The sequence below is a fragment of the Streptomyces sp. XM4193 genome (assembly GCF_023072595.1).
Classification (GTDB): domain Bacteria; phylum Actinomycetota; class Actinomycetes; order Streptomycetales; family Streptomycetaceae; genus Streptomyces.
In genome coordinates, this window is record NZ_JALLGK010000005.1 from 171268 (window position 1) to 227376 (window position 56109).

51 protein-coding genes and 1 pseudogene (2 of these 52 cut by a window edge) are annotated in these 56109 nt (G+C 71.4%); 27 read left to right on the forward strand and 25 right to left on the reverse strand.

The window, feature by feature from the left end; genetic code table 11:
* The 5 genes from atpA to MTQ01_RS16010 all read left to right on the forward strand — a co-directional run.
* Positions 1-604 carry the end of a F0F1 ATP synthase subunit alpha gene (gene atpA / locus MTQ01_RS15990; RefSeq protein ID WP_247490969.1) on the forward strand. The gene continues 968 nt to the left of window position 1, outside the view, so the window shows 604 of its 1572 coding nt (coding positions 969-1572); the start codon falls outside the window, past its left edge; it ends in the stop codon at positions 602-604.
* A gap of 2 nt (positions 605-606) precedes the next feature.
* Entirely contained in the window at positions 607-1533 is a 927-nt protein-coding gene (locus tag MTQ01_RS15995) for a F0F1 ATP synthase subunit gamma (RefSeq protein WP_247490971.1), read from the forward strand.
* 2 nt (positions 1534-1535) lie between these two features.
* Positions 1536-2978, forward strand: a complete 1443-nt coding sequence (gene atpD, locus MTQ01_RS16000; protein WP_247490973.1) for a F0F1 ATP synthase subunit beta — start codon at positions 1536-1538, stop codon at positions 2976-2978.
* Positions 2979-3075: 97 nt separating this feature from the next.
* The gene (locus MTQ01_RS16005) at positions 3076-3468 is read left to right on the forward strand and encodes a F0F1 ATP synthase subunit epsilon (protein ID WP_247490975.1); all 393 of its coding nucleotides are present in this window, start codon (positions 3076-3078) and stop codon (positions 3466-3468) included.
* A gap of 136 nt (positions 3469-3604) precedes the next feature.
* A complete protein-coding gene (locus MTQ01_RS16010; protein WP_247490976.1) occupies positions 3605-4057 on the forward strand; it encodes a DUF2550 domain-containing protein in 453 nt (150 codons plus the stop codon).
* Positions 4058-4132: 75 nt separating this feature from the next.
* Here MTQ01_RS16010 and MTQ01_RS16015 read toward each other — a convergent pair whose 3' ends face one another.
* From MTQ01_RS16015 to MTQ01_RS16025, 3 genes are read right to left on the reverse strand one after another with little or no spacing between them, the layout of a single operon-like run.
* A complete protein-coding gene (locus MTQ01_RS16015) occupies positions 4133-4669 on the reverse strand; it encodes a GNAT family N-acetyltransferase (protein ID WP_247490978.1) in 537 nt (178 codons plus the stop codon).
* Positions 4670-4684: 15 nt separating this feature from the next.
* Positions 4685-5344, reverse strand: coding sequence for a response regulator transcription factor (locus MTQ01_RS16020; RefSeq protein ID WP_247490980.1), 660 nt, complete (start codon positions 5342-5344; stop codon positions 4685-4687).
* Positions 5341-6660, reverse strand: a complete 1320-nt coding sequence (locus MTQ01_RS16025; RefSeq protein WP_247490982.1) for a sensor histidine kinase — start codon at positions 6658-6660, stop codon at positions 5341-5343. The genes MTQ01_RS16020 and MTQ01_RS16025 overlap by 4 nt, the downstream gene beginning before the upstream one ends.
* 56 nt (positions 6661-6716) lie before the next feature.
* On the opposite strand from MTQ01_RS16025, the gene MTQ01_RS16030 reads away from it, so the two are divergent.
* Positions 6717-7493 (forward strand): E3 ubiquitin ligase family protein, encoded by a 777-nt coding sequence (locus tag MTQ01_RS16030; protein WP_247490984.1) that lies wholly within the window; start codon positions 6717-6719, stop codon positions 7491-7493.
* A 230-nt stretch (positions 7494-7723) separates the two neighbouring features.
* Positions 7724-8392, forward strand: coding sequence for a hypothetical protein (locus MTQ01_RS16035; RefSeq protein ID WP_247490986.1), 669 nt, complete (start codon positions 7724-7726; stop codon positions 8390-8392).
* A 24-nt stretch (positions 8393-8416) separates the two neighbouring features.
* Here the strand turns inward: MTQ01_RS16035 and MTQ01_RS16040 are convergent, their stop codons facing one another.
* Positions 8417-8989, reverse strand: a complete 573-nt coding sequence (locus tag MTQ01_RS16040) for a cob(I)yrinic acid a,c-diamide adenosyltransferase (protein WP_247490988.1) — start codon at positions 8987-8989, stop codon at positions 8417-8419.
* Between the two features lie 416 nt (positions 8990-9405).
* On the opposite strand from MTQ01_RS16040, the gene MTQ01_RS16045 reads away from it, so the two are divergent.
* The 3 genes and pseudogenes from MTQ01_RS16045 (at position 9406) to MTQ01_RS16055 (ending at position 13754) form a co-directional block, all read left to right on the forward strand.
* Positions 9406-10254 carry a 3-hydroxyacyl-CoA dehydrogenase family protein gene (locus MTQ01_RS16045; RefSeq protein WP_247490990.1) on the forward strand — a complete coding sequence of 283 codons (849 nt, stop codon included), beginning with the start codon at positions 9406-9408 and terminating at the stop codon, positions 10252-10254.
* A gap of 416 nt (positions 10255-10670) precedes the next feature.
* Positions 10671-10982: pseudogene (locus MTQ01_RS16050) on the forward strand (STAS domain-containing protein); the annotation flags it as partial.
* A 369-nt stretch (positions 10983-11351) separates the two neighbouring features.
* Positions 11352-13754: an ATP-binding protein gene (locus MTQ01_RS16055; protein ID WP_247490991.1), complete on the forward strand. Its 2403-nt coding sequence runs from the start codon at positions 11352-11354 to the stop codon at positions 13752-13754.
* Between the two features lie 263 nt (positions 13755-14017).
* Here MTQ01_RS16055 and nucS read toward each other — a convergent pair whose 3' ends face one another.
* Positions 14018-14698 (reverse strand): endonuclease NucS, encoded by a 681-nt coding sequence (nucS, locus tag MTQ01_RS16060; protein ID WP_247490993.1) that lies wholly within the window; start codon positions 14696-14698, stop codon positions 14018-14020.
* 283 nt (positions 14699-14981) lie between these two features.
* Here nucS and MTQ01_RS16065 point away from each other — a divergent pair, with 283 nt between their 5' ends.
* Entirely contained in the window at positions 14982-15374 is a 393-nt protein-coding gene (locus MTQ01_RS16065; RefSeq protein WP_247490995.1) for an SCO5389 family protein, read from the forward strand.
* 136 nt (positions 15375-15510) lie between these two features.
* On the opposite strand, the gene MTQ01_RS16070 is transcribed toward MTQ01_RS16065, so the two are convergent.
* Entirely contained in the window at positions 15511-16584 is a 1074-nt protein-coding gene (locus MTQ01_RS16070) for an LLM class flavin-dependent oxidoreductase (RefSeq protein WP_247490997.1), read from the reverse strand.
* Between the two features lie 335 nt (positions 16585-16919).
* On the opposite strand from MTQ01_RS16070, the gene MTQ01_RS16075 reads away from it, so the two are divergent.
* The gene (locus tag MTQ01_RS16075; protein ID WP_247490999.1) at positions 16920-17219 is read left to right on the forward strand and encodes an ATP/GTP-binding protein; all 300 of its coding nucleotides are present in this window, start codon (positions 16920-16922) and stop codon (positions 17217-17219) included.
* Positions 17220-17402: 183 nt separating this feature from the next.
* Here MTQ01_RS16075 and MTQ01_RS16080 read toward each other — a convergent pair whose 3' ends face one another.
* The 7 genes from MTQ01_RS16080 to mce form a co-directional block, all read right to left on the reverse strand.
* Positions 17403-18842: an ABC transporter permease gene (locus tag MTQ01_RS16080; RefSeq protein ID WP_247491001.1), complete on the reverse strand. Its 1440-nt coding sequence runs from the start codon at positions 18840-18842 to the stop codon at positions 17403-17405.
* Positions 18839-20062, reverse strand: coding sequence for an ABC transporter ATP-binding protein (locus MTQ01_RS16085; RefSeq protein ID WP_247491003.1), 1224 nt, complete (start codon positions 20060-20062; stop codon positions 18839-18841). Before MTQ01_RS16085 ends, MTQ01_RS16080 begins: the two co-directional genes overlap by 4 nt.
* A 185-nt stretch (positions 20063-20247) precedes the next feature.
* Positions 20248-21012 carry an ABC transporter permease subunit gene (locus tag MTQ01_RS16090; RefSeq protein ID WP_247491005.1) on the reverse strand — a complete coding sequence of 255 codons (765 nt, stop codon included), beginning with the start codon at positions 21010-21012 and terminating at the stop codon, positions 20248-20250.
* 5 nt (positions 21013-21017) lie between these two features.
* The gene (locus MTQ01_RS16095; protein WP_247491007.1) at positions 21018-22010 is read right to left on the reverse strand and encodes an ATP-binding cassette domain-containing protein; all 993 of its coding nucleotides are present in this window, start codon (positions 22008-22010) and stop codon (positions 21018-21020) included.
* A gap of 236 nt (positions 22011-22246) precedes the next feature.
* Positions 22247-23194, reverse strand: coding sequence for a cellulose-binding protein (locus MTQ01_RS16100; protein WP_247491010.1), 948 nt, complete (start codon positions 23192-23194; stop codon positions 22247-22249).
* 605 nt (positions 23195-23799) lie between these two features.
* A complete protein-coding gene (scy, locus tag MTQ01_RS16105) occupies positions 23800-27189 on the reverse strand; it encodes a polarized growth protein Scy (protein ID WP_308294405.1) in 3390 nt (1129 codons plus the stop codon).
* A gap of 320 nt (positions 27190-27509) precedes the next feature.
* On the reverse strand, positions 27510-27983 hold the full coding sequence (gene mce / locus MTQ01_RS16110; RefSeq protein WP_247491012.1) for a methylmalonyl-CoA epimerase: 474 nt from the start codon (positions 27981-27983) through the stop codon (positions 27510-27512).
* Between the two features lie 135 nt (positions 27984-28118).
* Between mce and MTQ01_RS16115 the strand changes: the two genes are divergently transcribed.
* Together MTQ01_RS16115 and meaB are read left to right on the forward strand one after the other, a co-directional pair.
* Complete coding sequence (locus MTQ01_RS16115) at positions 28119-29321, forward strand: acetyl-CoA C-acetyltransferase (protein ID WP_247491014.1); 1203 nt, start codon at positions 28119-28121, stop codon at positions 29319-29321.
* Positions 29322-29626: 305 nt separating this feature from the next.
* Positions 29627-30604: a methylmalonyl Co-A mutase-associated GTPase MeaB gene (meaB, locus tag MTQ01_RS16120; RefSeq protein WP_247491016.1), complete on the forward strand. Its 978-nt coding sequence runs from the start codon at positions 29627-29629 to the stop codon at positions 30602-30604.
* A 106-nt stretch (positions 30605-30710) separates the two neighbouring features.
* Here meaB and MTQ01_RS16125 read toward each other — a convergent pair whose 3' ends face one another.
* Positions 30711-31532: a PepSY domain-containing protein gene (locus tag MTQ01_RS16125; RefSeq protein ID WP_247491018.1), complete on the reverse strand. Its 822-nt coding sequence runs from the start codon at positions 31530-31532 to the stop codon at positions 30711-30713.
* A gap of 146 nt (positions 31533-31678) precedes the next feature.
* On the opposite strand from MTQ01_RS16125, the gene MTQ01_RS16130 reads away from it, so the two are divergent.
* Both MTQ01_RS16130 and MTQ01_RS16135 read left to right on the forward strand, forming a co-directional pair.
* Positions 31679-32344, forward strand: coding sequence for a response regulator transcription factor (locus MTQ01_RS16130; protein ID WP_247491020.1), 666 nt, complete (start codon positions 31679-31681; stop codon positions 32342-32344).
* A complete protein-coding gene (locus tag MTQ01_RS16135; RefSeq protein WP_247491022.1) occupies positions 32334-33881 on the forward strand; it encodes a cell wall metabolism sensor histidine kinase WalK in 1548 nt (515 codons plus the stop codon). Before MTQ01_RS16130 ends, MTQ01_RS16135 begins: the two co-directional genes overlap by 11 nt.
* Before the next feature lie 132 nt (positions 33882-34013).
* Here MTQ01_RS16135 and MTQ01_RS16140 read toward each other — a convergent pair whose 3' ends face one another.
* Together MTQ01_RS16140 and MTQ01_RS16145 are read right to left on the reverse strand one after the other, a co-directional pair.
* Positions 34014-34517, reverse strand: coding sequence for a MarR family winged helix-turn-helix transcriptional regulator (locus MTQ01_RS16140; RefSeq protein ID WP_374207764.1), 504 nt, complete (start codon positions 34515-34517; stop codon positions 34014-34016).
* 153 nt (positions 34518-34670) lie between these two features.
* Positions 34671-35078, reverse strand: a complete 408-nt coding sequence (locus tag MTQ01_RS16145) for a helix-turn-helix domain-containing protein (RefSeq protein ID WP_247491023.1) — start codon at positions 35076-35078, stop codon at positions 34671-34673.
* A gap of 177 nt (positions 35079-35255) precedes the next feature.
* Between MTQ01_RS16145 and MTQ01_RS16150 the strand changes: the two genes are divergently transcribed.
* A complete protein-coding gene (locus tag MTQ01_RS16150) occupies positions 35256-35987 on the forward strand; it encodes an alpha/beta fold hydrolase (protein ID WP_247491024.1) in 732 nt (243 codons plus the stop codon).
* Between the two features lie 53 nt (positions 35988-36040).
* On the opposite strand, the gene MTQ01_RS16155 is transcribed toward MTQ01_RS16150, so the two are convergent.
* The 3 genes from MTQ01_RS16155 to MTQ01_RS16165 are packed head-to-tail and all read right to left on the reverse strand — an operon-like array spanning position 36041 to position 38030.
* Complete coding sequence (locus MTQ01_RS16155; protein ID WP_247491026.1) at positions 36041-36745, reverse strand: AIM24 family protein; 705 nt, start codon at positions 36743-36745, stop codon at positions 36041-36043.
* Positions 36742-37392: an AIM24 family protein gene (locus MTQ01_RS16160; protein ID WP_247491028.1), complete on the reverse strand. Its 651-nt coding sequence runs from the start codon at positions 37390-37392 to the stop codon at positions 36742-36744. The genes MTQ01_RS16155 and MTQ01_RS16160 overlap by 4 nt, the downstream gene beginning before the upstream one ends.
* Entirely contained in the window at positions 37392-38030 is a 639-nt protein-coding gene (locus tag MTQ01_RS16165; RefSeq protein WP_247491030.1) for an AIM24 family protein, read from the reverse strand. The genes MTQ01_RS16160 and MTQ01_RS16165 overlap by 1 nt, the downstream gene beginning before the upstream one ends.
* A 90-nt stretch (positions 38031-38120) precedes the next feature.
* Here MTQ01_RS16165 and MTQ01_RS16170 point away from each other — a divergent pair, with 90 nt between their 5' ends.
* The 6 genes from MTQ01_RS16170 to MTQ01_RS16195 all read left to right on the forward strand — a co-directional run bounded on the left by MTQ01_RS16170 (position 38121) and on the right by MTQ01_RS16195 (position 45241).
* Positions 38121-38471, forward strand: coding sequence for a DUF3817 domain-containing protein (locus MTQ01_RS16170; RefSeq protein ID WP_247491032.1), 351 nt, complete (start codon positions 38121-38123; stop codon positions 38469-38471).
* Between the two features lie 244 nt (positions 38472-38715).
* Positions 38716-40452, forward strand: coding sequence for a glycosyltransferase family 2 protein (locus MTQ01_RS16175; RefSeq protein WP_247491034.1), 1737 nt, complete (start codon positions 38716-38718; stop codon positions 40450-40452).
* Positions 40453-40455: 3 nt separating this feature from the next.
* A complete protein-coding gene (locus MTQ01_RS16180; protein WP_247491035.1) occupies positions 40456-42387 on the forward strand; it encodes a galactose oxidase-like domain-containing protein in 1932 nt (643 codons plus the stop codon).
* Positions 42388-42484: 97 nt separating this feature from the next.
* Complete coding sequence (locus MTQ01_RS16185) at positions 42485-42994, forward strand: MarR family transcriptional regulator (protein ID WP_211039890.1); 510 nt, start codon at positions 42485-42487, stop codon at positions 42992-42994.
* 56 nt (positions 42995-43050) lie between these two features.
* On the forward strand, positions 43051-43377 hold the full coding sequence (locus tag MTQ01_RS16190) for a DUF3817 domain-containing protein (protein WP_247491037.1): 327 nt from the start codon (positions 43051-43053) through the stop codon (positions 43375-43377).
* 163 nt (positions 43378-43540) lie between these two features.
* Positions 43541-45241 carry a methylmalonyl-CoA mutase gene (locus MTQ01_RS16195; protein WP_247491039.1) on the forward strand — a complete coding sequence of 567 codons (1701 nt, stop codon included), beginning with the start codon at positions 43541-43543 and terminating at the stop codon, positions 45239-45241.
* Between the two features lie 142 nt (positions 45242-45383).
* On the opposite strand, the gene MTQ01_RS16200 is transcribed toward MTQ01_RS16195, so the two are convergent.
* The 3 genes from MTQ01_RS16200 to MTQ01_RS16210 form a co-directional block, all read right to left on the reverse strand.
* Positions 45384-45800 (reverse strand): VOC family protein, encoded by a 417-nt coding sequence (locus tag MTQ01_RS16200; RefSeq protein WP_247491040.1) that lies wholly within the window; start codon positions 45798-45800, stop codon positions 45384-45386.
* The gene (locus MTQ01_RS16205; RefSeq protein WP_247491042.1) at positions 45797-46675 is read right to left on the reverse strand and encodes a helix-turn-helix domain-containing protein; all 879 of its coding nucleotides are present in this window, start codon (positions 46673-46675) and stop codon (positions 45797-45799) included. Before MTQ01_RS16205 ends, MTQ01_RS16200 begins: the two co-directional genes overlap by 4 nt.
* Before the next feature lie 198 nt (positions 46676-46873).
* On the reverse strand, positions 46874-47470 hold the full coding sequence (locus MTQ01_RS16210; protein ID WP_247491044.1) for a TetR/AcrR family transcriptional regulator: 597 nt from the start codon (positions 47468-47470) through the stop codon (positions 46874-46876).
* A gap of 343 nt (positions 47471-47813) precedes the next feature.
* On the opposite strand from MTQ01_RS16210, the gene MTQ01_RS16215 reads away from it, so the two are divergent.
* The 4 genes from MTQ01_RS16215 (at position 47814) to MTQ01_RS16230 (ending at position 52094) form a co-directional block, all read left to right on the forward strand.
* Entirely contained in the window at positions 47814-48779 is a 966-nt protein-coding gene (locus MTQ01_RS16215; protein ID WP_247491046.1) for a tetratricopeptide repeat protein, read from the forward strand.
* 759 nt (positions 48780-49538) lie between these two features.
* Complete coding sequence (locus MTQ01_RS16220; RefSeq protein ID WP_247491048.1) at positions 49539-50156, forward strand: DUF6230 family protein; 618 nt, start codon at positions 49539-49541, stop codon at positions 50154-50156.
* An 86-nt stretch (positions 50157-50242) separates the two neighbouring features.
* Positions 50243-50812, forward strand: a complete 570-nt coding sequence (locus tag MTQ01_RS16225) for a DUF6114 domain-containing protein (RefSeq protein ID WP_247491051.1) — start codon at positions 50243-50245, stop codon at positions 50810-50812.
* Positions 50802-52094 (forward strand): hypothetical protein, encoded by a 1293-nt coding sequence (locus MTQ01_RS16230; RefSeq protein WP_247491052.1) that lies wholly within the window; start codon positions 50802-50804, stop codon positions 52092-52094. The genes MTQ01_RS16225 and MTQ01_RS16230 overlap by 11 nt, the downstream gene beginning before the upstream one ends.
* 135 nt (positions 52095-52229) lie before the next feature.
* Here MTQ01_RS16230 and pyk read toward each other — a convergent pair whose 3' ends face one another.
* The 3 genes from pyk to pta all read right to left on the reverse strand — a co-directional run.
* On the reverse strand, positions 52230-53654 hold the full coding sequence (gene pyk, locus MTQ01_RS16235) for a pyruvate kinase (RefSeq protein ID WP_247491054.1): 1425 nt from the start codon (positions 53652-53654) through the stop codon (positions 52230-52232).
* A 61-nt stretch (positions 53655-53715) separates the two neighbouring features.
* Complete coding sequence (locus MTQ01_RS16240) at positions 53716-54933, reverse strand: acetate kinase (RefSeq protein WP_247491056.1); 1218 nt, start codon at positions 54931-54933, stop codon at positions 53716-53718.
* On the reverse strand, positions 54930-56109 hold the 3' portion of the coding sequence (gene pta / locus MTQ01_RS16245; RefSeq protein ID WP_247491057.1) for a phosphate acetyltransferase. Its footprint extends 992 nt past the window's final position; the window shows 1180 of its 2172 coding nt (coding positions 993-2172); its start codon lies beyond the right edge, outside the window; the stop codon is at positions 54930-54932. The genes MTQ01_RS16240 and pta overlap by 4 nt, the downstream gene beginning before the upstream one ends.

The following is a 56109-nucleotide window of genomic DNA, read 5'->3' on the forward strand; positions in this document are numbered from 1 at the left end:
TTCGATGACCGGTCTGCCGATCGTCGAGACCAAGGCGAACGACGTGTCGGCGTTCATTCCGACCAACGTCATCTCCATCACCGACGGCCAGTGCTTCCTGGAGTCGGACCTGTTCAACGCGGGCCAGCGGCCGGCGCTGAACGTCGGTATCTCGGTCTCCCGCGTGGGTGGTTCCGCCCAGCACAAGGCGATCCGGCAGATCACCGGTTCGCTCCGTGTGGACCTGGCCCAGTTCCGTGAGCTGGAGGCGTTCGCCGCCTTCGGTTCGGACCTGGACGCCGCGTCCAAGGCGTCGCTGGAGCGCGGTCAGCGGATGGTCGAGCTGCTGAAGCAGCCGCAGTACAAGCCGTTCCCGACCGAGGAGCAGGTCGTCTCCGTCTGGTCCGGCACCAACGGTCTGATGGACGAGGTCCCGGTCGGCGACATCCGCCGCTTCGAGACCGAGCTGCTGGACTTCATGCGCCGCGAGCACAAGGACCTCATGACGAGCATCCGCGAGGGTGCCAAGATGTCCGACGACACGCTCCAGAAGCTGCGTGAGACCGTCAACTCCTTCAAGCAGCAGTTCGAGACCGCGGACGGCAAGCTGCTGGGCGAGGGCTGACGATGGGTGCCCAGATCAGGGTCTACAAGAGGCGGATCAAATCCGTCTCCGCGACCAAGAAGATCACCAAGGCGATGGAGATGATCGCGGCCTCGCGCATCATCAAGGCGCAGCGGCAGGTCGCGGCGTCCACTCCGTACGCCGACGAGCTGACCTCCGCGGTCACCGCGGTGGCGCACGGTGCGGACGTCAAGCACCCGCTCACCACCGAGGTGGAGAACCCGAAGCGTGCTGCGGTGCTGCTCATCACGAGCGACCGCGGTCTGGCCGGCGGTTACTCCAGCAACGCGATCAAGGCCGCCGAGCACCTGACGAGCGAACTGACGCACGACCGCAAGGACGTGCAGACGTACGTCGTCGGACGCAAGGGTGTGGCGTACTACAACTTCCGTGAGCGCAAGGTCGAGGAGACCTGGACCGGTTTCACGGACAGTCCGACGTACGCCGACGCCAAGGCCGTCGCGGCGCCGCTGATCGAGGCCCTGACGCAGGACACCGCAGAGGGCGGCGTGGACGAACTCCACATCGTCTTCACGGAGTTCGTCTCGATGATGACGCAGACCCCGGTCGAGCGCCGGATGCTGCCGCTCAGCTTCGAGAAGACCGCCGAGGAGTCCGCCCAGGTCTTCATGAGCGACCGAGTGCACGCGCTGTACGAATTCGAGCCGTCGGCCGAGGAAGTACTGGACGCGCTGCTTCCGCGCTACGTCGAGAGCCGTATCTACAACGCCCTTCTGCAGGCGGCTGCCTCCGAGCACGCCGCCCGCCGCCGGGCGATGAAGTCGGCGACCGACAACGCGGAAGACCTCATCAAGTCGCTCAAGCGGCTTGCCAACGCGGCCCGTCAGGCCGACATCACCCAGGAAATCAGCGAGATCGTCGGCGGAGCCAGCGCGCTTGCCGACGCGTCTGCGGGGAGTGACCGATAACTATGACCACCACTGTTGAGACGCCCGTCGCCACGGGCCGCGTCGCGCGGGTCATCGGCCCGGTCGTCGACGTGGAGTTCCCCGTCGACGCGATGCCCGAGATCTACAACGCGCTGAACGTCGCGGTCCCGGACCCGGCCGAGGAGGGCAAGCTCAAGAAGCTGACCCTCGAGGTCGCCCAGCACCTCGGCGAGGGCGTGGTCCGCGCCATCTCCATGGAGCCCACCGACGGCCTGGTCCGCCAGGCCGCGGTGACCGACACCGGCGAGGGCATCACCGTGCCCGTCGGCGACGTCACCAAGGGCCGGGTGTTCAACACCCTGGGCAAGATCCTGAACGAGCCGGAGGCCGAGTCCGAGGTCACCGAGCGGTGGGCCATCCACCGCAAGGCCCCGGCGTTCGACCAGCTCGAGTCGAAGACCGAGATGTTCGAGACCGGCCTGAAGGTCGTCGACCTGCTGACCCCGTACGTCAAGGGCGGCAAGATCGGTCTGTTCGGCGGCGCCGGCGTCGGTAAGACCGTGCTCATCCAGGAAATGATCATGCGTGTGGCCAAGCTGCACGAGGGCGTTTCCGTCTTCGCCGGTGTGGGCGAGCGCACCCGTGAGGGCAACGACCTGATCGAGGAGATGGCCGAGTCCGGCGTTCTCCCGCAGACCGCGCTGGTCTTCGGTCAGATGGACGAGCCGCCGGGGACGCGTCTGCGCGTCGCCCTGGCCGGTCTGACCATGGCGGAGTACTTCCGCGATGTGCAGAAGCAGGACGTGCTGTTCTTCATCGACAACATCTTCCGCTTCACCCAGGCCGGTTCCGAGGTCTCCACGCTGCTCGGCCGCATGCCCTCCGCGGTGGGCTACCAGCCGAACCTGGCCGACGAGATGGGTGTGCTCCAGGAGCGCATCACCTCCACCCGTGGCCACTCGATCACCTCCATGCAGGCGATCTACGTGCCGGCGGACGACCTCACCGACCCGGCCCCGGCGACGACCTTCGCCCACCTGGACGCGACCACCGTGCTCTCGCGTCCGATCTCGGAGAAGGGCATCTACCCGGCGGTGGACCCGCTGGACTCCACCTCCCGGATTCTGGACCCGCGCTTCATCAGCCAGGAGCACTACGACACGGCCTCCCGTGTCAAGGGAATCCTGCAGAAGTACAAGGACCTCCAGGACATCATCGCCATTCTCGGCATCGACGAGCTCGGCGAGGAGGACAAGCTCACCGTCCACCGCGCCCGTCGTATCGAGCGCTTCCTGTCGCAGAACACCCACGCGGCGAAGCAGTTCACCGGTCTCGACGGATCGGACGTACCGCTGGACGAGTCGATCGCCGCGTTCAACGCGATCGCCGACGGCGACTACGACCACTTCCCCGAGCAGGCGTTCTTCATGTGCGGTGGCCTGGACGACCTGAAGGCCAAGGCCAAGGAGCTGGGCGTCTCCTGACCCCCGCTTCCGGTCGGGGGCGGGTCCGCCCGTCCCCGACCACGGCACACCCCCTATCCTGTGACAACCCCAGTTACACCCCTGTAGAGGAGCCACTGTGGCTGAGCTGCACGTCGAGTTGGTCGCCGCCGACCGCAAGGTCTGGTCGGGCAAGGCCAGCCTGGTCGTCGCGCGCACCTCGTCGGGTGAGATCGGCATCATGCCCGGCCACCAGCCACTGCTGGGTGTGCTGGCGTCCGGCCCGGTCACCATCCGTACGACCGGTGAGGACGAGCTGGGCAAGGACGGCACCGTGATCGCTGCGGTGCACGGCGGGTTCATCTCCTTCGCGGACGACAAGCTCTCGCTTCTCGCCGAGATCGCCGAGCTGTCGTACGAGATCGACGTCGAGCGCGCGGAGCGTGCGCTGGACGCCGCGAAGGCCGATCAGGACGCTGCCGCCGAGCGGCGCGCGGATGTCCGTCTCCGGGCTGTGGCGGTCGCACGCTGAGCCCGAATCGAGTCGTCAATCAGCCGCGGACGGGCCTGGAACACTGTTCCTTGCCGGTCCGCGGCTGAAGCCATCACAGATGCGTTCCGCACCGGGCGTGCGGATGCGCGGGATTGAGCGAGGAGGTCAGTGAACGATGGTCCTCGCTCTGCTGCTGTGCGGACTGTTCCTGCTGCTTGTGGTGCTGGGACTGTTCGTCTTCGGGCTGCGCCGCCGGCTCATCCAGCGTTCCGGAGGAACGTTCGACTGCAGCCTGCGCTGGGACATCCCGGCCGAGCAGTCCGTCGACTCCAAGGGCAAGGGCTGGAGCTACGGCGTCGCCCGCTACCGGGGCGACCGGGTGGAGTGGTTCCGCGTCTTCTCCTACGCGCCGCGCCCGCGAAGGCTGCTCCAGCGCGAGGCGATCGAGGTGCTGGAGCGCCGCACCCCGCAGGGCGAGGAGGAGTTGGCGCTCCTGTCCGACGCCGTCGTACTCGCCTGCCGCTTGCAGGGCACGCGGGTGGAGCTGGCGATGAGCGAGGACGCGCTCACCGGTTTCCTCGCCTGGCTGGAGGCGGCCCCGCCCGGCCAGCGCGTCAACGTCGCCTGAACCGACGGGGTTTGCGCACCGCGCCGCTGCCCGGCGCCGGTGTCGGCCGTACCGCTCGGGGCGCCGCGTCGGCCGTCAGCGGTCCGGACGGGTGCCGGGGCTGAGCGAGAGTTTCATGGTGTCCGCGTCGCCGTCCGCGCGCACGGTGGTGAACCCCTCGGAGAGATAGAGCTCGCGCGCTCTGTTGGCCCGTTCGACGCTCAGCGAGAGAGCCCGGTGGCCGGCCTCGCGGGCCCGCCACCGCAGAGCTCTGAGCAGCGCACGCCCCACACCCCGTCCCCGCCACGCCGGCACCACGCCCAGGCTCAGCTCCGGCACGTCCGGGCCGACGAAGCCGTAGCCGGCGTCCTCCGCGGGGAAGAGCCGCAACCAGGCCGCGCCCACCGGCTCCTGCCGCGCGGTCTCGGCGATCAGCCCGAGGTCGCCGGTGCGCGGCCAGCCCTCGACGTAGCGCGCGGTGGCCCGGTCGGCGAGCAGATGGACGCGGCTGACCCGCTCGCGCTCCGGCGACCAGTTGGCCGCGGCACCCAGCATCTCGACGAGGAACGGGCCGTCCTCGCCGACCGCTTCGCGCAGTCGTACGGCGGGCGGCGCTGTGCTGTCTGCGTCCACTGGCCGGTCCGCCTCTCAGTCGCCGCCGCGTACGCCCCATTCTCCGGCAAGCACCGCTGCCTGTGTGCGGCTTTTCAGGCCGAGCTTGTGCAGCACTCTGCTGACGTGGGTCTTCACCGTCGCCTCGGCCATCGACAGGGCGCCGGCCATCTGCGCGTTGGACAGGCCCTCGCCGAGCCGGACGAGCACCTCGCGCTCCCTGGCGGTGAGGGTGGCGAGCTCCGGCGGTGGCGTTCGGCCGGGCGCTGCCGCGGGGGAGGCGAACTGGCGGATCAGGCGCCGGGTGACGGCCGGGGAGATCATTCCGTCCCCGCGTGCCACCGTGCGTACCGCCTCGACGAGAGTGGCGGCGTCGGTGTCCTTGAGGAGGAAGCCGGCCGCGCCGGCGCGCAGTGCCCCGAAGACGTACTCGTCGAGGTCGAAGGTGGTGAGCACCAGTACGTCGCAGACGGCGTCGGCGGTGAGCGCCCGGGTGGCGGCGACCCCGTCCAGCCGGGGCATCTGGACGTCCATCAGGACCAGGTCCGGGCGCAGGCTGCGGGCGAGTGCGACCGCCTCCTCGCCGTCCGCGGCCTCGCCGACCACCTCGATGCCGGGCGCGTTGCCGAGGATGAGGACCAGCCCCGACCGGACGGCCGCCTGGTCCTCCGCGACCAACACCCGCACTGCGCTCACCTGTGTCCAGCTCCTTCGTCCAGCGGAAGTACCGCACGCACCAGCCAACTCCCCTGCTGCGGACCGGCGTTGAACTCGCCGCCCAGCAGGGCCACTCGCTCCCGCATGCCTACCAGGCCGGTGCCCGTACCCGGTACGCGCGGTCCGCCGTCCGGGCCGAGCGGGTTCTCGACGGTGACGACGAGAGTCTCCGCGGCCGTGCCGCCGCCGACCGTTGCGACCGGCGGCGTGCCGGTACCGGTGCCCGTGCCCGTGCCGGCGCGTTCACGGGCGAGGCGTACGGTGACCGTGCCCGGCCCGGAGTGCTTCAGCGCGTTGGTGAGCGACTCCTGGACGAGCCGGTAGGCGGCCAGTTCGACCGGCGCGGGCAGTCGCGGGGAGGCCGCGGAGCTGTCGCGCCCGTGGTCGAGCACGAAGCGCAGTCCGTGCTCCGTGCCGCTGCCGCGGGCCCGTTCCACCAGCGCGGGCAGCCCGGCGAGGGTCGGCACCGGCGCGGGTTCCCCGTCCTCGCCGCCGGTGGTGCGCAGCAGTTCGATCAGCCGCCGCATCTCGGCCAGGCCCTGCACGCTGTTGTCCCGGATGACACCGAGGGCGCGCTGCGTCGCGGCGTGGTCGTCGAGGGTCTGGGCCGCGGTGGAGTGCACCGCGATGGCCGACAGGTGGCCGGCCACCACATCGTGCAACTCCCGTGCCATCCGGGCCCGTTCGGCGTTCACCGCCTGGGTGCGGTCCATCTCGGCCAGCAGCGCCGTCTGTTCGGCGCGCAGCCGCTCGTACGCCGCCTCCTCGCGGTGCCGGCGGACCAGCAGCCCGGTGCCGGCGGGGAAGGTGGTGATCAGGCTGACCACCAGGCCGATCAGGAACGCCTCCGGATCGCCCAGTGCGGCGAGCGCCCCGATGGTGGTGGCCAGGGTCAGTGCGACGCTGGCCGGGACCATCGCACGGGAGAGTCGCGCGTTGCCGTACATCACCGCGGCGTAGACCAGGTCGGAGAAGAGCAGGATCGTCACCAGCAGCGAGGCGGTGAACAGATCACCGACCAGGGCGAGCAGCCCGACCAGCAGCGCCCACGGCTGCGCGGTGCGCCGGCCGAGCACCGCCAGGCACATCACCGCCAGCGGGATCAGGCTGTGCGCGCCGTAACGGTCGGCCTGCGGGACGTTGTTGAAGAGGCCCTGGGACCAGAGGAAGAGTCCGCCGAGCGCGCCGGCGAGCGCGATCAGCACATCGTCGCGGTGCGGGCGCAGCCGCAGGAGTCGGCGCTCGGTGGGCGGGGCACCGTCCGGTGCGGGGGTCGCGGCAGTCACATGGTCCATCCCAGCATGCCGCCGGTAGAGTCTCCGACGTTCCGCACGGCACTGGGGGAGGCACCATGGCGATGATTCTGATCGGGCTGGCCGCGCTGGCGTTCGGAGCCCTGGTGGCCTTCAAGGTCCGGGGGACCAACGAGCGAATAAACCGGCTGGAACGCACCGAGACCGTGACGATCAGCGATCTGCGCGCCATGCAGCAGGCCGCCGCGGAGGCCGCCGGGCCGGGCCACTTCCGCTACCCGTGCGAGGTGGTCGGGGTTGCCCGGGCGCACCGGGACGGGCTGATCACCTCGCAGCTCAAGGAGATCCGGTGCGTGTGGCACCGGCACAAGATCACCCGCAAGTACGAGGAGTTCCGCCGGGACAGCAAGGGCCGCCGCCAGAAGGAGACCCGCCACGAGGTGGTGTCCCAGCACCGCAGCGGCACCGCCTTCTTCGTCGAGGACGCGAGCGGCAAGGTGGTGGTCCGCCCCTCGGGCGCGGACGTCGTCGGTGCGGCGAAGCCGCTGAACAACTTCGTCCAGCAGCAGGGGGACAGGGGCGGCGTCAGCGTCGGACCGCTCACCTTCGGCGGCCACGGCGGCACCGTCGGCTTCAAGCACGAGGAGTGGGTGCTGCGCGAGGGCGTGCAGCTGTTCGTCCACGGCGAGGCGAGCGACGTCAACGGCTATCTGGAGATCGGCAAGCCGGCCGAGTCCGGCGAGTACATCGTCTCCGCCAAGTCCGAGCGCGAGCTGCTGAAGGACGAGACGCGCGAGCTGATGATCGGCGGCACGATGGCCGGGGTGATCCTGCTGGGCGGCGCGGTGCTGCTCGTCCTGGGCATCGTGCTCTGAGCCCGGTCTGAGCTTGGGCGCCGCTCGCACGCAGCCGGAGCCGGACTCGCAGCCGGAGGCCACCGCGGAGCCCTGCGGCACCTGCCCGCGCGGGGCGCGGGGGCACGCCGGGGCCGGGCGGGTACATCGAAGGATGCAGTACGGGATCGTCGCCGGTGACGACGGTTTCGGCCCGTTCGCGGAGGAAGCTGGAGACAGCAAACCCACTCCGCGAAAGGGCTGAGGCCGACGTGATCGTCGCTCTGATCGTCATCTGCGAGGTCGCCTTCTGGGTGCTCCTCGCCGCCGGGCTGGCGCTTCGCTATCTGGCACGGATGCCGCGCCTGGGCGCCGCCGTTCTGCTCTGCGAGCCGCTGCTGGAACTGCTGCTGCTCGCCGTCACCGCCGTCGACCTGCGCAACGGTGCGACCCCCGGCTTCAAACACGGGCTGGCGGCCGTCTACATCGGCTTCACCGTCACCCACGCCCACTACTTCATCCGCTGGGCCGACGGCCACTTCGCCCACCGCTTCGCGGGCGCCCCGCGTCCGGCGAAACCGCCCCGGTACGGGATGGCACGGGCGCTGCACGAGTGGAAGATGGCGGCGCGCGCGATCCTGGGCGCGGGCATCGCGGCGGTGCTGCTGCAGGCCGCGATCCTGTACGTGGGCGACGACGGCCAGTCGACGACGCTGCGCGACTGGCAGGCCAAGATGGGCCTCGTCTCGGTCATCTGCGTGATCTGGGCGGGGAGTTACACCCTGTGGCCCAAGCGCGGCCCGGAAGCCGTCCCGCCCGCCCACCACCACGACGGGGAGGCCGCCCGGCACCAGGGCCGGGAGAGCGCCCACCGCGACCGCGACACCGACCCGGCACGGGACCGCGCCGCGGAGCCGTACTCCGGTCCGGGCGGGCGCTGAGGCCCGGCCCGGAGCAGGGGTGCGTCAGCGGTTCTCGCCCGGCACCCACAGCACGTCCCCGACCGACTTGTTGGCGGTGCGGGCGAGGATGAACAGCAGGTCCGAGAGGCGGTTGAGGTAGGTGGCGGTGAGGGCGTTCATGCTTTCGCCGTGCTCCTCCATCGCCCGCCAGGTGGAGCGCTCGGCACGGCGTACGACGGTGCACGCCTGGTGGAGCAGGGCGGCGCCCGCGGTGCCTCCCGGGAGGATGAAGCTGCGCAGCTTCTCCAGCTCCGCGTTGTAGGCGTCGCAGTCGGCCTCCAGCCGGTCGACGTAGGTCTGTTCCACCCGCAGGGGCGGGAACTCCGGCTCCGCGACCACCGGGGTGCTGAGGTCCGCGCCCACGTCGAACAGATCGTTCTGCACCCGTACCAGGACCTCGCGTACGCCCTCGGGGAGCTCGCCGAGCGCCAGCGCCACGCCGATCGCGGCGTTGGCCTCGTTGGCGTCGGCGTACGCGGCGATCCGGGAGTCGGTCTTGGCGGTGCGGCTCATGTCGCCCAGGGCGGTGCTGCCCTTGTCGCCGGTACGGGTGTAGATGCGCGTCAGATTGACCATGCTTCGAGACTACGCGGGTGCCCGGGGCCGCTGCCGTCGCCGCGCACCCGGCCGGCCGCGGCCAACAGGGCCCGTGGAGGCCGGACTTGGGCGGTCGGGCGACCACTCACGGCGTTCACGGCGACACGGAGGGGACCAGCGGTCCACTCGTGGGTGTGATGTCCATCTGGTGAGACGTGACGCGCATCTCTTCGTTCCCCACCGGGCGCCCACGGACGCTAGTCTCCGCCTGAGAGCACTGACGCTCCGTCGCCCGGCCGCAGTTCGTGCGGGACCGGCGGACGTCGTGCACCGGGTCCCGCGCACGCGTGCGGCGGGCCGGTCAAGCCAGCACCACACCGGGCAACCGCCCCTGGCGCACCCGGTGTTGTACCCGACCCCGCGAGTCGGCGGGGACACGTAGAGGGGACGCACACGTGGCCAGGAAGCTTGCCGTCATCGGAGCCGGACTGATGGGCTCGGGCATCGCCCAGGTCTCCGCCCAGGCGGGGTGGGACGTGGTGCTGCGGGATGTCACCGATGAGGCGCTGGCTCGCGGCAGGAGCGGTATCGAGGCGTCGTACGCCAAGTTCGTCGCCAAGGAGAAGCTCGGCGAGCAGGACGCCTCGGACGCCCTGGCACGGATCACGACCACCACCGACCTCGACGCGGTGGCCGACGCGGACATCGTCGTGGAGGCGGTGTTCGAGAAGCTCGAGGTCAAGCAGGAGATCTTCCGGGCGCTGGACAAGCTGACCCGGGACGACGCGGTGCTGGCCTCCAACACCTCGGCCATCCCGATCACCAAGATCGCGGCGGTCACCGGGCGCCCCGAGCAGGTCGTGGGCGCGCACTTCTTCTCGCCGGTCCCGATGATGAAGCTCTGCGAACTCGTGCGCGGGCTGAAGACGAGCGACGAAACTCTCGCCACCACCAGGGAGTTCGCCGAAAGCGTGGGCAAGACCTGCATCGTCGTCAACCGTGACGTCGCCGGCTTCGTCACCACCCGCCTGATCACCGCCCTGGTGGTCGAGGCGGCCAAGCTCCAGGAGTCCGGCGTCGCCAGCGCCGAGGACATCGACATCGCCTGCCGCCTGGGCTTCGGTCACGCCATGGGGCCGTTGGCCACCGCCGACCTCACCGGCGTCGACATCCTGCTGCACGCGGCGGACAACATCTACGCCGAGTCGCGGGACGAGAAGTTCGCCGCTCCCGAGCGGATGCGCCGGATGGTCGACGCGGGCGACCTGGGGCGCAAGAGCGGCGAGGGCTTCTACCAGCACTGACCGGGCACTTCGGCCCATCGGCCCGCACGGTTGCACGGACCGTGCGGACTGTGCGGACCGCGTGGACGGCTCGGGCGGCCGGGACCGTTGACGCCGCGGACCGCTCGGGGCCGCGGCCGGCACGGGTTCCGTCGAGTTGTGGGCGGCGGCGTCCGCGCGGCGGCGGTGGTTCCGGCGACGGCGAAGCCACCGCCAAGGCCCTACCGGCGGTGGCCACAGCCCGTACGCGATCTCACTCGCGCGGGTGATTTCGGCGACGGTTCCGCCCTGAACAGGAACTTCGTCGGCTGAACCGCAGTCAGTCGGGTGGAGCCGCGCAACCGTCCGTGCGGCGCGATCCGTCGCGGCGCGGGCCGCGCGACAGTGGCACGAAGGCCATCGAGAGACGACAGAACGAGAACGCACAGGGAGCGTATATGCACATCAGGGGCGACCACGCCGAGTTGGTCGTCGGGGGGCGCCTCGACGTCCGCAGCGCAGCGGACGCCCGTACCAGCCTGCACACCGCGCTCGACGGAGGTCAGGGCGACCTCGTGCTCGACCTGGGCGCGCTGGACTCCTGGGACGCCACCGGGCTCGGCGTGATCATGGGTGCCCACCGCAGAGCGGGGCGCTGTGGGCGCCGGCTCGTGCTGCGCTCCGTGCCGCCGCAGATGCAGCGGCTTCTGGTGGCGACGCGGTTGCACCGCATCCTGGCCATCGAGGGCGCCGCCATCGGCGCACCGCGTGACGGCGGCGACACGGCGAGCGGGATGTTTCCGGGCGAAGTGCGCGAAAGCCAGCAGCACTTGGGGCAGGCGTACGAGAGCCGGAGCAACCGGCCCGAACGGTACGAGCGGTACAAACGGTACGAGCAGTACAACCGGTACGAAGGTACCCATGCGCACGCCGCCGGTGTGCACGAACGGCAGCGTGCCGAGTACCCAGCGCTGGACGACGGCGGCCAGGACGGCGGAACGCTCACAAAGCCGTGACGATTCCGGTCGCCGCCCGGGGGTGCCCTGTGGTCGAACCGAACAAAGGTCTAGGGTTCGGTTGACTGTCGCAGAAGGTGGCCCGGGAGTACGGCGACCACCACGTCTGGGGGGCTTGGAACCATGGACCCGACGCACCGGGGCCCGCAGGGTCGGGACGGCCGGGACAGCGGTGCGCTGGCCAGGACCGTGCAGCTGGTTGCGGACGAGTATCTGCTGACCGTCAACCCCGTCGACGGCAGCGAGATCGAGATCTGCCCGCCCGCGGACCTGCCCGCGCCGCCGGCACGTCACACCGCCGAGGCGCGCGAGGCGTACCAGCGGGCCGCCGCGCCCAGCCCGCCGGTCGGCCCGTCGGCCGAGATCACCGAGCAGCTTCCCCTGCTGGAGCGGCAGGAGGAGCGCGAGCGGCTGGTGCGGCTCCTCTCCAGAGGCCGTTCGGTACGGCTCGTGGGCCGGCCCGGATCGGGCCGCACCGCGCTGCTGAACGCCGTCGCCGAGGACTGCGCCGGCCTGGCGCCGGACGGGGTGATCCGCCTCGGCGGTCACCGCCGCACCCCCTCCGACCTGCTGCACGAGCTGTACGCGGCCGTCTTCCACGCCCCCTGGCACCGGCTGGGCCGCAGCGAACTCCTCGCCGCCGTCAGCGACATCGGCGCGGTCGTGGTCCTCGACGACGTGGCCTTCGGCGGCGCCGCGCTCGACGAACTGCTCCGGCTGACTCCCGAATGCGCCTTCCTGGTCTCCGCGACGCCCGACATCGCGGCGGGCTCCAGCGAGAGCACGCTCACCGAGGTCGTGCTGCCCGGGCTCAGCCGCGAGGCGAGCACCGGGATCCTGGAGCACGCCGTCGGGCGTCCGCTCCGGCAGGACGAGTTCGACTGGGCCGCGGACCTGTGGTTCGAGTCCGAGGGTCTGCCGCTGCGGTTCCTCCAGGCCGGTGCGGTGCTGCGGCACCGCGACGGGCTCGGTGCGCCGGACGGGCCCGAGGGGGCACAAGGGGGCTCGGGCGGACACCCCGAGGCACGGGATTCCGTGCCCGCGGCCGAACTCCCCGCGCTCACCGTGGGGTTGACCCCGCTGGCGGTGGCCGGGACGCTCAGCGGGCTCGGCCGCGAGTCGCTGCGCTACGGCGTCGCGCTGGACGGCGAGATGCCTCACCAGTCGCATCTGCCCGCCCTGGTGGACGATCCGCAGGGGGACGCGGCGCTCGCCGAGCTGACCGCCGCGGGACTGGTCACCGCCACCGGCAGCGGATACCGACTCTCCGGAGACCTCGCCGCCCAACTGGCCGCCGACGGTTTCACCGACGCCGAGGGCAACGCCGACCGCGCACTCCGTGCCGCCCAGCACTACGCCTGGTGGGCGGGCCACCCCTCGGTCACCCCGGATCGGGTGGCGGCCGAGGCCCCCGCCGTGCTCGCGGCGATCCGCGGCACCAGGACCGGCGGCCACTCCAGCTCCGCCGCGCTGCTCGCGCACACCACCGCTCCGGTGCTCGCCGCCGCCCTGCACTGGTCGGCGTGGGAGCAGGCGCTGCGCGGAGGTCAGGAGGCGGCGCGTCTCGCCGGCGAGGTGGCCGAAGAGGCGTACTTCCACCACGAGTTGGGCGTGCTCGCCCTGTGCCTGGGCAATGTGGAGCGGGCCCGTTCGGAGCTGGAGGCGTCGATCGCGCTGCGCGGCGCGCTGGCCGACAAGCGCGGCGCCGTCGCGGGCCGCCGTGCGCTCGCCCTGGTCGAGGACCGTTCCACGCTCGCTCTCGGTACGCCCTCCGTCGCTGCCGCGGCCGCACCGCAGGCGTTCGCCGGTGCGTCCGAGGACGGTACGGCCCCGACCGCCGTCGCCGCGGCGGTTCCGTTCGCGGGCGACCCGGGTGAACCGGACGCGTCGGACGCCACGGTGGTGGGCGCCGCCGTCCCCGAGCGCGAGCGACGGGCACCGGTGCTGGGCACCACGAAACGCAATGTGGCCGCGGTGGGCGCGGGCGCGCTCCTCGCCGTGGCGCTCGGCGCCATGTTCACCGTCGGGAACGTCTCCGGCGGCGAGGACCCCGGGGACAACGTCAAGCCCGACACCTCCTCCTCGCAGGACGCCGACGACGTTCCGGTGGAGGGGCCGGAGGACGATCCGACCTCGCGGGACCCGAAGCCCGAGCCCTCCGAGTCCGACGAGTCGCCGTCGCCGAGCGAGTCGCCCTCCTCGGACGACCCCACCTCGCCGACCCCGTCGGACGACCCGACCACTCCGACCGACGACCCCACCACGCCGACCGACGAGCCGAGCGACCCCGAGCCGACCGACGATCCCACCGAGCCGACGGACGAGCCGAGCGACCCCGAGCCGACCGACGATCCGAGCGATCCCACGGACGAGCCGACCGACCCGGAGCCGACCGACGACCCGTCGGAGAGCGAGTCCCTGCCGGGGCCCAGCGCTCCCTCGGGCCCGAGCCCGTCGTCCTCGCAGCCGGAGCAGACCGACCCGCAGTCTCCTCCGGCCGGCGACGGCGGCCTCACCATAGGCTGAGCCGCACCCGCCGGACGGCGGACGCGGCTCCGTACGGGCGGCGATGCGGCCTCGAACAGGCGGTGCGGGAAGCGAGTTGCGCCCACCGCGTGCCCGCGTGCCCGCGCACCCGCGTGCCCGCGCCACCGCCGTCCACCGCATCGGCGGAGCCGAGGTGAGCGCCGTGCCCGCGGCAGCCCCGTCGGCGGGGCCGCTCCCGGCGTGGGACGGCTCCCGGTGGCGCGTCCGCCGCGAGGCGTGTCAGCGGTGGCCCGCGAGTGGCGTCAGAAGAGGCGCAGCTTGTCGTCCTCGATACCGCGCAGCGCGTTGTAGTCCAGCGTCACGCAGCTGATGCCGCGGTCCGTCGCCAGTACGCGTGCCTGCGGCTTGATCTCCTGCGCCGCGAACACCCCCTTGACCGGCGCCAGATGGGGGTCGCGGTTGAGCAACTCCAGGTAGCGGGTGAGCTGTTCGACGCCGTCGATCTCGCCGCGCCGCTTGATCTCCACGGCGACCGTCACACCGTCCTTGTCGCGGCCGAGGATGTCGACCGGCCCGATCGCGGTCGGGAACTCCCGGCGGATCAGCGACCAGCCCTCGCCGAGCGTCTCCATCCGGTCCGCCAACAGCTCCTGGAGGTGCGCCTCCACGCCGTCCTTGATCAGACCCGGGTCCACGCCCAACTCGTGGGAGGAGTCGTGCAGGACCTCCTCCATCGTGATGATCAACTTTTCGCCGCCCTTGTTGACCACCGTCCACACGTTCTCCGCGCCGTCCCCGTCGCCCCCGCCCTCCTTCAAAGTGCACGGCGGGGACATCCAGTTGAGCGGTTTGTACGCGCGGTCGTCGGCGTGAATGGAGACCGATCCATCGGCTTTGACCAGGATCAGCCTGGGAGCGGAGGGCAGATGGGCGGTGAGCCGGCCGGCGTAGTCCACGGAGCAGCGGGCGATGACGAGACGCATGGTCGGCCACGCTACTTCAACCCGGGCGCGGCACGCGATTCGCCCCTGCTTCGCCCCGTTCATGCGTGGCTTGTAGACGCCGGAACCACATGAACCGGCCACTGTGGGTGGCCAGTTGTGCGCGCAATCGTATGGTCGGCCGGGCAATCCGGTCTTACCGTAGGTAGTGGAGGAATTGCCGAGCGAGACGGCAGCCGTCTGTCAGGCATGCCCTCGTCTCACTTTGCACCCTCTGCCCCATCCGTAAGGCCCCGTCAGGTCGGGGTCGCGAGAGGAGAACCACATGTCGCTCGACGTCTCACCGGCCCTACTCGAGCAGGCCGAGCGAGGCGAGGTCGACGAAGCCGCGTTCGTCGACTGCGTCAAGACTTCCCTCCCGTACGCCTGGGAGATGATCAGCTCCCTGGTCGCCCGACTGCAGGTCGACGGCGGGGAGTTCGCCGACAACCAGACGCCGCCTCCGGACGAGCAGGCGCGCGGCCAGCTCCTGCGCGCACTGGCCAGCGACGCCATACGCGGCGCGCTGGAGCGGCACTTCGGGGTCCGACTGGCGTTCCAGAACTGCCACCGTGTGGCGGTTTTCCCCCTGGACAGCTCCGTCGACGACCGTCTCGCCCGCTTCACCTCGGTGCGCGGCCAGCTGCTCAACCAGTCGCCGGTGCTGCGCGACTGCTGACCGTCCGGGACGCGTCGCCCGCAGCCACCGCCGCGCCCGCGGCCAGCCGTGGTCGCGGTGAACCGGGCGACGCGTCCGAGGCCGCCGGCGCCGACGAGTCCTCCGGCGCCGGGGGAGCCCGTGCGCCGACGGGTCGTCAGCGCTCGGTGCCGAGGAGGTCCGTGCCGCCGGTCAGCAGTGGCAGCACCTCGCCGCCGAGCCTCCGCAGATTGAGCTCGGTGGCGGCCAGATCGCCGGTGCCCTCGGCAAGCAGTGCGAAGTGCCGGATGCCGGTCCGTTCGGCCGTGGCCGAGAGCCGCTCTGCGCACAACTCCGGTGTGCCGACCGGATGCAGCTCGCTGAGGAGCTCGGTGTAGGCGAGCGGGTCGCGCATCGCCCGGGCCCTGCCGTCCACGGTGACGTACGCGCCCAGGCCATCCCGGAACCAGCCCGGCATCGCCTTGGTCAGCGCCTCGACCGCGTCCTCGCGGCGGTCGGCGATCTGCACCACCCCGACCGACACGTGCGGCGCGCCGGCCACCAACTCGGGCGGATGCCCTGCCGCTTGGGCCTCGCGCCGCCACAGCGCGACCATGCCGGCCTTCTCCTCGTCCCCGCAGTGCATGCCGAGCAGCATCGGCAGCCCGCGCCGCGCCGCGACCCGTACGCCCTGCGGCGAGATGCAGGCGACCGTCACGCCCGGGCCCGAATCCTCCTGCGGGTGCCCGCTGTCGACGAGGTCGCCCGCCCGGGGCACGACGCTGACGTCCCGGAAGCGGTACCGCCCGCTGTCCGAACCGACGGACTCCTCGCGCAACCAGCGCAGCAGCAGGTCCAACTCCTCGGGGAAACACCGCTCGTAGGCGTCGACGCCGCCGCCGAAGACCTCCAGATCGACCCATGGGCCGCCGCGCCCCACCCCCAACCGGAAGCGGCCCCCGGACACCAGGTGCAGCATCGCGGTCTGCTCGCCGAGCGCCACCGGGTGCAGATTCGGCAGCACGCTCACCGCGGTGCCGACGGTGATCCGCTCGGTCCGGCCGAGCAGGTAGCCGGCCAGCGTCGCGGCGTTCGGGCAGGTGCCGTACGGGACGAAGTGGTGCTCGGCCAGCCACACCGCGTCCAGACCGGCTCTCTCGGCCGCCTCGGCGCTGCGCACCGCCCGGTGCAGGGCCTCACCGTGCCCCTGACCGGGGAACTGCCCTGCCAGAACGAAGGCTCCCAGTTGCATTGTCAGCTCCTTCGGCCCGGCCCTGGGCCGGAGTGCTCACTCGATGCGGACGGGTGGCGCCGGTCCCGGACGTGTGGCCGTCTCCTCGCACACGTACGCGGTCGCGGGCGCCCGCGACCATGAGACGTGTGGCGCCAACTCCCGTTCCCTCTACGGCACTAACGGCTGACACGTGCCCAGGGCACGGCTTCGCCGCCGGGTTGTTGTGATCATCGGGCGCCGCCGGCGGCCCGTACGGTGCGTACCCTGGTGGGGAAGGCGGACGGAGCGGTGGGGGAGCGCCGCGTCCGCACAGCAGCCGGGAGCCCCGGCTCCGAGGACGATCGAGGTGTCGTGTGTCTCCCCGTCGCAACCGCCCGCGCGGTGCCGTCAAACCCGGTGGTGCCGAACCGGCCGTGCGTCACGGCCTGGAGCGGACCGAGAGCTGGCAGGGCGACGACTGGGCGGTGCGGCACATCAGCGGCGCCGCGGCCGTCAAGCACTACCGCTGCCCGGGATGCGAGCAGGAGATCCCGCCCGGAGTGCCGCATGTGGTGGCCTGGCCGCAGCACGGGGACGGCGACGACCGCAGACACTGGCACAAGGGGTGCTGGAACGCCCGGGACCGCCGCGGCGCCCGCCACGGCCGCTTCTGACCCGACGGCGCCCGATCGCCGGCCCGGCCGCGCACCGATCCGCCGCCCGCCGCGTACCCCTGCCGCGCGTACCCCGCGGTGCACAAGCCGCCGATCCGCCGCGCACGGCTGAGGCCGGACCGTTCACCGTGAACGGTCCGGCCTCAGCCGTGCGTTGACCCCGCGCCGGGGCCGCGTCCGGGCTCAGACGTCGCGGATGGCCAGCCGGGTGTACGCGGCTGCCAGCACCACGGCCGTCACCCCGGCCAGCAGCCCGAGCAGCGGCCAGCCGGTGGCGTCGCTGTCCCCGGCCATCGGGAAGCGGTGCAGCGTGGAGAGGCCGTTGAGCGGCGAGAACTCGCGGAACTTCTCGCTCAGATCCGCGGTCTTCTCGGAGATCAGCAGGAAGAACGAGATCACGATCGGCATCAGCACCAGCCCGATCATGATGGTGATGGCGGCCGGCGCACTGCGCAGCAGCGCACCGAAGGCCAGCGCCAGCACCCCGAGCAGCGCCACGTACAGGGAGGCGCCGACGGTCGCGGCGAGCCACTCCGCGCCGGTCGCGACGGCTTCGCCGGCCTCCTCGGACGCCTCGTTCGCGGCGAAACCGTCCAGCGGTTTGCCGCCCAGCATCATGTTGTTGAGCAGTCCGGTGACGCCTGTGGCCAGCAGCGTCATCATGAAGGACAGCAGGAAGAAGACGGTCGCCTTCGCGGTCAGCACCCTGGCGCGCTGCGGGCAGGCCGTCATGGTGGTGCGGATCATCCCGGTGGTGTACTCGGAGCTGATCACCAGCACACCCATCGAGATGATCGCCAGCTGGCCGAACATCAGCCCGTAGAAGTTGGGCCCGAGCACCGCCATGATGGCGTGCTCCTCGGTGTTGACGCCCACGCCGACCAGGAAGCCGATGCCGAGGGTGAGCAGGAACATCGTGACCAGCGCCCACACCGTCGACCGCACCGAGCGGATCTTGGTCCACTCCGAGGCCAGCGCATGGCCCAGATGCGTCTTGGGAATCGGCATCGAGGACTGGTACGGCGCCACCGCTGCGGCCGAACCCGCCTGCTGCGGCACGGCGTTCGGCTGTTGACCGCCCTGCGGGAAGCCGCCGGGCGGCTGGTCGGCGGGTGCCCGGCCGCCGTCGGTCTGCTGCGGCTCCTTCGTCAGGGTCGCCGGCGCACCACTCTGCCCCTGGCCGCCGTACCCGCCCGACTGCGGTGCGGGCGGCGGCTGTTGGGGCGCGTACGGCTGGGCGGCGGCATCCGGGGCCATCGGCGCCTGCGGCGGCGGTCCCGGCGGCAGCGAACCCGGCGGCGGCCCGTGCGGAGCGGCCGGCTGAGGAGCGTACGGCTGCTGTCCGTAGGGCTGCGGGGCGTACTGCTGCGGCTGCTGCCCGTACGGCTGCTGCGGTGGCGTCTGCTGCGGCGCGTACGGACCCGGCGGCGGTCCCGGCGGGGGAGTGGCGGCGCCCTGCGGCGGGGCCGGAGTGTCGAACGGGCTGCCCTGCGGCGTCGTCGTCGGCGGCTGCTGCGGTGCGTGGGGCGGTGCGCCGGGGTGCGGGTGCTGGGGCTGCCCCTGCTGGTGCGGCTGCTGCGGCGCGCCCTGCTGCGGGTGTTCGGGCTGCTGGGGCGTGGTCATCGGGCGGCCTCGCTGTCGGACGTGGGGGCACCGGTCGTCGGTGCGGCGTACGGCTGGGCGCCGGGGGCGCCACCGGGCCAGGGCTGCTGCTGCGGGTGCCCGCCGGGCGGCGGTGTGCCGTAACCGGCGCCGGGCTGCTGCGGCATCGGCTGCGGGGCGTACCCCTGCTGCGGATATCCCTGTTGTGGGTGTCCCTGTGCCTGCGCAGGGTGACCGGGGCCGGCCGGGTATCCGTGCCCCTGCGGGGCGTGGCCCTGTCCCGGCATCCCCTGCGGGACTGGCTGGAGCGAGCTGCGGGCGTCGACCGTGGCGCGGTAGTCCACCGCTCCCTGGGTCATCTGCATGTACGCCTCCTCCAGGGAGGCGTGGTGCGGCGACAGCTCCCAGAGCCGTACGTCCGCCTCGTGCGCGAGGTCGCTGATCTGCGGCAGCGCGAGGCCCGTCACCCGGAACCCGCCGTCCTCCTCGGGCAGCAACTGGCCGCCGGCGCGGGCGAGCGCGGTGCGCAGCTTCTCGGGATCGTCCGGACGGTCCTCGGGGACCCGGACGCGGGCGTAGCCCTGGGAGTTGTGCGCGATGAAGTCCTTCACCGACATGTCGGCCAGCAACTGGCCGCGGCCGATCACGATGAGATGGTCGGCGGTCAGCGCCATCTCGCTCATCAGATGGCTGGAGACGAGCACGGTGCGGCCCTCGGAGGCCAGCTGCTTCATCAGATTGCGGATCCACAGGATGCCCTCGGGATCGAGGCCGTTGACCGGCTCGTCGAAGAGCAGCACCGGCGGGTCCCCGAGCAACGCACCCGCGATACCGAGCCGTTGGCCCATGCCGAGCGAGAAGCCCTTGGACCGCTTGTGGGCGACCTCGCCCAGGCCGACGACGTCGATCACCTCGTCCACCCGGGAACTCGGCACCCCGGAGAGCTGGGCGAGGCAGAGCAGATGCTCGCGGGCGCTGCGTCCGCCGTGCACGGCCTTGGCGTCCAGCAGCGCGCCCACCTGGCGGGCGGCGTTGGGCAGCCGGCGGTACGGCAGCCCGTTGACGGTGACGGTGCCCGCGGTCGGTTCGTCGAGCCCGACGGTCATCCGCATGGTGGTGGACTTGCCCGAGCCGTTCGGCCCGAGGAAGCCGGTGACCACACCGGGACGCACCTGGAACGACAGCTGGTACACCGCCGTCTTGTCCCCGTAGCTCTTGGTCAGGCCGACGGCCTCGATCATCTCTCTCCGCCCCTGTGCCGCTCGCGGTCCGCCGGGTATCGGCCGACGGGTGGCCGGCCCGGTTCCCGGGCCCCGGGGAGCGTACTCCAGACGTGTGACAGCCGCTCCGACCGGCTGGGCGGGGAGCGGCTGTCAGCTGTGCGAGATGGACCGGGACGCGCGAATCGTCGGAAGTGCCCGCGTGCTCAGGCGTCCCGGCGCTTGAGCATGACGTAGCCGCCGATCAGCGCCGCCGCCACCCAGGCGAGCATGATGAGCAGCGCGCCGCCGGGCCCGTACGCCCGGTCGAAATCGGTGAGGTCGTTGACCGCGAGCATCGTCATCCCCGCCTGGTCGGGCAGGAACTGGGCGATCTTGCGGGTCGCCTCCACCACTCCGAGGATCCCGGAGACGATGAAGAAGAACGGCATCAGAATGCTGAACGCCAGCAGCGGACTGCGCAGCATCCAGGTCACGCCCATGGAGAAGAGCGCCATCAGCGTCATGTAGAGGCCGCCGCACACCACCGCGCGCAGCACGCCGTCGTCGGTGATCGAGGCCTTCTCGTCGCCCAGCACCAACTGGCTGCCGAAGAAGGTGACCACACTGGTCACCATTCCGACCACCAGCGCCAGCGCGGTGCAGGCGACGAGCTTGGCCGACATGAAGACACCGCGCTGCGGCACCGCCCCGAGCGAGGCCCGGATCATTCCGGTGCTGTACTCGCCGGAGACGACCAGCACGCCGAAGGCGACCATCGCCAACTGACCCATGCTCATGCCGCTGAAGCTGACATACGTCGGGTCCAGCGGCCCGCCGCGCTCCTCGTCGGAGAGGTTCTTCAGCAGCGCGCTGAAGGCGATGCCGATGGAGACGGTCAGGAAGAAGGCGAGGACGAGCGTCCACAGGGTGGAGCGGACGGTGGTGACCTTGGTCCACTCCGACTTGAGTACCCGCGTCAGATGGGCCATGGCTCTCAGAATCCTTCCTTCTGCTGCTGCGGTCCCCAGCCCTGCTGCTGCCCCGGCGGCGGTGGTGCGGCCGGCTGTCCGGGACCGGGCAGTGCGGTGTGCGCGTGGTACTCGACGGTCTGGGCGGTCAGCCGCATGAACGCCTCCTCCAACGACGCCTGTTGGGGACTGAGCTCGTGCAGCACCAGCCGGTGCTCGGCGGCGAGCTCACCGATCCGCACCGCCTGCGCGCCCTCGACCTCCAGTGCCCCCTCGGCGCCCTCGGCGGGCGCCAGCCCGTCGGCGACCAGCACGTCCCGCAGCCGCTCGGGCTCCGGCGTGCGCAGCCGTACGTAGGTGCGGGAGTTCTCCTCGATGAAGCTCTCCATCGTGGTGTCCGCGAGCAGCCTGCCGCGGCCGATCACCACGAGGTGCTCCGCGGTCAGCGCCATCTCACTCATCAAGTGGCTGGAGACGAAGACGGTGCGGCCCTCGGAGGCCAGATGCTTCATCAGATTGCGGATCCAGTGGATGCCCTCGGGGTCGAGGCCGTTGACCGGCTCGTCGAACATGAGGATGCGCGGATCGCCGAGCAGCGCCGCGGCGATGCCCAGGCGCTGCCCCATGCCCAGCGAGAAGCCGCTCGGCCGCTTCTTCGCGACGCCGCCCAGGCCCACCAGCTCCAGCACCTCGTCCACCCGCCGGGTGGGGATGCCGTTGGACTGCGCGAGGCAGAGCAGGTGGTTGCGCGCGGTGCGTCCGCCGTGGATCGACTTGGCCTCCAGCAGCGCGCCGATGTAGTTCAGCGGGTCCTTCAGCTGGTCGTAGTGCTTGCCGTCGATCCGGACGTCACCCGCGGTCGGCCTGTCCAGGCCGAGCATCATGCGCATGGTGGTCGACTTGCCGGCGCCGTTCGGCCCGAGGAAGCCGGTCACCACTCCCGGACGCACCCCGAAACTGAGCCGGTCGACGGCGGTCTTGGTGCCGTACCGCTTGGTCAGCCCCTCTAGCTCGATCATGCGCCGACGCTAGTCGATGCAAGGGACACCGTGCCAGCGGAACGTATGCCTCCGCCAAACTGCGGAGCCGGATCCGCCGGAATCCGCGGCCGGAGTCGGAACCCCAGCCGCTTCCGCAGCCGCAGCCGCAGCCGGAGTCCGAGCCGGACCGCACGGCCGCGGAACGGCACGCGGCGCCCGGCATCGTCCCGAACGGGACGAACCGGGCGCCACGGCGTGCGACCGACGAGCGGGCGTCAGCGGGTCTGCTGAGCCGGAACGCTCTTGGTGGCGCTGTCGTCCTCGTCCTCGGTCTCGACGCCGAGGCTGGCGGCGACCGAGGCGCCCGTGACGCTCGCCAGCATCTCGCGGACGTTGGTGAGCTGGGCGTTGATGCTGTCCCTGCGGTTGGTCAGCGCGGTCAGCTCGCGCTCGGACTCGCTGCGCACGCGGTCCGCCTTGGCGTTGGCGTCGGCGACGATGTCCTCGGCCTGGCGCTGCGCGGTCTCCACCGTCTGGCGCGCACGCCGCTCGGCGTCCGTGCGCAGCTTCTCGGCCTCCAGGCGCAGCTGCTCCGCCCGGTGCTCGATCTCGGCGAGACGCTTCTCGGCCTTGGCCTGACGCGAGGCCAGGTCCCGCTCGGACTGCTCCCGCCGCTTGGCGAGGTTCGTCTCGAAGTCGGTGGCGGCCTGGGCGGCCTTGGCACGGGTGTCCTCGAAGAGGGCGTCGGCCTCCTCGCGCTTGGACAGGGCGTCCTTCTCGGCCTCCGCGCGCAGCGAGGCCGCCTCGCCCTTCGCCTTCTCGGCGATCCGCCCGGCCTCTTCCTCGGCCTTCGCCTTGCGGTCGGCGGAGTACGCCTCGGCGTCGTCCCGGACCTGCTGCGCGGCGCTCTCGGCGAGCTCGCGGTGCTGCTCGGCGGCCCGACGGGCCTCCTCGCGCAGGTCCTTGGCCTCCTCCTCGGCGAGGCGGAGGATCTTCTCCACGCGGGCACCGAGGCCGGCGTAGGAGGGCTCGGAGTCGTTGACCTGGGCCTGGGCGTTCTGCGTTTCGAGGTGGAGCTCCTCGATGCGCTTCTCCAGGGACGTGATGCGCGCCAGCGCGTTGTCCCGGTCGGAGATCAGCTTCGAGATGCGCTCGTCCACCTGACCGCGGTCGTAACCACGCCGCACCTGCTCGAAGCCGTAGGGGGAGGAAGTGTCGCTCATGGGAATCCTGTCGAATGAGACCGGTGAGGTGATCGGGGAAAGGGGGTGAGCCGTCGCGGTGTCCCGCGGGCGTGCGCTGCCCGGCGCTGAAAGCTCAGGCCCCGGGCGGGAGTTGCTCCAGGCCGCTCCTCACCCACCACGGCGACTGACGGAAGGGTCGGTCGCCCGGGGACGGGAGGGAGCCGGCGATGCGCCGCGCTCCTCCTCGCGCCGGGAGGCGTACCCGCTCCGCGTCGGGTCGTGGCCCGCGAGGGGAGGTCCGTGGTGTCGTGAGACGTCGATCATGAAGTGCTACCTGCGCTGCTGCCGTTCTGCATCTGACGCTGAAGCACCTCCGCGCGCTCGTCCAACAGGCCCGTGCGGACGGGGGGTTGGTCCCGCTCGGACACCGACCGCACCCCATGCCTGTCCACCCGCTCGCGGTCGTATCCGCGCCGCGGGGGCGCGAATTCGGCAGCGAAGGTGTCACTCATGGGCTTCCTGTCGGAGAGAGCGTTGAGGGCTTGGGAGAATCCTAGGGGGAGGGGCGGCGTGTCATCGAGCGGATGTCCGTTTGATGTGGAGAATGCTCGCTCTTTCGGGTGGCTGCGAGGTGACTGGCACACTTACGAGCCCTTTCCACCCTTCGCCGGACGGCCGTTCTTTCCACCGCCGGCGCCCGCGCCGACGGCCTCGTCGCCCTCGGACTCGCGGTCCGCGCCCTTGCCGGACTTCTCCGCCGGGCCGCTCTTGGCGCCCAGATCGCCGCCCACGCCCAGCGATTCGAGCATCGCCTGGACGCGTGAGATCTCGGAGTTGATGTCCTCGCGGCGCCTGGCGAGCACGTCGAGTTCCTTGCGGCTCTGCTCGACGGTGCGCTCCGCCTCCTGCTCCGCCTCGTCGCGGATGCGCTGGGCCTCCGCGGCGGTCTCCGCACGCTTCTGCTCGGCCTCGTTGAGGAGTCCCTCGGCCTTCCGCACCGCTGCGATACGGATCTTGCCCGCCTCCGAACTCGCCTCCGAGAGCTGCTTCTCGGCCCGCTCCTTCGCCTCGGCGAGCTGCTCCTCGGCGGCCTTGACCAGCGCGTCGCAGCGCTCGCCGGCCGACTTCATCGCCTCGGCCGACTCCCGGCGCGCCCGGGAGTGCAGATCCTCGACCTCGCTCTCGGTGCGCTCGCGCAGCTCCTCGGCCCGCTCCCGGATCGCGGTGGCGTCCCGGCGGGCCTCCTCCAGCATGGTGTTGGAGTCCTCGCGGGCCCGCTCGACCAGCTCCGTACCGGCGGACCTCGCCTCGCGCTCCAGCCGCTCGGCCTCGTCGCGGGCGGCGCCGACCATCGAATCGGACTGCTTCTCGGAGGCGGCGACCGTCTTGAGCGCCTCCTCCTGCGCCCCGCTGACCAACTTGTCGGCCTGCTCCGCCGCTTCGGAGAGCTTGCGGGCGGAGTCCCGCCGCGCCTCGTCCCGCATCCGGTCGGCTTCCGACCGGGCCCGCTCCGCGTCGGCCTCGGCGCGCGCACGCTGCTCGGCCGCCTCCTCGATGGCCTCCGAAACGGTGCGCTCCGCAAGCGACTTGGCCGCCGCCGACTCCTCGTCGGCCTCGCGGCGCACCTTGAGCGCGGCCTGCTCGGCCGCCGACCGCTGCTCGGCGATCTCGGCCTCGGCCGCCTCGTGCAGCCCGGACACCGACTTCCGCACGGAGGCGGCGTGCTCCTCGGCGGCGGAGACCAACTCCGCGCCGCGGCGCTCGGCCTCCTCCACCAGCCGCGTCGCCTCGGCCTGCGCCTCCTCGACCCGCTTGTGCGCGGAGGACAGCAACTCCTCGCTCTGCTCCCGCGCCTGGGAACGCTCGCGATGCGCCTCCTCGCGCGCGTCGGCGAGCAGGTCGTCGGCCTCCCGGCGGCGCCGTGCCGCTTCCTCCTGGGCGTCGGAGAGCGCCTCGGCGGCCTCCGCGCCGGTCCGCTCCGCCGCCGCTGCCGCCTCGGTGCGGATGCGGTCCGCGGTGTCCTGCGCCTCGGCGCGCAGCTGCTCGGCCTCCGCCGCAGCCTCCGAACGCAGCCGTACGGCCACCGACTCGCCCTCGGCACGGGCGGTGGAAGCGTCGGCCGCGGCCTCGGTGCGCAGCCGTTCGGCCTCCTCGGACGCCTGCTGCTGGAGGGTGCGTACGCGCTCGGCGATCTCCGCGCGCTGGCGCTCCGTCTCGCTCCTGGCCTCCTCGCGCAGCCGCTCGGCCTCGGTGCGGGCCTCCCGCAGCGACTGCTCGGCCGCGGCGACCTTCGCCTCCGCGTCCTCGCGCAGCGCGGTGAGCTCCTCGGCGGTGCTCGTCCTGAGCTGCTCGGCGGCCTCCTCGGCCTCGGAGCGCAGCCGCTCGGCGGCCTCGGTCGCGTCCGTCCTGGTGCGGCCCGCGGCCTCCTCGGCCTCGGTGCGCAGCTGCTCGGCCTCGCTCCGGGCCCGCTCCAGCGCCTCCTCGGACTGCCGACGCAGGCTGGTGGCCCGCTCGATCGCCTCGGTGCGCACCCGCTCGCCGTCGGTGGTGGCCGCGCTGCGGGTCTCCTCCGCATCGGAGTTCGCCTGGCCGATCAGCTCCTCGGCCTGGCTCGCCGCCTCCTCGATCTGCTGGACGGCGTCCTTGCGCGCCTCGGCGCGGATCCGCTCGCCCTCCTCCACGGCCTCGGCGCGCAGTTGCTCGGCCTCGCCGCGCAACCGCCGTGCCTCCTCCTGGAGTTCGACCGTCTTGGCGCGGTACTCCTTGGTGTCCGCCTGGGCGGAACCCTTCAACTCCTCGGCCGTGTCGTGCGCTTCGGCGCGCAGCCGGTCGGCCTCCTCCTCGGCGTCCTTGCGCAGCCGCTCGGCGTCCTCGGAGGCGCTCCTGGTGGTGGCCCGGGCTTCCTCGGTCGCCTTGCTGACGATCTCCTCGGCCTTGCGCGCCGCCTCCGCCAACTGCGCGGCGGATTCCTCCGCGGACTTGGTGCGACCGCTCTCCCGGGCCTCGGCGAGCAGCCGGTCGGCCTCGGTACGGGCGTCGACGAGCTTCTGCTCCGCCTCGCTCTTGAGGGTCTCGGCCTCCTTGGTGGCGTCGCCGACCATCCGCGCGACCTCGGCCTTGGCCGTGCGCACCCGCTGCTCGTTGGTCGACTCGGTGTCCGCCGCCTCCTTGGCGGCGGCGCTCCTGGCCTCCTCGACCAGACGCTCCGCCTCGGCCCGCGCCTCGCGCACGGACCGGTCCGCCTCCGCTATCCGCTCCTCGGCCCGGGACTTGAGGGCTGCCGACTCCTGGCGGGACGCCTCGGACTCCGAACTGGCCGACTGCCGCAGCTGATCCGCGTGCTCGGTGGCCTCCCGGGCCTGCTCCGAGGCGGCCTTGAGCAGCCGCTCGGCGTCCGCCCTGGCACGACGGATCACCGCGTCGGCCTCGGCGCGCGCGGTCTCGGACTCGCTCGCCAGCCGCTGCCTGGCCTGCTCGACGAGCCGCTGGGCCTCCGCGCGGGCCTCGCTCAGCGACTGCTCGGCCTCGGTGCGGCTCTCCTCCACCAGCCGGCGGGCCTGCGACTCGCTGCGGGCGCGCAGTTGCTCGGCCCAGGCGACGTTCTCGTTGACGTGGGACTCGACGGTCGAACGGCGCTCGGCCAGCTCGTGGTCGAGCTGCTGGCGGCGCCGCACCGCCTCGCTGTGCAGCTCGGACTCCAGCCGGGAGCGCGCCTCCGACTCCTCCTGCTGCAGGCGCTGGGTCCGCAGACGTACGTCGTGCAGCTCGCGCTCGGCGTCGGCGCGCAGCTGCTCGGCCTGCAACTGGGCGTTGCGCAGCAGCTGTTCGGCCTGACTGGAGAGGTTGTCGTACCCGGCCGGGCGCGAGGCAAGGCTGCGCCGGGCCTCGTGCAGCTTGGCACGGAGCACTTCGACCTGATAGCCGAGGTCGTCGGCGTGGTCGACGGCCTTGTCCCGCTCCTTCTTCAGCCGCTCCATCTCGGCCTCGAAACGCGAGAGGTGGTCGTCAGCCTCGTAGCGGTCGTAGCCCCGCACTGCGCGGTCCCATCCGTCCCCTGGTCGACAAGGTGTGAACGTCCAGTCTTCCTGCTAGAAGCGTCGCCATCCCGAAGGATGTGAAGAACATCCCGGCGAGACGTTCCGAGGAAATGGTGTCAGATCATCGGCGGGAGGCGGAACGGGTGTGGAGAGCCAGTTCGTGCCGTACGCCGCTTCGCCACTCTACCGATGTTCACGGCGACCGGTCGCGCCTTGTTCAGACCCGCGGCCGACCGGGACCCCACGGTGCACAAGGCGTAGTGGTACGGCCGCATTTGGCGACTGTCCGTCACGTTCCGTGCCGGATCGGACGTCTTTCACCGATCGGTCGCAGACCCGCTCCCGTGCTCGGGCTCCGCGGGCTGCTCCGCACCGGCCGAGGTCACCAGTTCGGTGAGGACCCCGTGGCAGTCCTTCGGATGCAGAAACGTGATCCGCGAACCCATCGATCCCTTCCGCGGCTCGTCGTAGAGGACCCGTACGCCCTTGTCCCCGATGGACCGTGCGTCGCCGTCCACGTCGGCCGTGCCGAAGGCGATGTGGTGGACGCCCTCGCCGTTCTTCGCCAGCCACTTGCCGACCGCGGAGTCCTCGCGGACCGGCTCCAGCAGCTGGATCCAGGAGGCGCCGCCGTCGTCGGTGCCGTTGATCCTGAGCATGGCCTCGCGCACCCCCTGCTCCTCGTTCACCTCGCGGTGGAACACTTCGAAGCCGTAGGTCGCCCGGTAGAACTCCACGGTCCGGTCCAGGTCGTGGCAGGCGATCCCGATGTGGTCGATACGCGTCAGCATGGGACAAGCACATCGGTGCACGGCCGGTTGCGCAAGGTGCGCACGGTCACACCTCCAGAACGATGACCGCGCTCAGTACCGCTCAGTAAGCTGGAGGTTAACCCTCATTCACTTTTCCACCGAAGGGGCCTCGGCATGAGTGGCACGACCGGCACCACCTCCGTGATCGTCGCGGGCGCGCGCACACCCATGGGACGTCTGCTCGGCTCGTTGAAGTCGTTCTCCGGTGCCGACCTCGGCGGCTTCGCGATCAAGGCGGCCCTGGAGCGCGCCGGCGTCACCGGCGACCAGGTCGAGTACGTGATCATGGGCCAGGTCCTGCAGGCGGGCGCCGGCCAGATCCCGGCCCGCCAGGCGGCCGTCAAGGGCGGCATCCCGATGAACGTCCCGGCGCTGACGATCAACAAGGTCTGCCTCTCCGGGCTGGACGCCATCGCCCTCGCCGACCAGCTGATCCGCGCGGGCGAGTTCGACGTGGTCGTCGCGGGCGGCCAGGAGTCCATGACCAACGCCCCGCACCTGCTGCCCGGTTCGCGCGCCGGCCACAAGTACGGCGCGATGGAGATGCTCGACTCCATGGCCCACGACGGGCTCACCGACTCCTTCGACGGAGTGCCCATGGGCGAGTCCACCGAGCAGCACAACACCCGCCTGGGCATCGGCCGCGAGGTGCAGGACGGCATCGCCGCCGCCTCCCACCAGCGCGCGGCCGCGGCCCGCAAGAACGGCCTCTTCGAGGCCGAGATCACCCCTGTGGAGGTCCCGCAGCGCAAGGGCGAGCCCGTGGTGGTTGCCGAGGACGAGGGCATCCGCGCCGACACCACCGTCGAGAGCCTCGCCAAGCTGCGCCCCGCCTTCGCCGCCGACGGCACCATCACCGCCGGCACCGCCTCCCAGATCTCCGACGGAGCCGCGGCCGTCGTGGTGATGAGCCGCGCCAGGGCCGAGGAGCTGGGCCTGGAGTGGATCGCCGAGATCGGCGCCCACGGCAACGTCGCCGGCCCGGACAACTCGTTGCAGTCCCAGCCCTCCAACGCGATCCTGCACGCCCTCGGCAAGGAGGGCGCCGAGGTCGCGGACCTGGACCTGATCGAGATCAACGAGGCGTTCGCGGCGGTGGCGCACCAGTCCACCAAGGACCTCGGCGTCAGCGAGGACCGGGTGAACGTCAACGGCGGCGCGATCGCACTCGGCCACCCCATCGGCATGTCCGGCGCCCGGCTCGTATTGCACCTGGCGCTGGAGCTGAAGCGGCGCGGCGGCGGACTGGGCGCGGCGGCACTGTGCGGCGGCGGCGGGCAGGGCGACGCCCTCCTCGTCCGCGTCCCGCGGGCCTGACCCCGGCGGCGTACGGGCCGGCCCGCCCGTACGCCCGGTGCCGGCGCTTCCGCTCGCTCGGGGCGCCGGCGGTCGACGCTCGCGCTCGGGATGCGACGGCCGGGATCGCGGCGGCCCGGAACGTACGGGCCGGTCGAGGTGCGGCGCCCGGCGGTCCGGCGCGGCCCGCCGCCCGTCGCGGCGTCACCGGCTCACGCGACCGGCCGCCCGTACCCTGCTCTCACCCAGAGGGTTGCGGGCGGTCCGCTGCGTACGGCCGCGGGCCCGGCGCCGCACCCCGCCCCGACGGCGAGGAGCAGGCGGCGATGGCGGCGCAGCACACGGAGATCGCCCGGCTCGTGGAGCAGGCCCGTGCCGGGCGGCCCCGCGCCGTCGCCCGACTGATCACCCTGGTCGAGAACGCCTCGCCACTGCTGCGCGAGGTGATGGCCGCGCTCGCCCCGCACGGTGCGGGCGCCCACGTCGTCGGACTCACCGGTGCTCCGGGAGTGGGCAAGTCGACCACCACCTCGGCGCTCGTCTCCGCCTACCGGGCCACCGGCGCGCGGGTCGGAGTGCTGGCGGTCGACCCGTCCTCGCCGTTCTCCGGCGGCGCGCTGCTCGGCGACCGCATCCGGATGTCCGAACACGTCGGCGACGCGGGCGTCTACATCCGCTCGATGGCGACCCGCGGCCACCTCGGCGGGCTCTCCCGCGCCGCTCCCCAGGCGATCCGGGTGCTGGACGCGGCCGGCTGCGACGTGGTGCTGGTGGAGACGGTCGGCGTGGGCCAGTCCGAGGTCGACATCGCGGGCCTGGCGGACTCCTCGGTCGTGCTGCTGGCACCGGGGATGGGCGACGGGGTGCAGGCGGCGAAGGCGGGCATCCTGGAGATCGGCGACCTGTACGTCGTCAACAAGGCCGACCGCGAGGGCGCGGACGCCACCGTGCGGGAGCTGAACCACATGCTCGGCCTCGGCGAGGCCCGCGCACCGGGCGACTGGCGGCCGTCGATCCTGCGCACCGTCGCCAGCCGGTCCGAGGGCGTCCCCGAACTGGTGGCGGCACTCGACCGCCACCGGGAGTGGATGGCGGAGCACGGCGTACTGGCCGGACGGCGTCGGCGCCGCGCGGCCCGCGAACTGGAGTCGCTGGTGATCGCCGCGCTGCGGCAGCGCCTGGCGGAGCTGCCGTCGGGCGGCCGGTTGGAGTCCCTGGCCGAGGAGGTCACCGCCGGCAGACTCGACCCGTACACCGCGGCCGACCGGCTGCTCGACCGCGTCACCGCCGCACCGCCGGACTGAACGACGTACGGGCCGCCCCTCCGGCACCGCTCGTACGCGTGCGTACGGCTCGTGCGGGAGGGGCGACCCGGCGGGCGTCGGACCTCAGGAGCGGAGCGCGAGACGATCAGTCGTCGTCGCGGTCGTCCCGGTCGTCGTCCTTGTCGTCGCGGTCGTCGTCGCGGTCGTCCCGGTCGTCGTCCTTGTCGTCGCGGTCGTCGTCGCGGTCGTCCCGGTCATCGTCCCGGTCATCGCGGTCGTCGTCGCGGTCGTCCCGGTCGTCGTCGCGGTCGTCGCGGTCGTCCCGGTCGTCGTCGTGGACGGTGGCCTTGCCCGACTCGACGTTGACGTGCAGCTCCACATCGTCGTCGTCATCGCGGCCGTCGACCTTCTCGAAGTCGACCTTCCACACGGTGCCGCGCTTCTCCAGGTCGATCTCCTCGATCGTGCCGGGCACCCGCTCGTTGGCGATGCGTGCCGCGTCGGCCAGCGAGGTCTTGGCGTCCGCCAGTACGGCGCGGACCTGCTTGGCGGTCCGTTCGTTGCGGTCGTCGTCGTCATCGGCCCGGCTGGAGACGACCTCGCCGCCCTTCCTGGCGACGTCGACCTGGCGCCACTTGCCGTCCTCGGTGAGGATGTCGACCTCCCAGACCCGGTCGTCGTCCTCCAGCTCCAGCTTGTGGGCGTGGCCCGGCTCGGCCTTCAGCGCCTGGCCGATTGCCTGCTCGGCGCTGATCCACGAACCGCCGCTGCCCTTGCCGTCCTTGCTCCCGCTGCGGTCGTCCCGGTCGTCCCGGTCGTCCGAACCGGCGTCGTCCGCACCGGCGTTGAGGGTACGGGACGCGGGCTTGCGGTCGTCGCCGTCGTCGGCGAAGGCGGTGCCCGCGAGCACCGCACCCCCCGCCACGCCCGCAGCGGCCAGGGTCGCGATGATGACGTTGCGCTTCATGGTGTGCCTCCACAAGAGTCTCGCCCCCGAGCGGGGCTCCCGTCCGGCCTCGTCGACCGGACAGCACTCACACTGCCCGGTGCTGCCTGAAGGCTTCCTGAAGCAACCTGAAGAGGGCTTCAGGAAGCGTCTGCCACTCTTGCCCCATGCGCGTGCTGATCGTGGAGGACGAGCGGAGACTCGCGACGTCACTGGCCAAGGGCCTGACGGCGGAGGGCTTCGCGGTGGACGTGGCGTACGACGGCCACGAGGGGCTGCATCTGGCCACGGAGAACCCGTACGACCTGATCGTGCTGGACATCATGCTGCCCGGCGTCAACGGCTACCGGATCTGCGGCACGCTGCGCGCCGCCGGGGACGAGACGCCCATCCTGATGCTCACCGCCAAGGACGGCGAGTACGACGAGGCTGAGGGCCTGGACACCGGAGCCGACGACTACCTGACGAAGCCGTTCTCCTACGTCGTGCTGCTCGCCCGCATCCGGGCGCTGCTCCGCCGACGCGGCACCGGCGCCTCGCCCGTACTGCGCATCGGCTCGCTCACGGTCGACCGCGCGGCGCGCACCGTCACCCGCAACGACGTCCAACCCACGCTCACCGCCAAGGAGTTCGCCGTGCTGGAGCAGCTCGCGGTCCGTCCGGGCGAGGTGGTGTCCAAGTCCGAGATCCTGGAGCACGTGTGGGACTTCGCCTACGACGGCGACCCGAACATCGTCGAGGTCTACATCAGCACCCTGCGCCGCAAGCTCGGCGGCGGCCTGATCGTGACCGTGCGCGGCGCCGGATACCGGTTGGTCTCCGATGACCGCTAGGTTCTTCGCCTCGGTCAAGGCGCGCGCGGCGCTGGGCGCCACTCTCGTGGTCGCGGTCGCGCTGGCCGCGGCCGGCGTGGCGGTGGTCTGGCTGCTGGAGACGAATCTGGTCCGCGAGGTCGATCTCCAGGCCGAGGTGCGTGCCCGGGACGTGGCGGGCCAGATCGCCACCGGCACGGCGCTCGGCTCGATCGAGGTCGGCGACCAGCCGGTGCAGATCCTGGACGAGAACGACCGCGTGCGTGCCGTCAGCGACGGTCTGGACTCCATCACCGGTACGCCCGCCGGGGGCGTGAAGGCCGTCGGCCCCACCGCCTCGCCGACGCCGACCCGCCCCTCGCCGGAGAAGTCCGCGCCCTCGAACCCGGACGACGACGATGACGACGACTCCGACGACGACGATGACGACGACGACCGGGACCCCCCGCGCAACGGCGACGGCAACGGCGACAACGACGGCGAGGACCCGCTCGGCCCCGGAGAGGTGGACGACGATCTGGACTTCGTCGGCGGCAGCGCCGTCGTCGACGGCAGCGGCGGCGACTACCGCTTCGCGGTCGCCGAGGCCAAGACCCCGCGCGGCGAGGCTCTGACCATCTACGCCGGTGCCCCGCTCGATCTGGAGCGCGCCGCCGTGGACACCATCCGCAACGCGCTGCTCATCGGCGGCCCGCTGCTGCTGGTGATCGTCGCGGTGACCACCTGGCGCGTCACCAGGCAGGCGCTGCGCCCGGTGGACGGCATCCGCCAGGAGATGTCCGAGATCACCCGCTCCACCGACCTCAGCCGTCGGGTTCCCGAACCGCAGGTCGAGGACGAGGTCGGACGGCTCGCCCGTACGACCAACGAGACCCTCGCCGCGCTGGAGTCCTCCGTGGAGCGGCAGCGCCGCTTCGTCGCCGACGCCTCGCACGAGCTGCGCAGCCCGATCGCCTCGCTGCGCACCCAGTTGGAGGTCGCCGAGGCGCACCCCGAGCTGCTCGATCTGCCGGGTGCCGTCCACGACACCGTACGGCTCCAGGACCTCGCCGCCGACCTGCTGCTGCTCGCCCGCATCGACGCGGGTGAACGGCCGGTCGGCGCGCGGCTGGACCTCGCCGCCCTCGTCGACGAGGAGCTGGACCGCCGCACCGCCGATCCGCACCCCATCACCGCCCAGCCGTTGGAGTCGGCCGAAGTGACGGGATCCGGCGGCCAGTTGGCGCGCATCCTCGGCAACCTGCTGGACAACGCCCAGCGTCACGCCGCCGGGCGGGTCCGCGTCTCCGTGCGCACGACCGCGACCGGGACGGGCGACGTCCGGCACGCCGAGTTGGAGGTCGCCGACGACGGCGCGGGCGTGCCCGAGGCCGAACGCGACCGGGTCTTCGAACGCTTCGTACGCCTCGACGACGCCCGCAGCCGGGACGACGGCGGAGCGGGACTCGGACTGGCCATCGCCCGCGAGGTCGCCACCCGGCACGGCGGCACCCTGACCCTCACGGCGGCGCCGGAGGGCGGAGCGCTCTTCACCCTCCGCCTGCCCCTGGCCGACTGACCGAACCGGGCCCGGGCTCCCGGCCGTTCGGCCACACGCCGCTCGGAACCGCGAGCCCGCACACCCGCCCGTTCCGCTCGGAACCGGCCGCACCGCCCGGAGCAGCGACGCTCGGAACCGGCCGCGTTCCGCTCAGAACCGGCCGCGCCGCTCCCGCAGCCGGTCGACGATCGGGGCCATCGAGTCCTCCAGCGCGCTGAGGGCACTGGGCGGCAGCAGGTCGATGAAGTGCCTGCGCACCGACTCCACATGGTGCGGCGCCACCCGGCGCATGGTCGTCCAGCCGTGCTCGGTGAGCACCGCGAACAGCCCGCGTTTGTCGGTGTCGCAGTGCTCCCGGCGCACCAGCCCGGCTTTCTCCATCCGTGTGATCTGGTGGGAGAGGCGACTTTTGGACTGGAGCGTCGCGGTCGCCAGATCGCTCATCCGCATCCGGTGCTGGTCCGACTCTGAGAGGTTCACCAGGATCTCGTAGTCGTTCATCGTCAGATCGAAGGGCTGGAGGTCCTTCTCCAGTTGGTGCGTCAGCATCCGGCTGGCGTCCAGATGAGCCCGCCAGGCCCGCTGCTCAGCCGGGGTGAGCCACCGAGTCGCACCCTGCTCGGCGCTCGCGCCGTGGCCGTTTTCCATGTCCATAACGCGACTTTACCCAGCTCCGGCCGGTCCCCGGACCGCTGCGGTCCGTGATCACCCGCCACGGCCCGCGCTCAGCCCTCCGGGACCGGGACGACCCGGCGACCTGCCCCGAGGCCCGCGCCCACCGGCCCGACGCCCCCGTCGGCCGTCGCGCTACGGAGCCGTCGGGCGGGCCGTACGGGCGTCGTGGGCGGCGCGCGCCTCGTCGATGCGGGAGAGATGCGCGAGGCTCCAGTCCAGCAGCGGCTCGGTGGCCTCGCTCAGAGTGACGCCCATCCCGGTCAGTTCGTAGCTGACGTGCGGCGGCATCACCTCGTGGACGGTACGGGTCAGAATTCCGTCGCGCTCCAGATTGCGCAGCGTCACGGTGAGCATGCGTTGGCTGATCCCGTCGACGGTTTGCTTCAGCTCGGTGAAACGGCGCGGCCCGTCCTTGAGCCGGCGCACGACCAGCAGCGACCACTTGTTTCCGACGATGTCGAGGACGACCCGGGCCCGGCAGTCGTCGACGGGGTGCTCCGTCGGCCGCGGACCGCCCCGCGTCCCGTCCACCTCGTCCATGGTCACCTCCCGATAACCGGGGCACCGAAAAGTGCCTGATTGCCTGCTGTGCGTCGGATGCACAAGCATGGTCCCGGTACCCGAACAGTACCGAGGCACCGAAGGTAACCGCACCCGCCCGCCCCGTCGGCGGCGCCCGTGCGACGGTTCCCCACCGCACTCCCCGAAGGACGGTCGATGTCCACATACCTGCTCGTACACGGCGCCTGGCACAGCGGACAGTGCTGGGACCGGGTGGTGCCGCTGCTGGAGGCCGCGGGGCACCGGGTGTTCGCACCCTCCCTGACCGGATACGGCGACAGGCAGCACCTGCTCGGTCCCGAAGTGGGCCTCGACACGCACATCGACGACGTGGTCGGGCTGATCACCGAGGAGGACCTGGACGAGGTGGTCCTCGTCGGTCACAGCTACGCGGGGCTGGTGGTCTCCGCCGTGGCCGACCGGCTTCCGGAGCGCGTCGCGCACCTGGTGCACCTGGACGCCATGGTCCCGGAGGACGGCGAATCCGCGGCGGACGTGATCCCCGTGACGCGGCAGCTGATCGAACTCGCCGAGCGGTCGGAGAGCGGCTGGCGCGTACCGCCGATGCCCGAACTGCCCGCGCCCCTCGGTCTGTTCGGCGTCACCGACCCGGCCGACGTGGCCTGGCTGCGCGGGATGCTCTCGGACCATCCGGTGCGCTGCCTCCGGCAGAAGGTGCGGCTCGGCAACCCGGCGGCCGACGCGATACCGCGCACGCACATCCACAACGTCGGGGCCGCTCCCGCCGGCATCGTCCGCCGGCCCGTGCCCGCGATCCAGCCCAACGGCTCCGCCGCCAGGGTCCGGCAGCTGCCGACCGGCCACGACAGCATGATCACCATGCCGAACGAACTCGCCGGACTGCTCCTCGAACTCGCCCGGCCGTAGCCACCCGCCCAGGGCCTTCGCGGCCCGGCAACCCCCGCCCCGCCGCGCCCGGTCTACGGCTGCGGTGCGCCGCCCGGGACGCCCTGCTGCTGCGGTGTGCCGCCGACCGACTGCTCGTCCAGCATCTTCTCGGTCGACTGCACCAGCACCGTCCCCGCACCGGTGAACTCGAACTGGTGCTCCTCGCCGGAGGCCCCGCCGATGCCGGTCAGATGCCGTACGCCGCCGAGAAAGCCGCGCAGGTACTGGTGGTCGTAGTGGTGGCACGGGGAGGGGCAGTCCGCCCAGCCGACCAGCGCCTGCGGATCGACCCGGATCGGCGGCTCGACGAAGTGCACCTGGCCGTTGGAGGCGGCGACGAACTTGCCGGTGCCGATCAGTGTGACGAAGCCCGGGATGATCGACTGCTTGAGCGACAGAGTCGGTTCGAAGGCGAGCAGATTGCCGGAGCGGACGGTGAGGTTGCCGTCCTCCAGGTCGTAGGAGTTGATGTCGTACGCGCGGTCGGCCAGCAGCAGCTTGCCGTGGCCGTTGGCCACCACCCAGTCGGCGGCGTGCAGCGGGCTGTGGAAGCTGGAGGCGATCAGGCCGTCCAGCGGGCCGTGGCCGATCCCGTCGAAGCTGATCTGCCCGTAGTAGGCGATCATCTTGCCCTTCTGGAGGAACCACTGCCCCGCCAGCTCCACGCTGAAGGCGTACGGGTTGGCGTTGTCGTTGGACGGCAGGGTCCGTGCGTCGTACTCGACGGGGTCGCTCACAGCTTCTCCTCACTCGCCTGCACGAAGACCGTCCCCTGGCCGGACAGCTCCAGCTGGAACGCCTCGCCGGAACCCCGGCCCACCATGTCCCGCCAACTCAGCGCGGTGGTCAGCCGGTTGGTGAGCCGGCCCCGGTGGCCGACGTACGCCTGCGGGTCGACGTTGACCGGACGGTCCGGCGCGACGCTCAGCTCCAGCACGCCTCCGTGCGCGAGCACCGCGACCGAACCCTGCCCCTCCAGGGTGGTGGTGAACAGCCCCTGCCCGGTGGCCTGTCCGCGCACCATGCCCATCACTCCGCCCTGCGAGCCGAGGAAGACGGTGCCCTGGCGGAGCGCGCCGTCGAAGGCGAGCAGCCGGTCCGCCTCCACGTGCAGCAGGTCGCCGGTCAGGTCGATCACATGCACCTCGTGGCCGCCGTGCCCGAACATCACGGTGCCGTTGCCCTCGACGGTCATCAACGGTGCCGCCTCGCCGCGCACCCGGCGGCCGAGCGCCGACATGACGCCGCCCTGGCCGCTCATCAGGTTCGGGGTGAAGCTGACCTCGCCGCGGTAGGCGATCATCGCGCCCCGCTGGCTGAAGATCCGCTGCCCCGGGGCCACTTGGGCCTCGACCATCTTGGTGCTCAGCCGCCGGAACCCCATCAGAGCTCGCCCCCGATCGTGTTGCGCTCGCTGGGCTGTACGTAGACCAGGCCCTCGCCCTCGAAGCGGATCTGGAACGCCTCGCCCGATCCCTCTCCGATCGCCGTGCGGAAGGTGACACCGCTCTGGAGCTTCTGCGTCAGCTTGCCGGTGTGCGCGATGTACGCGCCCGGGTCGACCTGGAGCGGATTGTGCGCGTCGACCCGCAGCGCGAGCGCCGGGCCGTCGGACATCACCGCCGCCAGCCCCTGGCCCTCGACGGTCGTGGTGAAGAGCCCGTTGCCCTGGGAGGCGCCGCGCAGCCCGGTGAACGTGGTGCCGGTGCGCAGCCCGCCCTCGGTGGCGAGCAGATTGCTCGCCTCCACGTGCAGCTTGTCGCCGCCGAGCCGGACCAGGCTGATGTCGCGGGCCTCGTCGGCGAAGTAGCAGGTGCCCCGGCCGGTGACCTCCATCACCGCCATCTGCTCGCCGGTGAGTCTGCGGGTCACGATGCCGCGCAGGCCGTTCCCGCCGCCGGTCAGCTTCTTGAAGGACATCTGCCCCTCGTACGCGACCATCGAGCCGTTCTTCGCCCGAACCGCGTCCCCGGCCAGATCGACCGCCAGGACCTTGCTGCCCTCAACCCGGAAATGCGCCACGGATCACAACCTACCCCGGTCGGAGCAACGTCCGGGGTGCTGTCACAATGACAGTGCTTGTGCATTCGTTCACAAACCCGAGGACCTCTCATGGACCCCAAGACCAGCGCCGCGCTCAACCGACTCCGACTCGTCAGCTCGCCCGAGGCCATCTCCTTCCTCCTGCTGCTGGTCTGCTCCGTGCTCAAGCGCACGACCGACTTCAACGCGGTGCCGGTGGTGGGCGCCGTCCACGGTGTGCTCTTCATCGTCTACGTCCTCTTCTGGGCCGACGCCTGGAACCGCACCAAGTGGCCGCTGGGTCGCGCCGTCCTCTACTTCGCCCTCTCCGTGCTGCCCGCCGGCGGTTTCTACGCGGAGAAGCTGCTCCGCGAGGAGATCAAGTCCGGCGCGATCGCCGAGCGCGCCCGCAAGGAGCCGCAGCGCGAGGAGAGCGTCTGAGCAACGCCGTCCGAACGACGCCCCGTACCCCGGGTCCTGCCCGGGACACGGGAGCGAACGGCGGTGCGGCGCACTGCTGCCGGTGTCTCAGCTGACGCACCGGCAGACCCGTGCCTGCTCGTTGCACATCGAGTGGCCCAGCGGATCTGACGCTGGGCCACCTTTGCATCACCAACATTCGACACCCCGCCCGCTGTCCCTTTTGCTGAGAAATGTCACCCATCTCGGTTGAGCGGAGGGACCCGTGCGGCTGTCTGGCTACGACTACGAGACCTACAGCCGTCTCGCGGGACCACTCGCGCCGGCGGAGACCCCCTACCGAGTCAGGTATCAGAGCCTGCTCAGCGCGGAACCCCACCGGGTGCGCGCCGTACTGCTGATGACCGCGGCACCGCTGCTCTCCGGCGTGCTGCTGCTCTTCCTCGTCTGGCCCTCGCACTGGACCGACCGCGACAACGCCCCGGCGTATCTGCTGGTCGCCGACGCGGTCATGCTCGGCTGCATCGGGCTGATCGAGCTGTTCCGGCTGATCAACGTCATCTCCATCGCCCACGCCACGATGGTCGCCCGCGACCCCGTGCCGGTACATCCCGAGGCCGGGACCCGGGTCGCGTTCCTGACCACCTACGTGCCGGGCAAGGAACCGATCGCCATGGTCCGCGCGACGCTGGAGGCGGCGGTCGCGATGCACCACGACGGGCTGCTGCACGTCTGGCTGCTCGACGAGGGCGACGACCCCGAGGCCCGCGCACTCTGCGCCGAGCTGGGCGTCCACCACTTCACCCGAAAGGGCGTCCCCGAGTGGAACCGGGAGACCGGCGTCCACCGGGCCAGGACCAAGCACGGCAACTACAACGCCTGGATCGCCATGCACGGCGACTCCTACGACTTCTTCGCCTCCGTCGACACCGACCACGTGCCGCTGCCCAACTACCTGGAGCGGATGCTCGGTTACTTCCGCGATCCGGACATCGCCTTCGTGGTCGGACCGCAGGTGTACGGCAACTACGTGCAGCCGGTGACCAAGTTCGCCGAGAGCCAGCAGTTCCTCTTCCACGCGCTCATCCAGCGCGCGGGCAACCGGTACGGCTCGGCGATGTTCGTCGGCACCAACAACGCCGCGCGCATCAGCGCGATCAAGCAGGTCGGCGGCCTGTACGACTCGATCACCGAGGACATGGCCACCGGCTTCGAGCTGCACCGCACCCGCAACCCGATCACCAACCGGCACTGGCGCTCGGTCTACACGCCCGACGTGCTGGCCGTCGGCGAGGGCCCCGAGTGCTGGACGGACTTCTTCACCCAGCAGATGCGCTGGTCGCGCGGCACCTACGAGACCCTCATCCAGCAGTACTGGCGCCGGCCCCAGCGGTTCGCGCCCGGCAAGCTCCTCAACTACTCGCTGATGCTCGCCTACTACCCGATGAGCGCGATCACCTGGATGCTCGGCGCACTGAGCTGCACCCTCTTCCTGTGGCTCGGCGCCTCCGGCACCCAGGTCACCGCCGCCGTCTGGCTGATGCTCTACAGCGACGTCGCCGCCCTCCAGATCGGCCTCTACATCTGGAACCGGCGCCACAACGTCTCACCGCACGAGCCCGAGGGGTCCGGTGGCCTCGCGGGCATGGCCATGTCGGCCATCTGCGCCCCGGTGTACGCGCGTTCGCTGATCGCGGCGGTCTTCCGGCGCGCCTGCCGCTTCGTGGTGACGCCCAAGGGCGGCTCGGCCAGCCCCGACCGGCTGAGCACCTTCCGCATCCATCTCTTCTGGGCCGCGCTGCTCGGCAGCGGCTTCCTGGCCTCCGTCGTCCTCGACCACACCCATGTCGCCATGCGCACCTGGACCGTGCTCGCGCTGGTCATCACGGCCGCGCCGATCGCGATCTGGGCCTTCACCGAGTACCGCAGCAGACGGGGCAGCAGCGAGCCGCCCCAGGACGAGCCCCAGAAGGAGCTCGTCATGACCTCGACCGGGAGCTGATCCATGCCCTACCGTCCGAGCGCCAAGCTGAAGAAGACCGCGATAGGCACCGGCATCACCGTCGTCCTGGCCGCGCTCAACGCACCGGCGACCATCGGCTTCGCCTCCGAGCGGTACGAGGAGTACCGGATCTCGCGGCCGGAGTACAAGGCGGAGTACGGCTCGTGGTCGATGGCCAACGTGCCGAAAGAGTTCCGCAGCAACTCGATGCACGCGGCGCTGCTCCACACCGGCAAGGTCCTGCTGATCGCCGGCTCCGGCAACGACCAGAAGCAGTTCGACTCCGGCACCTTCGACAGCATCCTGTGGGACCCGGCGAACGACTCGTTCAAGAAGATCGACACCCCCGAGGACGTCTTCTGTGCGGGTCACGCCCAGCTCGGCGACGGCAAGCTGCTGGTCGCCGGCGGCACTGCCCGCTACGAGCAGCTCGGCGACAGCGTCAAGAAGGCCGGCGGCGGGATGCTCATCAAGAACGAGAACCCCGCCAAGCCCAAGACGCTCCCCGAGGGCACCCGCTTCCGCGGCCCGGACGGCGCCGAGTACGTCTCCGACTTCCCCGTGGTCGTGCCCCGGGCCGAGAAGGACGAGGACGAGGACGGCAAGATCAGCATCACCGCGAGCGAGGTGCGTGTCTTCGTCGAGGCGGTGGAGGAGGGCGAGGAGTCGGTCAGGGAGGAACCCGCCCAGTACGAGATCCTCGGGCTGAAGGGCAAGGAGGCCGACGATCTCTACGGCCTCGCGGAGAAGATCACCCTCGACGACCAGGACTTCCAGGGCATCAAGGACACCTTCGAGTTCGATCCGGTGGCCGAGAAGTACGTCCGGGTCGACCCGATGGCCGAGGCGCGCTGGTACCCGACGCTGGTGACGATGCAGGACGGCAAGGTCCTCTCGGTCTCCGGCCTCGACGAGATCGGCGACATCCTCCAGGGCGACAACGAGATGTACGACCCGAAGACCAGGAAGTGGTCCACCGCGCCCAAGCGCTACTTCCCCACCTACCCCGCGCTCTACCTGACCGGGGACGACAAGCTCTTCTACTCCGGCTCCAACGCCGGCTATGGCGACGCGGACAAGGGCCGGGACCCCGGCACCTGGGACCTGAAGACCAACACCTTCACCAAGATCGAGGGCATGACCGACACCGACCAGCTGGAGACCTCCAGCTCGCTGCTGCTGCCGCCGGCGCAGGACCGCAAGGTGATGGTGCTCGGCGGCGGCGGGGTGGGGGAGTCCGAGAAGTCCACCCCGCGCACCTCGATCGTCGACCTCAAGGCCAAGACGCCGGAGTACAAGAACGGCCCGGACCTGCCGCAGGGCACGCGCTACCTCAACAGCGTGATCCTGCCCGACGACACCGTCTTCACCACCGGCGGTTCGAAGGACTACCGGGGCCGCAGCAACAGCGACATCCTGAAGGCGCAGTTCTACGACCCGGCGAAGAACGAGTTCACCCCGGCCGCGGACCCGAAGGTCGGGCGCAACTACCACGCGGCCGCGGTGCTGCTGCCCGACGGCCGGGTCGCCACCTTCGGCTCCGACCCGCTCTACAGCGACAAGGCCAACACCAGGCTCGGCAGCTTCGAGAAGCGGGTGGAGATCTACACCCCGCCCTACCTCCAGGGCGAGCGGGGCGAGAACCGGCCGGTGATCGGGGAGGGTCCCGGGAAGCTCACGCCCGGCCAGGACGCCACCTTCGCCACCGGGGACGCGAAGCGGATCGACAAGGCCCGGCTCATGCGCCCCAGCGCGGTCACCCATGTCACGGACGTCGAGCAGCGCTCGGTGGAGCTGCCGGTGGAACGCAAGGCGGGCGCGGTGTCGGTGAGCGTGCCCGAGGACCGCTCCACCGTGCCGCCCGGCTACTACATGCTCTTCCTGGTGGACGAGGACGGAACGCCGTCCGAGGCGAAGTGGGTGCACCTGCCCTGACCCCGCGCCGCGCGCGCCTCCCGGCTCGGGTCGTACCGGCTCGGCGTCACGGGACATCGGCCCCCGGCGGCGAGCCGCCGTTGGGTAGGGTCGAACGGTGCCCAAGCCGCTCAGTCTCTCCTTCGACCCCATCGTCCGCGCCGACGAGCTGTGGAAGCAGCGCTGGGGGTCGGTGCCGTCGATGGCCGCGATCACCTCGATCATGCGCGCCCAGCAGATCCTGCTGGCCGAGGTGGACGCGGTGCTCAAGCCGTACGGGCTGACCTTCGCCCGGTACGAGGCGCTGGTGCTGCTCACCTTCTCCCAGTCGGGAGCACTGCCGATGTCGAAGATCGGCGAGCGCCTGATGGTGCACCCGACCTCCGTCACCAACACCATCGACCGGCTGGAACGGGCCGGTCTGGTCGACCGGCGTCCCAATCCCAACGACGGCCGCGGCACCCTGGCTTCGGTCACCGACCGGGGTCGTGAGGTCTGTGACGCCGCCACCTCCGACCTCACGGCGATGGACTTCGGGCTCGGCACCTACGACGCCGAGGAGTGCGACGAGATCTTCGCGCTGCTCCGCCCGCTGCGCGTCGCCGCCGGGGACTTCCAGGAGGGCTGAGCGGCGCTGCCGGGGCGCCGACGGGGCTGTCGGAGGGCCCGGTTACGCTCGTGGGCATGAAGCAGAGTGTGCTGACCCGGTACCGGGTGATGTCCTATGTCACCGCTGTGTGGCTGCTGGTCTTCTGCGGGTTCATGGTCGCCAAGTACGGCTTCGACACCGGCGACACCTTCGTCGTCTCCCAGATCCACGGTGTGCTCTTCATCGTGTACGTCGTCTTCGCCTTCGACCTCGGCAGCAAGGCGCGGTGGCCGTTCGGGAAGCTGCTCTGGGTGCTGGTCGTCGGCTGTATCCCGGTGGCCGCGTTCTTCGTGGAGCCCCGCATCAGCCGCGAGGTCGAGCCCCTGATCGAGAGGGACGAGCCGGAGCCGGTCGAGGCCTGAGCCGGCCGCGCCGGGTCCCGCGCACGGGCCGGGGCCTGTCCGGTCCGGTCCCGTACGGTCCGGGGGGTGGCTCGCGCCGAGTCGGTTCCCGGTGAGGTCGGTCGGTGTCGGCTCCGGGCGGTGAATCCGGCGGCTAATCCGGACATCCGCGTACATTCGGTTCATGGATGCTGAAGCCATGGCCGAGGCGCGTCGGCGCTGGCAGGAACGCTGCGACGCCGCGCACAAGCGGGACGCGGACTTCACGACGCTGAGCGGCGATCCGGTGGACCCGGTCTACGGCCCGCGCCCGGGCGACGTCTACCAGGGGTTCGAGCGGATCGGCTGGCCCGGCGAGTACCCCTACACCCGCGGTCTGCACTCCACCGGCTACCGCGGACGCACCTGGACCATCCGCCAGTTCGCCGGCTTCGGCAACGCCGAGCAGACCAACGAGCGCTACCGGAAGATCCTGGAGCAGGGCGGCGGCGGGCTCTCGGTCGCCTTCGACATGCCGACGCTCATGGGCCGCGACTCCGACGACCCCCGCTCGCTCGGCGAGGTGGGCCACTGCGGCGTCGCCGTCGACTCGGCCGCCGACATGGAGACCCTCTTCGCGGGCATTCCGCTCGGCGAGGTCACCACCTCGATGACCATCAGCGGGCCCGCAGTGCCCGTCTTCTGCATGTACCTGGTCGCCGCGGAGCGTCAGGAAGTAGCGCACGAGGTGCTCAACGGCACGCTCCAGACGGACATCTTCAAGGAGTACATCGCCCAGAAGGAGTGGATCTTCGGGCCCGAGCCGCATCTGCGTCTGATCGGCGACCTGATGGAGCACTGCGTGCTCGCGGTGCCCGCGTACAAGCCCGTCTCGGTCTCCGGCTACCACATCAGGGAGGCCGGATCGACGGCCGCGCAGGAGCTCGCCTACACCCTGGCGGACGGCTTCGGCTACGTCGAGCTCGGCCTCAGCCGCGGTCTGGACGTCAACACCTTCGCACCGGGCCTGTCCTTCTTCTTCGACGCGCACCTGGACTTCTTCGAGGAGATCGCCAAGTTCCGCGCCGCCCGGCGCATCTGGGCGCGCTGGATGCGCGAGGTGTACGGGGCGAGCAGCGAGAAGGCGCAGTGGCTGCGCTTCCACACCCAGACCGCCGGTGTCTCGCTGACCGCGCAGCAGCCGTACAACAACGTCGTGCGCACCGCGGTCGAGGCGCTGTCCGCGGTGCTGGGCGGCACCAACTCCCTGCACACCAACGCGCTCGACGAGACGCTCGCCCTCCCCTCGGAGCGCGCCGCCGAGATCGCGCTGCGCACCCAGCAAGTGCTGATGGAGGAGACGGGCGTGGCCAACGTGGCCGACCCGCTCGGCGGCTCCTGGTACGTCGAGCAGCTCACCGACCGCATCGAGGCGGACGCCGAGCGGATCTTCGAGCGCATCAGGGACCGCGGCGCCCTCGCACACCCCGACGGGAGGCATCCGATCGGCCCGATGACCTCCGGCATCCTGCGCGGGATCGAGGACGGCTGGTTCACCGGCGAGATCGCCGAGGCGGCCTTCCGCTACCAGCGCGCGCTGGAGAAGGGCGAGAAGAAGGTCGTCGGGGTGAACGTCAACACCGGTTCGGTCACGGGGGAGTTGGAGATCCTCCGGGTCGGCCACGAGGTGGAGCGGGCACAGGTCGCCGCTCTCGTCGAACGGCGCGAGCGGCGGGACGGGGCCGCGGTGGAGGCGGCGCTGCGCGGGATGCTGGCGGCGGCCCGCAGCGGCGCCAACATGATCGAACCGATGCTGGACGCCGTTCGTGCCGAGGCCACGCTCGGCGAGATCTGCGGGGTGCTGCGCGAGGAGTGGGGCGAGTACGTGGAGCCGCCGGGCTTCTGACCCGCCGGGGCCCCGCGGTCCGGAACCGACGCCCGGAACCGCCGCCCGGCCCCCGCGGTCCGGAACCGCCGCCCGGTCCCGCGGCCCGGCGCCGCGACGCGCGGGGGCGTACGGTCTGCCGGCGTGTTCCGGCCCGGGCGGGTTAGGCGGCGGCGGTCGGCTCGCCGCGGTAGTGGCCGAAGGACCAGAGGTTGCCCTCCGGGTCGGCCATCGAGAACTCCCGGTTGCCGTAGGGCTGTTCGGCGAGTTCGCGGACGATGTGCACTCCGGCGCGGCACACCCGCTCGTACACCTCGTCCACCCGGTCGGTGACCACATAGCTGCCGCAGGTGCCGGGCGGCTGGGCGATGGCGGAGCCGTCCGGGCGGTGGGAGCCGAGCATGATGCCGCCGCCCTCGGGCCAGTCCAGCTGGGCGTGGACGACCAGGTCGCCGTCGGCATACACGGCGGTTCTGACGAAGCCCACCGTTTCCACCAGGAAGTCGATGAGGGCGTGGGCGTCGTCGGCGAGCAGGGTCGGCCAGACGGTGGGGACGGGGGTGCCGTTCTGTGTGTTCATGCGTCCAAGTCTTCGCCCCGCTGGTGCGCACCGGCTTGGATGTTTCGGCGCTCCTCGGCCAACCACCCCGTCGGCGTGGTGCCGGCGTACTGGCGGAAGTCGCGCACCAGGTGGGAGTGGTCGTAGTAGCCGCTGGCGTGGGCGACCTCGCTGAGGTCCGGAGCCGTGTCCCGGCCGAGAGAGCGGACGATCTGCTGCCGGGCACACTCGAAGCGCATCAGCCGGGACGCCGCCTTCGGGGTGACGCCCAGCTCCGCCCGGAAGAGCTCGGTCAACTGCCGTCTGCTCAGCAGGACATGGCGCGCAAGCCCCTCCATCGAGCCGGCTCCCCGGTGCCGGGCGATCCACTGCCAGGCCGCGGTGATCTCCGGCCGGGGGCCGGGACGGCGGGCGGCGTCCTCGCTGCGGCGGCGCAGGAAGGCGGCCAGCAGCGCGTACCGCTCGGCCCAGCTCTGCGCCTCCTGCAGCTGCTCCCGGAGGCGGTCCGCGTCCGGGCCGAGCACCGCCCCGACGTCGTTGCCCAGCATCCCCAGCTCGCCGGCGGGCAGTCCGAGCAACTCCCGTGCCGCGCAAGGCCGTACGGCGAGCTGGATGCCCGCCTGCCGGCACGGCTGGGCGATGAACGCGGGGCCGGTGTGCAGTCCGCCGAGGACGATCGGTTCGCGGTGCGCCTGCGGCCCGGTGGCGTGCGCGGGGGAGCGCCCGGTGACGATCGGCTCGTCCAGGCTCAGTACGAGGGTCAGCGCGGGGGAGGGGAGGCCGCGGTGCACACGGGGGGCCGAGTCGGTCATCCGGTAGCCGACGGCCGAGACCACCGCGCCCGGCAGCAGCCCGGGCAGCGGGACGAACTCGTTCCGCGCGGCGTCGGCAGCCATGTGGCCCAGTATGGGCGCTCCGGCGCGGCGGCGCTCCGGCCGGGGCGGATGTGCGAGGGATGTCGAGGCAGGTCGGACGAGCGGGCCGGGGGCTGGGACGGTCGGCGGCGGCCGGGGCGGCCACCGGCCCGCGGCTCGGAGCCCGCGGCCGTTCCTGCTGCCCGGAGGTGTGCGGGGGCGGCCGGTCGTACGGCCCCTTCAGCCGTTGATCGCGGTGATGCCGCCGACCAGCAGCAGCGCGAAGGCCGCGGCCCACTGCTCGTCGACGGGCTCGTCGCTCACCAGCACCCGGTGGACGACGGCGCCCGCGACCACGTCGAAGGTGAGGTCGACGAGCTGCTCGTCCACGGCGGGGTCGGGGCCGTCGACGGGGAGTTCGCCGCGTTCCTGGGCGCGCAGCCTGCCCTGGCGCACCAGGCGCTTCTGCCGGTCGACGACGGTGGTGCGGATGCGGTCGCGCAACCGGGGGTTGTGGGTCGACTCGGCGACCACGGCCATCAGCGCGGTCTTGGCCTCCGGCCGGCTCATGAGCGCGGCGAAGGAGAGCACCACACCCTCGATATCGCTCTGGAGGCTGCCGCGGTCGGGGAGTTCGAGCTCGTCGAAGAGCACGGCCACCGCGTCCACGACCATCTCGCTGCGTCCCGGCCAGCGGCGGTAGAGCGTGGTCTTGGCCACACCGGCTCGCTCCGCCACGGACGCCATCGACAGCTTCGACCAGCCCTTTTCCACCAGTTCGGCGCGGGTTGCGTCCAGGATCGCCAGGTCGGTGGAGGCGTTGCGTGGTCGGGCCATGCGGTGACCTTATCGAGTACATCAGTTACGCTACGACCCGTAGCGAAAAGCTTTGCCTCTCGCTGCGACAACCACAGGCGCCGGGTGGGGACCCGGCGCATCGAACAACCCGCGACGGGCCCGAGCGGTACACCCGGCGCGGCAGCACCAACAGCACCGAGCAGCGCCCGGGCCGGAACGGCGAGAGAGGGCTGCGGGCGGGCGGCCCGTGTCGGCCGGCAGCCGGTCGACCGGACGGAGCGGCAGCCCGGGACGAGGGCGACGGCGTCTGCCTCGCGCCCGCTTCGGCACCGGCTTCCGGTTCGGCTACCACTTCGCGCCCGGAAGCAGGGAGACTGGACCCATGCAGCCAAGGAACATGCCCATGAGCGGAGTGGTCGACCTCGCTGCCGTGAAGGCGGCGGGAGAGGCCCGACAGAAGGCGGAAGAGACACGCGAGCGGAACGCCGCATCCGGTGAGCAGGGCGCACCGGCACCGAGCAGCCTCGTGATCGACGTGGACGAGGCCGGTTTCGAGCGCGATGTACTGCAGCGCTCGGCCGAGGTTCCGGTGGTCATCGACTTCTGGGCCGAGTGGTGTGAGCCCTGCAAACAGCTCGGGCCGATCCTGGAGCGTCTCGCGCAGGCGTACGCGGGGCGGTTCGTGCTGGCGAAGGTCGATGTCGACCAGAACCAGATGCTCTTCCAGCAGTTCGGCGTGCAGGGCATTCCGGCGGTGTTCGCGGTGATCGCGGGTCAGGCGCTGCCGCTGTTCCAGGGAGCGGCTCCCGAGGCCCAGATCCGCGAGGTGCTGGACCAGTTGATCCAGGCGGCCGAGGAGCGATTCGGCATCGTCGGGGCCCCCGTCGACCCCTCCGCCGAGGCGGAGGTCGAGCAGCAGGAGCCCGCGGCGCCGGTGGACCCGGTCCTCGCCGCCGCGGAGCAGGCGCTCGCGGCCGGTGACGCCGAGGGCGCCGCCGAGGCGTACCAGCGCGCGCTGGACGCCAACCCCGCCGACGCCGAGGCGAAGTTGGGTCTGGCTCGCGCCGAACTCCTGCGCCGCGTACGGGAGTTGGACGCCGCGACGGTGCGCAAGGAGGCCGCGGACAACCCCGGCGACGCGGCGGCGCAGCTGCGGGTGGCGGACCTGGACCTGTCCGGCGGGCACGTCGAGGACGCCTTCGGACGTCTGGTGGAGACCGTGCGCCGCAGTGCGGGAGACGACCGGAACGCCGCGCGGGTGCGGCTGCTCGAACTCTTCGAGGCGGTGGGCCCCGAGGACCCGCGAGTGGTGGCCGCGCGCAGCGCTCTGGCCCGGGTGCTCTTCTGACGTTCGCACGGCCGCCCGTCGGCCGCGGCGTGGTGCGTGCGCACTCCGAACCGGTGTGAGGCGGCCGCGAGTTGCGGTGAGTGGCCGGTGCCGGTGTTGGTGCCGGTGCCGGCCTGCGAGCCGTTCGCGCCCGTACGGTCCGACTTCTCTGCGTCCCCGTGTCCCTGTTGGTCAGGGGCACGGGGACGCCTTGTTGACAAAGCCATGTTGCGCCGGGGTTTTGCCAAAATTTGGCTGTCACAGAACGTTGTTACTCGCGGTAAGCGGAAACCGGCATTTCACCCGGCACCTGTCCGGTTTCACCCCCTGTGGGGCACTGTGCCGGGGCGACCCTGTGTGCTCGTTCACAGGAAAGACGTGTCCGCAGGACATCCGGCCGTTACTCATAGGTAACGAGCCCCTTGTGCGACACCGGGTAAATAGACGACGATCGCCACGCTCGGTCCGTTTCCCTGCCCGACATCCAATCGGTGCGGACGGGGGCGGAACCCCACCGGGTGCACCGCGAACCGCAGTTGAACGGTTCGCGGCTGCGGGCAGTGCTCACTCACCCGTGGGCGCGGCCCGTTCGGGCGCGTCACCGTACGCGGCCATGTGGTTGTCGCTCGGGGGGTGAGTGCCGTCGGCCGAGATGACCGGGTGTCATCCCTCGGCAAGCGGCGATCTTTCTCCCGAGGACGTAGCGCTTCTCCTGTCCCCGCCGGCCAATCCGCGTCACAGAGCCGGCTGGCAGATGTACGTCCGAGATGGAGGAAAGTCATGGAGTCTGTGGCTCGTGGCAAGACCAAGTGGCGGCGGTTCGCCGTCGTCATGGTCCCAAGCGTGGCGGCGACGGCGGCGGTTGGCGTCGCACTCGGCCAAGGTGCTTTGGCCGCGTCGTTCAGCATTTCCGGTCAGCAAACCAAGATCGCCGTCGACCGGCTCGAAGGCACTGGCTTCGTGCAGTACGGCACCGTCGCCAAGCAGCACGGCGGCAAGACAGTTCCCGTCGCGGTCTCCGCGTTCAAGAAGGCCGAGATATCGGGTCTGTGTCAGTCCGTCGTGATACCCGTGCCGGGCTTCGGCGACATGTCCCTCAGGCTCGCGGCCGGCGGCGGTTCCAAGAAGGTCGAGGCGTCGAACCTCTACATCGACGCCGACTCGCTCGGTGCCGAGGCCGAGTTCCGCAACATCAACATCGGTGTGGCCGCCGGTGACGCGTCGAAGGGCCCGTCCGTCGGCAAGGGCGACAACGTGCCCGGCGGGAACTTCGCCCAGGAGGCCGACTCGGCCGTACTGACCGATGTGCAGCAGAACGCGTGGGCGACCAACGCCGGCACCTTCAAGCTCACCGGTCTCAAGCTCGACGTCAAGAAGGGCAAGGACGAGTGCTTCTGAGGCACTGACGGGGAGGCGGGCGCGGTCCGCCTCCCCGCCGGTACCTCGCGAACCTCTACTTCCCGGCCCGAGGGAGCTGTATTTCAATGAGTGCCGAGTCCCCGGCAGCGCGTGAGCGCCTGGCCCGCTGGCGCGTGTCGTTTCGTCACTGGCGCTGGCAGCGCCCGTTCTGGGCGGGCCTGCTCACCCTGCTCGCCAGCGTGCCGATCGTCTACATCCCGTACGCCGATCCGAGCTTCAGCGACTTCTCGCTGCGACTGGCCACCACCACCGGATCGGGCTCGCTGATCATCGGTGTGCTGCTCATGGTGCTGGGCCTCACCTTCTGGTACCAGCGGCACGCACGGGTGTTCGCGGGCGTTGCCGCCATTCTGCTGGGACTGGTGTCCCTGGTGGTCTCCAACTTCGGCGGGTTCCTCGCCGGGTTCCTGCTGGCGATGATCGGCGGTGCCATGGGCATCGCCTGGGTCTCGGGCGAGGACCAGGAGGCCCCCGCGAACAAGCACCGCCGCGGCGGCGGGGAGCCGACCGGCTCCGCTTCGGACTCCGGCGGCCCCGAGGATTCCGGGACTTCCGCGGAGTCCGACGAGCCGGCGGAGAAGGCCGACTCGCGTGCCGAGGCAGGCCAGTTGGACGGGGGCTCGCGTGCCGGGTGAGGACCGTACGGCGAAGGGGCCGCGGCACGCGGCGCCCAGGAAGCCGCTGCTGACCCGACTTCCCTCGGGCGGCCGGATCGCGTTCATGGCGATGCCGTCGGCGCTGCTGCTCGGCGTCGGCCTGAGCCCGCAGCTCGCACAGGCCCAGCCCGGCGGACAGAATCCGTTCCGCGACGGCCCCTGTGTCTCGGCGCCCGACCGGGACCCGGAGGAAGCCGACGAGAAGGACGGCGACGACGGCGGGAAGGACGGCGAGGAGTCCGGCACGGACGGCTCCGAGGAGTCCGACGGCAGCGGTGACTCCGCGGGCGAGCGGCCCGACGGCGGCGACGCGGACGGCCCGCAGGACAAGCCCTCGCCCGGCGGTGACAAGCCGCAGGACGAGCCGGACAAGCCGCAGGACGAGCCCGACGAGTCGGACGAGGAGTCCGAGGACGAGCCGAAGCGCAATCCGCTCGACCCGCTGGGCATCGGCGACAAGCTCCGCGACCTCTTCAACCCGGACCGCGACAAGGAGTCCGAGGAGAAGAAGGAGTCCGACTCCGGCTCCGGGGACTCCGCCGAGGGCGGGGACGAGGGCTCCGGCGGCAAGTCCGGCGACGGCGGGTCCGCTGCCGAGAAGGCCGAGGAGAAGGCGGCCGAGGCGAAGAAGAAGCGCGAGGCCACCGAGAAGAAGATCAAGGAGGCCGCCGAGGAGGCGGCCGAGGCCGACCGCAAGGAGCGCGAGGCCGAGGACGCGAAGAAGGCCGAGGACGCGGAGAAGTCCGAGAAGGCCGACGAGGACGCGTCCGGCAAGAAGCCCTTCCCCTGCCCGGAGTTCGACAAGGAGGCCTTCGACGGCGCCGAGCGGGAGGAGACTCCCGCACTGGTGCCGGACGAACCCTTCAAGCTGAACACCACGCGGCTGGGTCTCGGCGGACTGAAGTACCACGGCATCGTCAAGGTGCGCACTTACAGCGGCATCGAGAAGCGGGTGCTGAAGTTCACCGCGGAGAAGGTCGACATCAAGGACCTGCACCAGATCGTGGTCGGTCCCGGCGGCACGGACCAGCACATCCGCAGCCGCGAGGGCAGCACCTCCACCTTCCGCGACAGCACCGTGACGATGTACACCGAGGAGCTCAAGGGCAATCTCTTCGGGCTCATCCCGGTCACCTTCAGCCCCGAGTCGCCTCCTCCGCTGGACATTCCGGCGGCCGTCTTCACCGACGCGAAGGTGACGCAGGCCGGCCAGTTCGGCGGCACGCTCAAGGTGCCCGGCCTCCGTCTCAGTCTGGAGTGAGGTCCGGACGCGACAGCACGCAGAACGCCTCGGGCCGTACCGCGCACATGCGGTACGGCCCGAGGCGTCTGCTGCCGGGTCCCGGCGACGCCGTGCGTACGCGGCCCGCCCGGCCCGCGTCGTACGGCGGCCGGTTCAGCTCTCCTTGCCCAGGTGCAGGATGCGCACCATGTTCGTGGTGCCGACCACGCCGGGCGGCGAGCCGGCGGTCATGATCATCACGTCGTCCTCGTTGTACCGCTGGAGCTTCAGCAGCTCCTGGTCGACCAGGTCGACCATCGCGTCGGTGTTCTCCACCCGCGGCACCACGAACGTCTCCACGCCCCAGGCCAGCGTCAACTGGTTGCGGGTGTGGGGGTCCTCGGTGAAGGCGAGGATCGGCTGCTCGGTGCGGTAGCGGGCCAGCCGCAGCGCGGTGTCGCCGGACTTGGTGAAGGCGACGAGCGCCTTGGCACCGAGGAAGTCGGCCATCTCGCACGCCGCGCGCGCCACCGAACCGCCCTGCGTGCGCGGCTTCTTGCCCGGCACCAGCGGCTGGAGCCCCTTGGAGAGGAGCTCCTTCTCGGCCGCCTGGACGATCTTCGACATCGTCTTGACGGTCTCGATCGGGTACTGGCCGACCGAGGACTCCGCGGAGAGCATCACCGCGTCCGCGCCGTCCAGGATCGCGTTGGCGACATCGGACGCCTCGGCGCGCGTGGGACGGGAGTTGGTGATCATCGACTCCATCATCTGGGTCGCGACGATCACCGGCTTGGCGTTCCGGCGGCAGAGGCTCACCAGGCGCTTCTGCACCATCGGCACCTGCTCCAGCGGGTACTCCACCGCGAGGTCGCCGCGCGCGACCATCACACCGTCGAAGGCGAGGACGACCTCCTCCATGTTTTCGACGGCTTGCGGCTTCTCGACCTTGGCGATCACCGGCACCCGGCGGCCGACCTCGTCCATCACCCGGTGGACGTCGCGCACGTCGGCCGCGTCCCGGACGAAGGAGAGCGCGACCATGTCGCAGCCCATCCGCATGGCGAACCGCAGATCGTCGATGTCCTTCTCGGAGAGCGCGGGGACGTTCACCGCGGCGCCCGGGAGGTTGATCCCCTTGTGGTCGGAGATCACGCCGCCCTCGATGACGATGGTGCGGACCTGCGGGCCCGCCACCTCGACGACCTGGAGCGCGACGTTGCCGTCGTTGATCAGGATCGGGTCGCCCTTGGACACGTCACCGGGCAGCCCCTTGTAGGTGGTACCGCAGATGGTGCGGTCGCCGGGGACGTCCTCGGAGGTGATGGTGAACTCCTCGCCGCGGACCAGCTCCACCGGTCCCTCGGCGAAGGTCGCCAGGCGGATCTTCGGTCCCTGGAGGTCGGCCAGCACGCCGACCGCGCGGCCGGTCTCCTCGGCGGCCTTGCGGAGACGGTCGTACCGCTCCTGGTGCTCCGCCTGGGTGCCGTGGCTCATATTGAATCGGGCCACGTTCATACCGGCTTCGATCAGCGTCTTGAGCTGCTCGAAGGAGTCGACGGCGGGGCCTAGGGTGCAGACGATTTTGGAACGACGCATGGGGGCGATCCTATCGTTTTGTTTAGACGCGAAACGTAGCTGGGGTGACCCGGCTCACCGATCATGACCTGACCAGGGCGTACGTCTGGGCTGCGATCTCCAGCTCCTCGTCCGTCGGGACCACGGCGACGGCGACCCGAGCGTACTGTGGCGACACCAGGCGGGCCCGGTCGCTGCGCGCGGAGTTCAGCTCCGTGTCGAGCTCCGGGCCGAGCCCCTCCAACCCCTCGATCGCCGCCTGCCGCACCGGTGCCGAGTTCTCCCCGACCCCGGCGGTGAAGGCCACCGCGTCCACCCGGCCGAGGACCGCCGTGTACGCGCCGATGTACTTGCGCAGGCGGTGCACGTAGATGTCGAAGGCCAACTTCGCCCGGGCGTCGCCCTCGTCGCGCCGGCGGACGATCTCCCGCATGTCGTTGTCGCCGCACAGCCCGACCAACCCGCTGCGCTTGTTGAGCAGTTCGTCCACCTCGTCGGTGGACATCCCGGCCACCCGGGAGAGGTGGAAGACGACCGCCGGATCGATGTCGCCCGACCTGGTGCCCATCACCAGGCCCTCCAGCGGCGTCAGCCCCATCGAGGTGTCCACGCACTCGCCGCCGCGCACCGCCGAGGCGGAGGCGCCGTTGCCCAGGTGCAGGACGATCGTGTTCGTCTCCGCGGGGTCCCGGCCGAGAAGGCGTGCGGTCTCCCGCGAGACGTACGCGTGCGAGGTGCCGTGGAAGCCGTACCGCCGCACCCGGTGCGCGTCCGCGGTCTCCACGTCGATCGCGTAGCGCGCCGCGTGCTCGGGCATCGTGGTGTGGAAGGCGGTGTCGAAGACCGCCACCTGCGGCAGCCGCGGGTTGAGTGCCTGCGCGGTGCGGATGCCCGTGAGGTTGGCCGGGTTGTGCAGCGGGGCGACCGGTACCAGCCGCTCGATCTCGGCGAGCACCTCCTCGTCGATGACGGTCGGCGCGGTGAACCGCCGGCCGCCGTGCACCACCCGGTGCCCGATCGCCGCCAGCCGGGGCGAGTCCAACCCTGTGCCGTCCGCGGCGAGTTCGGCGGCGACGGCGGTCAGCGCCGCGTCGTGGTCGCCGATCGGCGCCCGCCGCTCCCGCCGTTCGCCGTCGGCCGGGGTGTGCACCAGCCGCGAGGACTCCTCGCCGATCCGCTCGACGAGTCCCACCGCCAGCCGGGACCGGTCGGCCATGTCCAGCAGCTGGTACTTGACCGAGGAGGAACCGGAGTTCAGCACCAGCACCCGGCTGGCCGGGCTCGTGTCGCGGCCGCTCATCGGTTGTCGTTCCTCTCGGTGCGCGCCGCGGGGCGCTCGCCGCCGCCGGCGGTCCTGCCCTGCGACTGGATCGCGGTGATGGCCGCGGTGTTGACGATGTCCTGTACGAGCGCGCCGCGCGAGAGGTCGTTGACCGGCTTGCGCAGCCCCTGGAGCACCGGCCCGACCGCCACGGCGCCGGCCGAACGCTGCACCGCCTTGTACGTGTTGTTGCCGGTGTTCAGGTCGGGGAAGATCAGCACGGTCGCCTGTCCGGCCACCGGGGAACCGGGCAGCTTGGTCGCCGCCACCGAGGGCTCCACCGCCGCGTCGTACTGGATCGGTCCCTCCACCAGCAGGTCCGGCCGCCGCTCGCGCACCAGCTCGGTCGCCCGCCGCACCTTCTCGACGTCGTCGCCCGAGCCCGAGGTGCCGGTGGAGTACGAGAGCATCGCGATCCGCGGCTCCACCCCGAACTGGGCGGCCGTCGTCGCCGACTGGATGGCGATGTCCGCCAACTGCTCGGCGCCCGGGTCCGGGTTGACCGCGCAGTCGCCGTACACCAGGACCCGGTCGGCCAGGCACATGAAGAACACCGAGGAGACGATCGAAGCGTCCGGCTTGGTCTTGATCACCTCGAAGGCAGGCCGGATCGTCGCCGCGGTGGAGTGCACCGCGCCGGAGACCATGCCGTCCGCGAGGCCCTCCTGGACCATCAGCGTGCCGAAGTACGAGACGTCGGCGACCACGTCGTGTGCCAGCTCGTGGGTGACGCCCTTGTGCGCGCGCAGCCCCGCGTACAGCTCCGCGAAGCGCTCGCGCAGCGGCGAGGTCGCCGGATCGACGATACGGGCGGTGGCGCCGGTGTCCTCGGTGCCCCACCCGACGTCCTCGGGCCCCAGCAGATTGAGATCGACGCCGAGGTCGGCCGCCCGCTTGCGGATGACGGCGTCCTCGCCGAGCAGGGTGAGGTTGCAGATGTTGCGCCGCAGCAGCACCTCGGCGGCGCGCAGCACGCGCTCCTCGCTGCCCTCGGGCAGCACGACGTGGCGCCGGTCGGCCCGGGAGCGCTCGATCAGCTCGTGCTCGAACATCATCGGGGTGACCCGGTCGCTGCGCACCACCGAGATGCGCTCCGTCAGCTGCCCGGTGTCCACGTGCGACTCGAAGAGGCCGAGCGCGATCTCCGCCTTGCGC

Excerpts from the sequence above, each read along its gene's own strand:
- MTQ01_RS15995 (WP_247490971.1), top strand. The coding sequence starts at position 607 with ATGGGTGCCCAGATCAGGGTCTACAAGAGGCGGATCAAATCCGTCTCC.
- atpD (WP_247490973.1), top strand. The coding sequence starts at position 1,536 with ATGACCACCACTGTTGAGACGCCCGTCGCCACGGGCCGCGTCGCGCGG.
- MTQ01_RS16010 (WP_247490976.1), top strand. The coding sequence starts at position 3,605 with ATGGTCCTCGCTCTGCTGCTGTGCGGACTGTTCCTGCTGCTTGTGGTG.
- MTQ01_RS16025 (WP_247490982.1), bottom strand. The coding sequence starts at position 6,660 with ATGGACCATGTGACTGCCGCGACCCCCGCACCGGACGGTGCCCCGCCC.
- MTQ01_RS16030 (WP_247490984.1), top strand. The coding sequence starts at position 6,717 with ATGGCGATGATTCTGATCGGGCTGGCCGCGCTGGCGTTCGGAGCCCTG.
- MTQ01_RS16040 (WP_247490988.1), bottom strand. The coding sequence starts at position 8,989 with ATGGTCAATCTGACGCGCATCTACACCCGTACCGGCGACAAGGGCAGC.
- MTQ01_RS16055 (WP_247490991.1), top strand. The coding sequence starts at position 11,352 with ATGGACCCGACGCACCGGGGCCCGCAGGGTCGGGACGGCCGGGACAGC.
- nucS (WP_247490993.1), bottom strand. The coding sequence starts at position 14,698 with ATGCGTCTCGTCATCGCCCGCTGCTCCGTGGACTACGCCGGCCGGCTC.
- MTQ01_RS16065 (WP_247490995.1), top strand. The coding sequence starts at position 14,982 with ATGTCGCTCGACGTCTCACCGGCCCTACTCGAGCAGGCCGAGCGAGGC.
- MTQ01_RS16070 (WP_247490997.1), bottom strand. The coding sequence starts at position 16,584 with ATGCAACTGGGAGCCTTCGTTCTGGCAGGGCAGTTCCCCGGTCAGGGG.
- MTQ01_RS16080 (WP_247491001.1), bottom strand. The coding sequence starts at position 18,842 with ATGACCACGCCCCAGCAGCCCGAACACCCGCAGCAGGGCGCGCCGCAG.
- MTQ01_RS16085 (WP_247491003.1), bottom strand. The coding sequence starts at position 20,062 with ATGATCGAGGCCGTCGGCCTGACCAAGAGCTACGGGGACAAGACGGCG.
- MTQ01_RS16090 (WP_247491005.1), bottom strand. The coding sequence starts at position 21,012 with ATGGCCCATCTGACGCGGGTACTCAAGTCGGAGTGGACCAAGGTCACC.
- MTQ01_RS16095 (WP_247491007.1), bottom strand. The coding sequence starts at position 22,010 with ATGATCGAGCTAGAGGGGCTGACCAAGCGGTACGGCACCAAGACCGCC.
- MTQ01_RS16100 (WP_247491010.1), bottom strand. The coding sequence starts at position 23,194 with ATGAGCGACACTTCCTCCCCCTACGGCTTCGAGCAGGTGCGGCGTGGT.
- mce (WP_247491012.1), bottom strand. The coding sequence starts at position 27,983 with ATGCTGACGCGTATCGACCACATCGGGATCGCCTGCCACGACCTGGAC.
- MTQ01_RS16115 (WP_247491014.1), top strand. The coding sequence starts at position 28,119 with ATGAGTGGCACGACCGGCACCACCTCCGTGATCGTCGCGGGCGCGCGC.
- meaB (WP_247491016.1), top strand. The coding sequence starts at position 29,627 with ATGGCGGCGCAGCACACGGAGATCGCCCGGCTCGTGGAGCAGGCCCGT.
- MTQ01_RS16125 (WP_247491018.1), bottom strand. The coding sequence starts at position 31,532 with ATGAAGCGCAACGTCATCATCGCGACCCTGGCCGCTGCGGGCGTGGCG.
- MTQ01_RS16130 (WP_247491020.1), top strand. The coding sequence starts at position 31,679 with ATGCGCGTGCTGATCGTGGAGGACGAGCGGAGACTCGCGACGTCACTG.
- MTQ01_RS16135 (WP_247491022.1), top strand. The coding sequence starts at position 32,334 with ATGACCGCTAGGTTCTTCGCCTCGGTCAAGGCGCGCGCGGCGCTGGGC.
- MTQ01_RS16140 (WP_374207764.1), bottom strand. The coding sequence starts at position 34,517 with ATGGACATGGAAAACGGCCACGGCGCGAGCGCCGAGCAGGGTGCGACT.
- MTQ01_RS16145 (WP_247491023.1), bottom strand. The coding sequence starts at position 35,078 with ATGGACGAGGTGGACGGGACGCGGGGCGGTCCGCGGCCGACGGAGCAC.
- MTQ01_RS16150 (WP_247491024.1), top strand. The coding sequence starts at position 35,256 with ATGTCCACATACCTGCTCGTACACGGCGCCTGGCACAGCGGACAGTGC.
- MTQ01_RS16160 (WP_247491028.1), bottom strand. The coding sequence starts at position 37,392 with ATGGGGTTCCGGCGGCTGAGCACCAAGATGGTCGAGGCCCAAGTGGCC.
- MTQ01_RS16170 (WP_247491032.1), top strand. The coding sequence starts at position 38,121 with ATGGACCCCAAGACCAGCGCCGCGCTCAACCGACTCCGACTCGTCAGC.
- MTQ01_RS16180 (WP_247491035.1), top strand. The coding sequence starts at position 40,456 with ATGCCCTACCGTCCGAGCGCCAAGCTGAAGAAGACCGCGATAGGCACC.
- MTQ01_RS16190 (WP_247491037.1), top strand. The coding sequence starts at position 43,051 with ATGAAGCAGAGTGTGCTGACCCGGTACCGGGTGATGTCCTATGTCACC.
- MTQ01_RS16195 (WP_247491039.1), top strand. The coding sequence starts at position 43,541 with ATGGATGCTGAAGCCATGGCCGAGGCGCGTCGGCGCTGGCAGGAACGC.
- MTQ01_RS16200 (WP_247491040.1), bottom strand. The coding sequence starts at position 45,800 with ATGAACACACAGAACGGCACCCCCGTCCCCACCGTCTGGCCGACCCTG.
- MTQ01_RS16205 (WP_247491042.1), bottom strand. The coding sequence starts at position 46,675 with ATGGCTGCCGACGCCGCGCGGAACGAGTTCGTCCCGCTGCCCGGGCTG.
- MTQ01_RS16210 (WP_247491044.1), bottom strand. The coding sequence starts at position 47,470 with ATGGCCCGACCACGCAACGCCTCCACCGACCTGGCGATCCTGGACGCA.
- MTQ01_RS16215 (WP_247491046.1), top strand. The coding sequence starts at position 47,814 with ATGCAGCCAAGGAACATGCCCATGAGCGGAGTGGTCGACCTCGCTGCC.
- MTQ01_RS16220 (WP_247491048.1), top strand. The coding sequence starts at position 49,539 with ATGGAGTCTGTGGCTCGTGGCAAGACCAAGTGGCGGCGGTTCGCCGTC.
- MTQ01_RS16225 (WP_247491051.1), top strand. The coding sequence starts at position 50,243 with ATGAGTGCCGAGTCCCCGGCAGCGCGTGAGCGCCTGGCCCGCTGGCGC.
- pyk (WP_247491054.1), bottom strand. The coding sequence starts at position 53,654 with ATGCGTCGTTCCAAAATCGTCTGCACCCTAGGCCCCGCCGTCGACTCC.
- MTQ01_RS16240 (WP_247491056.1), bottom strand. The coding sequence starts at position 54,933 with ATGAGCGGCCGCGACACGAGCCCGGCCAGCCGGGTGCTGGTGCTGAAC.